We start from the raw sequence: 57,671 nt of genomic DNA on the forward strand, positions 1-57,671 counted from the left end.
CATCTGGCCCCGATTGCCGGGAAACTGGCGCTTAAGGGGGTAAAGGCATTCATGTTTCAGGAGGGCCATGACCGGGATGCGGCATTTGCCTTTGGCGAAATTGCGCGGATAACCGGTGGTGCCTTCATGCAGTTTGATGCCAGTGCAGCCGGCAAGCTTCGTGATTTGCTGGGCGCAGTGGCAAGCTATGCGGTGGGCGGGCAGTCCGGACTTTCGATCTATCAAAAGAAAACCGGGTCCGAGGAAGTGCTCAGGCTTGGTCATCAATTGCGAAAGCCGCGTTGATGCAGTGGCTTTTGATCGGAATCGCAGCATTTATCGGGGTTGGCTTCTTCATTCGGTGGATGACAGAGGCCGAGCCCAAAGAAATCCGTAAAATTGTCTTATTTCTGATCATCTTGGTGTTGATCATGCTTGCTGGCTGGTTGTTGCTCACAGGCAAGATTGCCGCGATGGGCGCGGCTTTGGCGGCGACTGTGCCGTTTTTGTTTCGGATGATGAAGCTTGGATTTCTGTGGCCAATCTTTCGCAGGATCTTTGCAGCGTCCCGAAAACGCGCCCAGCCGGGAAGTTTTGGCAACCGCACATCCGGTGCGGGATCAAGTTCGGAAATTCGCACTGAATTTCTGCATATGGTGCTTGATCTTGAGACCGGGCAAATGCGCGGTGGCGTTGTCAGCGGTCCCTTTGCCGGGGCCGATCTTGACAGCTTGGGACTTGACGACCTGCAGTCGCTTTATGTTGACTGTTGCAGTGCAACCGACCAAAGCCGGGCGGTTCTGGAGGCCTATCTTGAACGCCGTCCCGATTGCGCGGGATGGCAAAGCTGGCGCCAGAAAGATCACGGCGAAGACGGAGCACAAAACGGAGGAAGCGACCGCAACCATAACGAGCAAGGCCAAGGTGGCAAAAGGAATTCAAGTGCGTCAGGCATGACGGCGAAAGAAGCCCGAGAAATCCTGGGTGTGGCGGATAATGCCACCCGTGAGGAAATCAACCGGGCCTATAAAAAGCAGATCAAGGCGGTCCACCCGGATCATGGCGGATCGGACTATCTGGCCTCAAAGATCAATGCCGCGCGAAGCCTTTTGTTACGGCTATGTAAAGATTAGCGTCAATAATACGTGCGCTTGCTTGATCCGTGTTCTGGAATTGTGGCAGAAGCATATATGCGGGCAATTCCAATACGGACTGGCGTGCAGCGGTTGAAAAAGGAAAGTATTGAATGTCAAAAAGAATCAAGAAGGCAGTTTTTCCGGTCGCAGGCATGGGAACCCGTTTTTTGCCCGCTACCAAGGCAATGCCAAAAGAAATGCTGCCGGTCGTTGACAAGCCGCTTATTCAATACGCTGTCGAAGAAGCCATTGCGGCCGGCATCGAAGAATTCATTTTTGTGACCGGTCGCGGCAAAACCGCGATTGAGGACCATTTTGATCGCTCTGCCGAGCTGGAAGCGATCCTGACCGAGCGCGGCAAGGAAGAAGCACTGTCCAAAGCGCTTGAAATGATCCCGGAAAACGGTCGTGTGACCTATACCCGTCAGGGCAACCCGCTTGGCCTCGGACATGCTGTTCTGTGCGCCAAGTCGCTGGTCGGTGACGAGCCGTTTGTCGTGCTGCTGGCCGATGACCTTATCCAGTCAAAAGTCCCCTGCATGAAGCAGATGGTCGACAGTTATGGCCGTACGGGTGGCAACATGGTTGCCGTCATGGATGTCCCGCGTGAGGAAGTTCACCGCTATGGTGTGCTGGAAATCGAAGGCACCAATGGCCGCCTCGTCAGTGCATGCGGCATGGTTGAAAAACCAAAACCCGAAGAAGCCCCATCGACCTTGTCCGCCATCGGGCGTTACATCCTTGATCCCGGCATTTTCGAGGTGCTTGAAAATATTCCGCGCGGCGCTGGTAATGAAATACAGCTGACCGATGCGCTGGCCGCAATGATCGGCAAGGTGCCGTTCTATGGCTATAATTTCGAAGGCCGTCGTTTTGATTGCGGCAACAAGATCGGCTTCCTGAAAGCCACAATGTCATTTGCCCTTGCCCGTGAAGACATGCGCGACGATGTCCGCAAGCTTATTCACGAATTCGCCGAAGGCGAAGCGGCAGAATAACCATTCATGTCAACAATGTCCGACCGGAATAGCGATGTAATCTGTTCCGGTCGGGATTTACTTACCAGGATAATACCTCCATGCGAGTAGCTATGATCGGGACCGGATATGTTGGACTTGTTTCCGGGGCCTGTTTTTCCGAGTTCGGTACGGACGTTGTTTGTGTCGACAAGGATGTAGAAAAAATCGCCCGTCTCGAAGACGGTATCATGCCAATCTACGAGCCCGGTCTGGATGTTCTGGTCGAAAATAACGTCAAGGCAGGCCGCCTGACCTTTACCACTGACCTCAAGGAAGGGGTAAGGGATGCGGACGCTGTCTTTATTGCCGTTGGCACGCCGACCCGCCGCGGCGATGGGCATGCTGACCTGAGTTACGTTTATGCCGCGGCCGAAGAAATTGCCGAAGCCATGGACGGTTTTACCGTCATCGTTACCAAATCGACGGTTCCGGTCGGAACCGGTCGTGAGGTCGAGCGCATCATTCGTGAAAAGCGCCCGGATGCGGAGTTTGCAGTGGTCTCGAACCCGGAATTCCTGCGTGAAGGGTCGGCGATTGGCGATTTTATGCGCCCGGACCGCGTCGTCATCGGGACCAGTGATGAGCGCGCCCGCGAAGTGATGTCTGATCTTTATCGTCCGCTCTATCTGATCGAAACCCCGATTGTCTTCACCACCCGTGAAACGTCGGAAATGATCAAATATGCGGCCAACACCTTCCTTGCCGCAAAGATCACCTTCATCAATGAAATTGCCGATCTTTGTGAAAAGGTCGGTGCGGATGTCCATGATGTCGCACGCGGCATCGGCCTTGATGGTCGTATTGGCAAGAAGTTCCTGCATCCTGGTCCGGGCTATGGCGGGTCCTGCTTCCCGAAAGATACCATCGCACTCGTGCGCACCGCACAGGAATATAACAGTCCGCTTCGCATCATCGAGACGGTTGTTGATGTCAACGCCAAGCGTAAAAAGGCGATGGCAGATCGCGTGATCGCGGCATGCGGTGGTTCTGTTGCGGGCAAGACCATCGGTATTCTTGGTCTGGCTTTCAAGCCCAATACCGACGACATGCGCGATGCACCGAGCCTCGATATCGTACCTGCCCTGATCGCGGCAGGGGCCAGCGTCAAGGCCTATGACCCCGAAGCCATGGAGGAAGCCAAGAAGCTTCTCGATGGCATTTCATATTGCGACAACGCTTACGATACGGTCGAAGGCGCCGATGCAATGGTCGTCCTGACCGAGTGGAACGAATTCCGCGGTATGGACCTTGACCGCATCAAGGACGCGCTGAAACACCCGATCGTCGTTGATCTGCGTAACGTTTACGATCCGAACGAGATGGCTGAAAACGGTTTCAGCTATTCCTGTGTTGGTCGTGCATCTATCGGAGGCAAATCCTAATCATGACGAATTCCGCCGGACACAAGTTTGATAGCTCCGTTTTGCGCGAATATGACGTGCGTGGCGTTGTTGGCGAAACCCTGCATGCGGCAGACGCCAATGCGCTGGGTAAAGCCTTCGGCACCATGGTACGCAGATCTGGCGGGAAGCGCGTCGCCTTGGGGCGTGATGGTCGTCTGAGCTCGCCAGAATTGGCGGCTGCATTGGCCGAAGGCATTCTGTCGACCGGTTGTGACGTGGTCCGCATTGGTCGCGGGCCGACCCCGATGCTGTATTTCACGGTTTATGATCAAAAAACCGATGCCGGCATCATGGTCACCGGGTCGCATAACCCGTCGAACTATAACGGCTTCAAGATGCTTAATGCTGGCAAGTCGGTATTTGGCGACGCCATTCAGCAACTGGGCAAAATTGCCGCCAGCGGTGATTTCGAAACCGGGCAGGGCACGGCAAGCGACATCGATATCGAGGATCGCTTTGTCGAACGCCTTGTGGCCGAGCTTGACTGTGATGTTCCCAACCCGATGACGATTGTCTGGGATTGCGGCAATGGTTCTGCCGGTGACGTAGTTCGCAAACTGACGGCCAAGCTGCCCGGTACGCATCATCTGTTGTTTGATGACATCGATGGCAATTTCCCCAACCATCACCCTGATCCGACCGTTGAGGCCAACCTCGTTGACCTCAAGGCCGCCGTTGCCAAGCACAACACCGACTGGGGTGTTGCCTTTGACGGCGACGGAGACCGGATCGGCGTGATTGATGGCAAGGGCAACGTCCTTTGGGGCGATCAGCTGTTGCAGATCTATGCCGCAGACGTTCTTCAGCGTCAGCCGGGGGCTGCGATCATTGCCGACGTTAAGGCCAGCCAGACCCTGTTTGACGAGGTCAACCGGATTGGTGGCAAGGCCATCATGTGGAAGACCGGTCATTCGCTGATCAAAACCAAGATGATCGAGGAAAAGGCACCGATCGCCGGTGAAATGAGCGGCCATATCTTCTTTGCCGAACGTTATTACGGCTATGACGATGCGACTTATGCCGCCGTGCGCCTGTATCGCATTCTGGTTCAGAGTGGCAAAAGCCTTGCCGAATGGCGGGCGGCCATGCCGGTTGCGGTCAATACGCCGGAAACCCGTATCGACTGCCCGGATGATCGCAAGTTCGCACTGATTGAAGAAGTCCGTGCTCGCCTGGCTGAAGCCGGTGCAGAGGTCAGCGGCATCGATGGTGTCCGTGTTAGCACCGATGATGGCTGGTGGTTGCTGCGTGCATCCAACACCCAGCCTGCCATCGTGGCCCGTTGTGAGGCGACCGACGATGCCGGACTTGAACGTTTGAAGGGACAGGTGACCGATCAGCTGGTCAAAAGCGGTCTGTCTTCGGATGACTTCTTTGCCCCGGGTGGCGGTCACTAGTTAAGACGTTCAGCGAAGACAATATAAAAGGGCCCGTCAGATTTTCTGACGGGCCTTTTTGTATCTCTGTGCGTTTGGCTTCTAGCCAGCGTCACCCGCATTGACCGGGATGCACGCCACATTTTCACGCTTGAGCGCGTCACAGGCGGCGCGCGCTTCGTTCTCGCCATCAAAGCCCAGCAGACGCGCGCGATAGACAACACCGGTACCACTGGCTTGCTGCTCGACCGCAGCGCGGGTCAGGCGCAGAACGTCCGGTGCGGTACGTGCTGCGGCAAGGACCGCTTCCTGTGCCCGGCGCTGGTCGCTAAATGCGCCAACCTGAATGCCCCAGCCTGCACCGGTTTCCGGCTTCAGGCGGGTCACAACGGTTTGGGTGTCGATCCGGCCCGGCTGTTCTGCTTCGCGAAGCGTGCTGCGCTTGGCAATGAGCAACTGGGCATCTGCGGGCAGGATTTTGTCTTCCGGGCTGATGCGCGGACGCGGAACAACGATTTCACCGTCCTTGGTCAGCTTCATATAGGCCTGATCAAGAAGCTTTTTCATCTGGTCATCGCGGGTGCGGGCCGTGCGACCTCCGAACACAACGCCAATCAGGCGTTTGCCATTGCGATTGACCGAGGCGACAAGGTTGAAGCCCGATGCGTTGATATAGCCGGTCTTGATCCCGTCGGTACCATAATAGGACGCCAGAAGGTTGTTGTGGTTGCCATAGGTGCGGTTACCAAAGCGGAACTTCTGGGTCGCGAAGTAATGATAGTAGCTGCCATAATTCTTGCGCAGCGCCACAGCCAGTTTGATCATGTCGCGTGCGGTGGTCATCTGCCCGCGGTTGGGCAGGCCAGATGCATTACGGAAGGTGGTGCGCGACATGCCAAGGCGGCGTGCCTCGGACGTCATCATCTGGGCAAACTTGATTTCCGTGCCACCAAGATGTTCGGCGACAACAACCGCAATATCGTTGGCCGATTTGGTGACCAGCGCCAGAATGGCATCCTTGACGGAAATGGTTTCGCCCGGCTGAAGACCAAGTTTGGAGGGGGCCTGCCCCCAGGCACGTTTGGAAACCTTCATCCGAGTCGAAAGCGATACCTTACCATGTTCCAAGGCATCAAAGACCATGTAAAGGGTCATGATCTTGGTCAGCGACGCCGGATAGACCTTGTGATCCGCCCGATATTCGTGAAGCGTTTCGCCAGTGTCGCCGTCAATAATCATCGCCGTATAGGTCCGCGCCTGCGCGGCGGACGGCGAGAGAACAGTGAATGAAATAGTCGCAAACAGACACAAAAGCACAGCAACAACGCCACGCATGCTCAGCGAGCGCGTCACGGACAGAGCTTTGGCCATTGCAGTTGGCCCGGAAAGGGTCATTAAACGCATTATATCGGGCTCGGCTTTGAGGTTTCCCCAAGAACTAAATAAGTTCACTGTCGCATCACAGCCTTAAACAAATGTTTAAGAGCATCGAATTTCGGTGGTCGTCACTCGGGCCTTGAGATGGCCATTTTTATTCGCAAGACTGTATTTTATATCTCCAGATTAGCAAAAAATCGAGGATCGAATGTCAGAAAAGACGGCTCCAGTTCACACCACTACGGGGACCCGCAGCGCCAGCTGGGCCAAAGCAGGTCTTGCCGCGCTGGTGATTGCAGGCCTTGCCGGTTGTACCTTTACCCAAACCAGTGACGTCAGTAATCCGCTTGTCCGCAAGGCATCATGGTTTTCTTATCTTAATGCCGATGATCTTCGTCAGGCCTGTGCAGCAGGCGATGCAGAAGGGCAAATTCGCATTATTTATAATGCCGAATATTACAAGGAAGTCCGCGTCTTTGAATTAACGCCGTATCCCGGGTTTGAGGAATTCAATCTGACCACCCGCGTGTTCGGGCCGATACAGGTCAAGGAAATCAATGTCGAGGTCAATGCGCCGCTTGGTGCCTTTGGGGGCGAAGAGGCCGTTGATCGCATCGACCGCGATTCTTATCTTGCCATCACCGATGCGCTGCAGGCCGAAGGTTTCGGAACGCAAAACCGTGATGGTCTGCGTCTGTATTCCGATGATTTTTACTGGGTCGCCATAGGATGCTCTTCGGGTGGCATCACGCTGGGTGCATGGGCATCAGGTGTGGATGATTTACGTGCCCTTAAGTTCCCGGAAGTTCTGGCAAACCTTTCCTCGGTTGAAAAAGACCTTCCTGAGCCGCCTGCCGCTGAAAACGCACGATCGCAATCGGCGGCACAGATGCATCATGTCCAGAACAGCGACTCCGGTGAGTTTTACAGAACCGTGCGCGGAAATATGCTTCGTTAGGGCTCCAATGTATTGCAACCGGGCGATGGCGTGACGTGTTCATGTTATTGCCCGGCCTGCTAAATTTATTGCAATGCAGCAAAACTGTGGGCTAATGCCTTGATCAAGTTGCTGTTTTAAAAATTTCTTGGAATTCCGGCGTTTTCCGATGGAGATGTGCCGGGAAATGTGGCGTTTTTGTCATTAAACTGTACTTGACGCGACGGGGTAATTCCATCTAGGGTTATGTTGCAATGCAACATTGATCCGGATAGATATTCCGGTGATCAGGAGGTTGAGGCAATGGCTGATTCCAAAAAGAAACTAGCCGGGAAAATTGCGACCAAGCAGGCTTCCGCGTCGTCACCCAAAACTGTAGCAGCTTCAGTCCCGTCGGCAGGGGAGTCTGCGCCTGCCAAGCGGAAGGTAATGACATCTTCCGAGATAGAAGCCGCAGCTCAGCAGCCGTCGGCGGAAGCGCAAAAGGCATCGCCTTCACCATCGCCCGATACGGCAAAGACACAGAGTGACGGTGCGTCGACCAAAGCTGCAGGTCAGGCTGCTTCGTCTGAGATGGTCGCGAAGGGTGATGCATCTGCATCTGCTGCCAAAACGCCGGTCAAAGATGCCGCGCCGGCCGATGCTTCCGGAAAAAATGCAGAGTCCCCGAAACCTGCCAAGGCTGAGACGTCTTCGTCATCAGCGTCGGCATCAAAACAGGCTGAATCTGCCACGAAACCTTCCGTTGAGACTTCCCGGGCAGCGCGACCTGCTGGCGAGGTGACTTCGCCAGCGATCAAGTCGACAGCGCCCAAATCCCCCACCAAAAGCGAAAAGGCCAATACTGTGAGCACGAAACCCAAAACTACGGCAACCAGCAAGTCTGCCGCTTCTGCTACCCCGAAAAAGAAAACCGTTGCCAAGTCGGCGCCGCGAAAGGCTGCTGCTGCACCGGCAAGTACGGCATCGAAATCTGCGCCTGCGCCGAAGGCTGCGGCACCCGCGACGTCTGAGAAATCGGCTGCACCGGCAACCGTGGCGGCTCAGTCTGCTGTCTCCAAGCCTGCGGCAACGCCGACCACGACCCAAACCCCATCCAAGTCGACCGCAACCGCAAAGCCGGTTGATGCCAAACCGAAGGCAGAGCCAAAACAGGGCGACGTTTTTGGCTTTGGTGCATTGTTCATCGACGGAACGGGGATGGAGCCCTATTTCGAACTTTGGAAGACGCCAGAGGTCGAAGCAATGGTCACTGCTGGCAATGAAGCCTTCGAAGAGAGTGTTTCTGCTGCCAATGAGGCATTCGGCAAGATCTTTGAAACTATGACCGGTCAGGCCGATGTTTTTTCCGGTGCCGGGTCACGTGTTGCTGCTCAGTATGAAGAGCTGCTTGATACCCAGAAGAAAAGTTTCGAGGAAGTTTGGCAGGCAACCATGGCGATGTTTGAAAAGACCGGTGGCATTGGCACCGAGCTTTCAACCTGGATGCAAAAAGAATTTGAAGCCTCGCAGGAAGATCTTGATGAGCTGACCAAGGTTGAAAGCCTTGCAGACCTTCAGGAGCTGCATTCACGCATCGTCAATCGCTGCTATGAAAGCAGTTTGGCCGAAGGTGAAAAGATGCAGGAACTGATGTTTTCGGCCTTTTCGGACGGCTTGAATGCCATTAGCAAGGCAACGAATGTTGCGCTGAAATGAGGCAATGGATGCATGTTGGATATCCCAGCACCTTCCAATCCCAAGCGGGTATGGCTTTTAGCCATGCCCGTTTTTTTATGTATCTTTTCGCGTCTCGGATAATTTTGGAGTGACAATAATCACGAAGTTTGTCGCCTGATCTTGCAGTGCGTTATTCGCAGCCTAAATGAATCGAAGATGGACAACGAACGAAACTCGGATGCACAATAAATTCCTAGTGAGAACCGCGTAGCGGACTTTGAAAGAGTTTGGCAATGACCTATCATGGAGATCATGCAGGAAATAAGGGTTCCGGTAAGTAGACGATGACTGAACAGGATAATGACGGCACTGATCTGCCGAACACGGGGATCGTAACAAAGACACGGCCCAAGACCAAAAAGCCGTCCATGTACAAGGTGCTGTTGCTGAATGACGACTATACTCCGATGGAGTTCGTCGTTCACGTACTGGAACGGTTTTTTGAAAAGGGACGTGAAGAAGCCACCGAGATCATGCTTCAGGTGCACCGCAAGGGTGTCGGAGTGTGCGGTGTATTCACCTACGAAATCGCAGAGACCAAAGTAAACCAGGTCATGGACCTGGCCCGCCAGAACCAGCATCCGCTGCAGTGTACCTTAGAGAAGGAGTGACATATGCTATCGCGCAATCTTGAGGAAAGCCTGCACCGTGCGCTCGCATATGCGTCGGAGCGCAGGCATGAATATGCCACTCTTGAACATCTTCTGTTATCGCTGACCGAAGATCAGGATGCGCTGGCAGTGCTGAAGGCCTGCCGGGTTGATATTGATCGGCTGCGCTCCGATCTGCTGGAATTCGCCGATAGCGAGCTTTCCGGCCTGATCAGTGCGCGTCTGGTGGACCCCAAACCGACCGCCGGTTTCCAGCGCGTGATCCAGCGGGCTGCAATCCACGTCCAGTCTTCCGGTCGCGAGGAAGTGACCGGTGCCAACGTGCTTGTTGCCCTGTTTTCTGAACGGGAATCGCACGCGGTTTACTATCTGCAACTCCAGGATATGACGCGTCTTGATGCGGTAAACTATATTTCACACGGTATCGCCAAGGCGACCGAACTCAATGAGCGCCGCATCCCGCGCGGTGCCGATGAAGAGCCGGTTGCAGGCATGTCGCCAGAAAGCGACGAAAGCGGTCCGGCCGAGGGCGAGGCGCTTAAGGCCTATTGTGTGAACCTCAATGTCAAGGCGCAGAGCGGCAAGATCGATCCACTGATCGGTCGCCAGAACGAGATTGACCGCACCATTCAGGTTCTGTGCCGTCGTACAAAGAACAACCCGCTTTATGTTGGTGATCCCGGCGTTGGTAAAACCGCCATCGCCGAAGGGCTCGCGCGCCGTATCAATGATGGCGATGTGCCCGAGGTTCTTGAAAACGCAACGATCTTTGCCCTTGATATGGGCGCGCTTCTGGCAGGAACCCGTTATCGCGGGGACTTCGAAGAACGCCTGAAGGCTGTGGTCAAGGAACTTGAAGAGTACGAAGGTGCTGTTCTGTTCATTGATGAAATTCACACCGTGATCGGTGCAGGTGCGACGTCGGGCGGGGCAATGGATGCCTCGAACCTTCTGAAGCCGGCACTGGCAAGCGGGTCGCTGCGTTGCATCGGCTCAACCACCTACAAGGAATTCCGGGGTCACTTTGAAAAGGACCGCGCCCTTGTGCGTCGTTTCCAGAAAATCGATGTCGAGGAACCGTCAGAAGCCGATACCGTCAAGATCCTCAAGGGGCTTAAGCCCTATTACGAGGAGCACCATCAGGTCAAATACACCAACGAAGCCCTGCGTTCAGCGGTTGAATTGGCATCGCGCTACATCAGTGACCGCAAGCGGCCAGATAGTGCAATTGACGTGATTGATGAGGTTGGCGCATCGCGCATGCTGGTCGCGCCAAGCAAACGCAAACGCACGGTGAGCAAACGTGACGTCGAGGAAATCGTCGCCAAGATCGCCCGCATCCCACCAAAATCGGTTTCGACCGATGACCGCAAGGCGCTGGCAAATCTTGAGCGTGATCTGAAAACGGTTGTGTTTGGTCAGGACAAGGCAATTGAAGCAGTTGCCAGTGCGATCAAGCTGGCCCGTGCAGGTCTGCGTGAACCGGAAAAACCGATTGGCAGTTATCTGTTCTCGGGCCCGACCGGCGTTGGTAAGACCGAGGTCACCAAGCAGTTGGCGACGGTCATGGGGATTGAGTTCATCCGCTTTGACATGTCCGAGTACATGGAGCGCCACAGCGTGTCACGCCTGATTGGTGCGCCTCCCGGCTATGTCGGGTTTGACCAGGGTGGTCTTTTGACCGATGCCGTTGATCAGCATCCGCATGCGGTTGTGCTACTTGACGAGATCGAGAAGGCTCATCCTGACCTGTTCAATATTCTTCTGCAGGTCATGGATCATGGCAAACTAACCGATAACAATGGCAAGACGGTCGATTTCCGTAATGTCGTGCTGGTCATGACGACCAATGCCGGTGCATCCGACATGGCCAAGCCGCCGATCGGCTTCAAACGTGAAATGCGTGTTGGCGAAGACGAAGAGGCAATCAAGCGTACCTTCTCGCCGGAATTCCGTAACCGTCTGGATGCGGTTATTCCGTTCGCCAACCTGCAGCCGGAAGTCGTCAAGATGGTTGTCGACAAGTTCATCCTGCAGCTTGAAGCACAGCTGGCGGACCGCAATGTTTCGATCGAACTGACCGAAGCAGCACGGGCCTGGATGGCAGAGCGCGGCTACGATGCGGCCTTCGGGGCGCGTCCGTTGGGCCGTGTCATTCAGGAACACGTCAAAAAACCGCTCGCCGAAGAGTTGCTGTTTGGCAAGCTTTCGAAGGGTGGGGCTGTGCTGGTCGATATCGAAGACGATGCTGTCACCTTCCGTTATCCGGAAGATGAGAATGGCGAGAAACAACAGAAAAAAGATCCGGAAATGGCCGGTTAAAATGGACCTTTTTCGGTTTTCAGGTTGTTGTTAATGATTGGCAGTATAGATTGGTGCCCGGGGATATCGTTCCCCGGGCATAATCATATAAAGAACGCCAGAATATCATGAGCCAGGCTGCACAACGAAAATTTCGGAACGAAGTCGAGGAGTTCCTATCCAGACTTGAGCTGCGTGCGCGAAAGTTGATCGCGCTGGCCAATACGCTTGAAAAGAACGCCGACAAGTCCGACGTCACCGGTTATCGACCGTTTCGTGAGGAAGTCGACAACTTCAAGGCGTTGTCTCTGGTGATTATGGAGCGGATGAACAAGCTCGAATCCCATCCCAAAAAAGAAGAGCTGGAAAAACAGTTTCACAAGCTTCAGGTTGTTATGCTCAGGATTGTCATCAAAACGAGCCTGAAATTCTTCTTTGTCATGAGTGCAAAGGAAAACCTGCCGCTTGGTGCGCGCGAAATGTTCCAAAGTGAACTCAGGACCCTTTATGAGGCAGAGCGGATGATCTCCGATCCGCGCTATATCAGTCAGCTCGACGACTCTGCAAAGGACGACCTTGAGATCGCGAAATCCATTCTCGAGGAAATCATCGAGAAGGCACCAGCGCTCCTGAACTTCAATAATCGGACGAAGAAAAAACGCGCTAAGTAGGTGTATAAGCTTACTGAAAATTACGCAGATCTAATTGTCTCCAGTATATTTTTGCAAAATGCAAACTTATTAATTCGCATTTTGCAATCTTTGCATTTTGAAATGCAAAGATTATCAGGTAATGTATTTCAGTCATGTGGGATGGCGACCGGAATTTCCCGAAAAACCACGGTTTTTTGAGGGAGTTATAAAGTTGGCACGCATCCTGCTTATGACAGCATGGACAGTTGTTCTTTGCAGGGGCGCGTTTCGCGCCTGGAACAACGTAATCTTCTGCAGTTTGCTCGTGTCCCAACCAAACTCAGCGGCGGTTTTTACCGCCGCTTTTTTCTTGCCTGATTTCTGGCTTCCTCCCAACCGCCATGTCTGCCCGGTCGCATGTTGTTTCTATGCGCGCAATCCACATATAGAAAATGTGGAAGTTCCTCCCGCGCGGTCTCACTTTGCCGTGGTTTCTAAAAAAGGTTGTATTCGGATTATGTCTTTTGTATAAGAATCTATACTAAAAGATAGTCTCTATCCGCCGTTGGCATAGACTGGGGAGTGAAACGAATGATATCCAAGAGTGGTGTGGCTTTGGCCGGGATACTCGCAGCAGCAGTATTTGTTCTGCCGCATGCAGCTCTCGCCAAGGCAGAGTTGCCGGGGGATCCAAATGCACTCATTACTGATGACGTGATCAGGGATATCCGGGAATGGTTGGCCAATCCGGTTGTTGAGTTGTCCATCAGTTCGCAGAACAGGCTGCGCAAGGACATGACGCAGGAGCAGATTGATGCGGCCGACCTGCAGTGGCGCGCCGAACGCGAAGCAGAAGATCAGCCTTTGGTTGCCGCAATTCTGACCAATCCGTTGTCGAGCTACCTGACACAAGTCCAGGCACGCTCCGGTGGTATGTTTGCCGAGATCTTTGTGATGGATGCCGTTGGCCTGAATGTCGGGCAAAGCTCTATTACATCTGATTTCTGGCAGGGTGACGAAGCGAAATTCCAGAATACCTATCCAAACGGTCCCGACGCTGTGTTTATCGACGAGGCCGAATATAACGAGGGGGCTGATGCCTGGCTTGCCCAGCTCAACATGACCATGAGCAATGCAGATCGTCAGCCGATCGGTGCCGTGACCGTTGAGGTCAATCTCAATGAACTCGCGCGTCGCCGCGGTCTGTAGGGAGAAATGTGATGAAATTCTTCAAGAACCTCTCTATCCCGGCAAAGCTGATGAGCTGCTTTGCTATTATGATTGCCGTAATCCTGATGGTTGCCGTTGCAGGCGTTTTTTCCACCATGCAAGTCAGCAACGCCAATGATCAACGTGATTACCTTTCTAAATTTGAACGTGATTATCGCGACCTTGACCGTGCCTATCTTGTTGCGCGTCAGGAACTTATCTACTTTCTAACGACCGGTGATCGTGCTGGTTTGTCGGGTTATGAAAACTCGCTCGAAGAAATCGACATTCGCACTGACGTCCTGAAGACCTATGCATCAATCAGTCCAGAAGTTGCTGCCCTGATCGAAGAGATGGACGGGGCGATTGACCGCTGGGAAGAAATCGCCGCGCAGCAGGCTGAGCTGATGCATCACTACCTGACGGTTAACCATGCCCGCGCGATTGAAGCGTCCGGCGAGCCGCGCGAACTTTCTGATCAGGTCACTATGATTGCGGGTGCACTCGCCAAAAACATCGATCAGATGATCCTTGATGTTGAGGCAGAAGTTGCCCAAGCCATGCGAATCTTCGAGGTCACACTCGGTGTTGGTGTTGTTCTTCTGATTGTGATGGCGGTTTTGTTCGGGGGCACTCTGTCACGGATGATTGCGACGCCAATCCGTAAAATGACGGACGCGATGGGTAAACTGGCTGCTGGCAACCTTGATATCGAAACGCTTGATATGAAGCGTACCGATGAAGTAGGTGCCATGGCCAAGTCGCTTGAGGTCTTCCGGGAAAACGCACGTGAACGTGCCCGCATGGCCGAACAGGAAAAAGTCGAAGCCCAGCGTCAGGTTGAACGCAGCCAGCGCATGGGAACGCTTACCAAGGGCTTTGACGAAAAAATCCAGGATGTTTTGCATGCGGTGAATGCCGCCCTTGATGATGTCCGTTCGGCATCCGAGACGCTGACATCACACGCACAACGCGCCAACCGGGATGCGCAGGATGTGGCCGAGCAGGCCCAGGAGTCCTCGACAAACATCGAAACCGTGGCATCTGCGACGGCTCAGTTGTCGGCCTCTATCTCCGAGATTTCCTCGCAGATTGCCCGCGTGACCGAAATCACGCAGGAAGCGGTCGGTCAGACAGAGCGCACCAACGAGCGTGTTGAAAAACTCAATGAAGCGGCACAAAGCGTTGGCGAGGTGGTTAATCTGATCAGTGATATCGCCGATCAGACCAACCTGTTGGCCTTGAACGCAACCATCGAGTCCGCTCGTGCGGGTGAAGCCGGCAAAGGCTTTGCCGTGGTTGCCGGTGAAGTCAAAAACCTTGCATCCCAGACGGTCAAGGCAACCGAACAGATCACGGCCAAGATTGCCGAGATGCAAAGCGAAACCGGCGCTGCTGCCGAGGCTGTGCGTGGCTTTGCCGACACCATCAACAAGATTGATGAACTGATGTCGGTTGTCGCCAGTGCGGTTGAAGAGCAGGGCGCTGCAACCGAGGAAATCTCGCGCAGTGTCGAAGGGGCCGCGAACGGTAACGTTGCCATCACAAATGCAGTCAAAAGCGTCGCCAGTGCAACCACCGAGAGTGGTGACCTTTCCAGTGGTCAGCTTGACAGTGTCGGACGATTGGCGGCCGCCAATGACGAACTTCGCAGTCACGTCAACGGCTTCCTGAATGACGTCCGTACCGTCTAACGCCTAAGACATATCAATCCAAAAGGCGCGGGAATTTCCCGCGCCTTTTTTGTTTGGGGCACCGGTGCTGGGCTACGACCCTGATGGTTCTTTGCGATAGGGACTGTGTTCGGAAAGGATGTAATCGCGGTCCTGACTGATGTGATTGCGCTCCTGGGTCAAAAATTGCGCGACCGCGCGTTTCAGTCCCGGATCAGCAATCAGATGGGCGGAATGGGTTATTACCGGTTCATAGCCCCGCTGGATTTTATGTTCGCCCTGTGCCCCGGCCTCGACGGTTCTAAGGCCATGCTCAATCGCAATATCAATGGCCTGATAGTAACAGGTTTCGAAATGCAGAAGCGGCGTACGGTCAATCGTACCCCAGTTGCGCCCATACAGGGTTTCCGACCCGATCAAGTTAAGGGCACCCGCCACCATTTCGCCGTCATTGAACGCACAAACAAGAACCGTGCGATCACGCATACGATCATGCAGAAGATCGAAGAATTCCCGCGTCAGATAGGCCTGTCCCCATTTGCGATCAGAAGTATCGCGATAGAAATGATAAAACCGGTCCCAATGGTCGGCTTTCAGATCATCCCCGCGCAGTGCCTTGAAACTGTATCCGGCCTCCAGAACCTGCTTGCGTTCCTTGCGCAGGTTTTTGCGTTTGCGCGAATTCAGTGCTCCCAGAAAATCATCGAAATTCTGATAGTCACGATTGCGCCAGTGATACTGTATGCCCGTGCGCGAGAGAAAACCTGTCTGTTCCATCAGTTGGCTTTCATCGCCACTGCAAAACGTGACATGCAGGGTCGCCATGCCAAGCTTTTCAGGCAGTATCGTCATGCCGCTGATTAAGGCGTTGCGCACGCTATCAGGATCTGGGTGATCCTTGGCGACAAGCAGCCTCGGGCCCGGCACCGGGGAGAAGGGCACAGCCGATTGTAGTTTGGGGTAATAGCGCCCACCGGCACGTTCATAGGCCTCCGCCCATGACCAGTCGAAAACATATTCGCCGTAAGAATGGCCTTTGACATAAAGCGGCACAATCCCGATGACATCACCAGTCTCATCTTCTGCGACAAGGTGAAACGGTTGCCAGCCGGTTTCGGCGGTGGTTGATCCGCTGTCTTCCATGGCGGACAGGAAGGCAAAGCTGACAAACGGGTTGTCAAACCCGGCACACTTGTCCCACGGGGCCTGTCCGATTTGATGAATATCGGTGACGGTTTTGATTTCGACAGCCAAATCTGAATTCCTGCAGATGGTCCCCATGGCGCCCGGTTTAACTCTCGAGGCCTTATTTTTATACGCATTAGCCGGTATATGCGTTCAGAAGATAGGCGCAATGCGCATTTACGCAAGGGAAAGCCTTTGACGGAAGCGCATCTAAGTCCTATTTCATTGTGCCACAGGCCATTTGGAATGGGTCTGAAAACGGCTCGGGGATTTTCCCGTGTCGCCCTCGCGAAGAAAAGGATGGTGCGCCGTGAACAGCAAACTTTCGTTGGAGAAGGACAAGATCAAGGTTGTCCTGCTCGAAGGTATCCATGAAAACGCTGTAAAGATGTTCAAAGAGGCCGGCTACTCTAATGTCGACCATTACCCTGCTGCGCTCGACGCGGACGAACTGAAGTCCGTTGTCTCCGAAGCGCACTTTTTGGGCATTCGTTCCCGTACCAAACTGACCGAAGACGTTATCGAAGCTGCGTCCAAGCTGACCTCGATCGGCTGTTTCTGCATCGGGACCAACCAGGTTGACCTGCAGGCTGCCGCGATGCGCGGTATCCCGGTGTTTAACGCACCGTATTCCAACACCCGTTCGGTTGCCGAACTTGTGCTGGGTCAGATCATTATGCTGCTGCGTGGTATTCCCAAACGTAACGCAGCCGCTCATGAAGGCGACTGGCTGAAAAATGCCCATGGCTCATACGAGGCACGTGGCAAGACGCTTGGTATCATCGGCTATGGCCATATCGGTTCGCAGCTTTCGGTGCTGGCGGAATCGCTTGGCATGAATGTCATCTATTTTGACGTTATCAATAAGCTTGCCATGGGCAATGCCAATTCCTGTTCGTCGATGGATGAACTGCTTGCCAGATCCGATGTGGTGTCGCTGCATGTTCCGGCCAACGAGCAGACCAAGAACATGATCACGGCGACTGAGCTCGCCAAGATGAAAAAGGGCGCACACCTGATCAATGCGGCACGTGGCAATGTCATCGTGATCGAAGATCTGGCTGCTGCCCTTGAAAGCGGTCATTTGGCCGGTGCGGCGATTGACGTTTTCCCGGTCGAACCGGCCGGCAAGGATGAAAAATTCGAAAGCCCGCTGCGCGGTATGAGCAACGTTATCCTGACCCCGCATATCGGCGGTTCGACCCAGGAAGCCCAGGAAAATATCGGGATCGAGGTCGCTGACAAGCTGATCACCTATTCCGATAACGGATCGACCCTTGGGGCTGTGAACTTCCCGGAAGTATCACTTCCGGTCAAGGACCGCACCCACACCCGCTTCATGCACATTCACCGCAACGTTCCGGGCGTGCTGCTTAAGATCAACGATGTGTTTGCCCGTCGTGGCATCAACATCAGCGGTCAGTACCTGCGTTCCGAAGGTGGCGTTGGCTATGTGGTGGTCGAGGTCGACGAGGAAATCAAACCGGGCGAGGGCGTTCGCAAGGAACTCTCGGCGATCGAAGGAACCCTTCGCGTGCGCTTCCTGTTCTGATCTGAACCCGCTTAAGAAAACAAGAAAGGGCGGGTGCCAGATGGTTCCCGCCCTTTTTCTTTCTTGGTATCTGTGCTGCTTACAGCTTGCGATACATCACCAATGCATCGGTTTCGCCCAATGTCGGGTGCATGAAGGCACCGGGCAGGCGACCGACAATCTCAAACCCAAGCGTCGGCCACAGATGAACGGCGGCGGCGTTACTGGCGATGACGAAATTGAACTGCATCGCGCGGTATCCAAGATCCTTGGCACGGATCAGCGAATCTTCACACATGCGCCGCGCAATGCCCCGGCCACTGGCCGCAGGGGATGTCATATAGCCGCAATTACAAACATGGGATCCGCCGCCCCCCTGATTTTGGCGGATGTAATAGGTGCCAACGATCTTGCTATCTTCCTCGGCAACCAGTGTGACCTTGTCCTTTCCCATCCAATAGGCAATGACGTCGTCGTCACTCATATTGCTATCAATGGCATAGGTATCCCCGGCCCGAAGGATGGGGGCGACAATATCAAGAATTGCTGGAACATCTTGTTCGGTGGCGGGGCGAATTTGCATGGCGTGCTCGTCTTGGCGTGAAGGGCAATCGGCTCGGTGGAACTCAGGACGGCGAGTGTGGCTTACTATCGCCGCCTGTCAGGGTTTCTTCAAGGATTTCGGGATCGACTTCAAACGGAAGGTTGGCGCGCCCGGTCAATGCTTTCGCCAGTTCGTTGCGATAGCGTTCGCGCGGGATTTCTTCGACCCCGAACTGTTTGAGGTGATCATTGACGAACTGCGTATCCAGCAGGCTGTAGCCCCCCTGACGCATCAGCGCGACCAGATGAACGAGGGCGACTTTTGACGCATTTGTCGCGCGTGAAAACATGCTTTCACCAAAGAACGCCTTGCCCAGACTGACGCCATACAAACCACCAACCAGCTCGCCGTCTTTCCATGCCTCGATCGAATGCGCGCAGCCCATCTTGTGAAGCGCACAATATGCATCAAGGATGTTGCTGTTGATCCAGGTGTCGTCGCGGGTATCGGTGGGCTCCGCACAGGCGCGGATCACGTCGGGAAAGGCCCGGTCGACATGGATCTTGTAGGTACCCTTGCGCACAGCCTTGCGCAGGCTGCGCGGGACATGAAACCCGTCAAGCGGCAAGACGCCGCGCCACTCCGGATCAATCCAGTACAGGGTTGGATCGTCATGGCTTTCGGCCATGGGAAACAGGCCGACGGAATAGGCGCGGATCAAAAGATCAGGGGTCAGCTGGTTTGACATGATCGCAGTGATAATTGCTTTGGTCCTGTTTTTCTGGTGGTTGTTTACATATGTGTGACCCGGTCGCATGCGACAAGGTCGTCACCATTTCCAGTTTGAACCGGTCCCTTATAATAGGGAAGCGCGATTAAATTTTTGATTTAAATCTCAAACGAAAAACGGGAACCCGAAGGTTCCCGTTTGAAATTGGCTTAGGTGCTGATCACAGCGTTTTATTCATGCCCATGAACTTTTCCAGCCAGTGGATGTCATAATCCCCTTTCTGGATGTCCGGGTTGGCAAGAAGCGTTTGATGCAGCGGAATGGTGGTTTTGATGCCACCAATCGCATATTCAGCCAGCGCACGACGCAGACGCATCATGCATTCCTCACGGTCGCGACCATGAACAATCAGCTTTGCGATCATGCTGTCGTAATAGGGCGGGATCGAATAACCGGTATAAATACCGCTGTCGACACGAACGCCCAGACCGCCAGGTGCATGATATTCCTTGATCTTGCCCGGTGACGGGACGAAGGTCTGCGGGTCTTCGGCGTTGATGCGGCATTCAATGGCGTGACCATGAATTTCAAGGTCTTCCTGCTTGAATGACAGCTCAAGACCAGCTGCAACGCGGATCTGTTCACGCACAAGGTCAACACCGGAAATCATTTCGGTGACCGGGTGTTCCACCTGAAGGCGGGTGTTCATTTCGATGAAATAGAACTCGCCATTTTCATAGAGGAACTCGATGGTGCCGGCATTGCGATACCCCATGCCGATCATGGCATTGGCAACCGTGGAACCGATCCGTTCGCGTTCTTCCGGCGTCAGGGTCGGCGAAGGGGCTTCTTCAAGCACCTTCTGGTGGCGGCGCTGCAACGAGCAATCGCGTTCAAACAGGTGAACGGCGTTGCCGTGCGTATCCCCGATGACCTGCAATTCGATATGGCGCGGTTTGCCAAGGTACTTTTCCATGTAAACGGCAGCATTGCCAAAGTTCTGCAATGCTTCCTTACGGGTCATCGAAAATGCTTCGGCAAGGTCTTCTTCGCGCTCGACCACTTTCATGCCACGACCGCCGCCGCCGCCTGATGCCTTGATCAGAACCGGGAAACCGATCTCCTTGGCGCATTTGCGGGCTTCGTCAACGCTGGTGATTTCACCATCAGATCCCGGAACACACGGAATGCCAAGCTTTTCGGCCGTCTGTTTTGCCGTGATCTTGTCACCCATCATGCGGATATGTTCCGGCGTCGGGCCGATGAAGGCAAAGCCATGCTCTTCGACCATGGAGGCGAAATCGGCGTTTTCCGACAGGAAGCCATAGCCCGGATGGATGGCCTCGGCCCCGGTGATTTCAGCAGCCGAAAGAATGGCCGGAATATTCAGATAGCTGTCTTTGGATGCTGCCGGGCCGATGCAGACCGATTCGTCGGCCAGACGCACATGCATGGCGTCCGCATCAGCAGTGGAATGCACCGCGACAGTTTTGATGCCCATTTCGCGGCAGGCGCGCTGAATACGAAGCGCGATTTCGCCACGGTTGGCAATCAGGATTTTGTCGAACATGCGGTTGATACCCCGGCTTATTCAATAATGACTAGCGGCTCGTCATATTCGACCGGATGGCCGTCGGTCGCGATAATCTGGGTGATCTTGCCAGATTTTGGTGCGCGGATCGGATTGAAGGTCTTCATCGCTTCGATCAGCATCAGGGTCTGGCCTTCGGCAATGCTTGCGCCGACCGAGATGAACGGAGCCGCACCCGGTTCCGGTGCAAAATAGACAACGCCGACCATCGGCGATTTAACCGCACCCGGATGGGAGGCGGCATCAGACGGCGCCGCAACAGCCGGCGCGGACGCAGCTGGAGCCGCCGGCGCCACAGCCGGAGCAGCAGCAACCATGGTGCCCTGACGGGCGACGCGAATACGGTTGTCACCTGCGGCAACTTCAATTTCGGTCAGATTGGTGTCGTCCAGCAGCTCGGCGAGCTGGCGAATGGCGTCATTGTCGATGTTGAACTTGCTCATTTCGATATCTTTATGATGGTGTGTGGATCAATCCGCGCATGGCATCCAGGGCGTTCTTGGTGCTCCGGGAGCCAAAGCCGTAGATCATGCCGTTTGCAGCTTTCGAGACGTTTAAATCGTGTCTGAATGCATTCCGCTTTTGAATATTGGACAGATGAATCCCGAATTTCGCCATGAACAATGCGGCGAAAGCTTCAAGGATCGCAACCGATGTGTGCGTATATGCCTTAGCATTGCCAAGAATGCCAGAGTCTTCTTGTCGGTTTTGCTTAAAACCAGTCAACTCGTTCACTTCCATTCTTGCTTCGAAGCATCCATCGCGCATCAGTCCGCAGGGTGTCTCGACCGTTCAGGAATGCCCGAACCGCGAAGCAATCCGCTTCTGAATGCCCAACATTTGGAGTTGCGTTTATAACACGACCAAAGTCTGACGCAACTTTGCATTGGTCTTTGCAACTTGGCCCTGGTGCTTCCGGGGTACATGATTGACCAGCAAGGCGAGCTTGCCGGGGCATCGACACCAAAAAGCCATGCAAGACGGCTTGCTTCGGGCGAGCGTGCTGCGCATACTGCGCGGCAATTGTGAATAATTTGATACCACATGGATGAAACGGAAAGATGCGTCTTACGATCAACGGTGAAGACCGCACCATCGAAAATGCTGGAAACGTTGCCGAACTTCTTGGCGAGCTTGGAATCGCCCATACCAAGGTCGCGGTCGAACGCAATCTGGAAATCGTTCCCAAGACGGCCTATGGCGAAACCCGGCTGGCCGATGGCGACAAACTTGAAATCGTGCATTTTATCGGCGGTGGGTCACATGAAGCAGGCCTGGCTGCGGCAGATGACGACGGTTTCGTTGTTGCAGGCAAGAAATTCTCGTCCCGCTTGCTGGTGGGCACCGGCAAGTACAAGGATTTTGAGGAAACCAAAATCGCGATCGAGGCATCCGGTGCCGAAATCGTCACAGTTGCCGTGCGCCGCGTAAACCTGACCGACCCGAACCAGCCGATGCTGGTCGATTATGTCGATCCGAAAAAATACACCTATCTGCCCAATACGGCCGGCTGCTTTACCGCCGATGATGCTGTGCGTACGCTGCGCCTTGCACGCGAAGCAGGCGGCTGGAATTTGGTGAAACTCGAAGTACTGGGCGATCAGGCCACACTTTATCCCAATATGCCCGAAACGCTTAAGGCGGCCGAAGCCCTGATCAAGGATGGCTTTGATGTCATGGTGTATTGCAGCGACGATCCTATTCAGGCCAAGATGCTCGAAGATATGGGCTGCTGCGCGATCATGCCGTTGGGCTCTCTGATCGGTTCTGGCATGGGCATTTTGAACCCGGTCAATATCGCGCTGATCAAGGAAAACGCCAATGTGCCGGTTCTGGTTGATGCGGGCGTTGGCAGTGCATCCGATGCCGCCGTTGCCATGGAACTGGGCTGTGACGGTGTCTTGATGAATACCGCAATCGCCGGGGCAAAGGACCCGATCCGTATGGCGTGCGCCATGAAACATGCCATCATTGCCGGGCGTGAATCCTTCCTGGCGGGTCGTATGCCGAAAAAGAAATATGCCGATCCGTCCTCGCCACTGGCCGGGATTATCTAGGCGATATTCTTGCGTTAAGCTGTAATGAAAAAGGCCGTTTCGATAATGAAACGGCCTTTTGCTTTTTCATTAAGACGGCGAAACAACAAAACTGCACATGTGGGCGTTTTGTGTTTGGTCAGGTGGTCTTGATCAGGATGCGTCTTTCAGTCCGGCATCGACCAGCGCATTTACACGCTCCATGTCTGCACCCGAAACCAGCGTGCCATTGATCAGGAAGGCAGGTGTGCCGGAAATGCCAACGGCGCGCGCCATGCTCGAATACTGTGCCAGCATGCCGGTGATTTCGGGCGCCTTCATGTCTTCAAGCATCTGTTCGACATCGATGCCAACACCCGCTGCCAGTTCATTGATACGTTCCTGATCAAGCAGGCCACGGTTGGTCATGAAGGCTTCGTGCGCTTCCATGTATTTGTCCTGCTTGTCGGCGGCAAGTGCGGCACGGGCGGCAAGGGTGCTTTCCTCGCTCAGGATCGGGAATTCGACAAAGATGGTGCGAACCTTGCCATCACTGTTTTCGGCAATTTCCTTCACGCCATCAAAGGCGCGCTTGCAATAACCGCAGTGGTAATCAAAAAACTCAATCACGGTCACCGGCGCATCAACCGGCCCGACCGAGGGAACGGAACTGTCAGCAACCAGCGCATCCCAGACAGGGGTGATGGCCGCAGCCTGCTGGCGGGACTGCTCTGCGGCCTGCCAGGATTGGACATTCTGGATCGCGCGCAAAAGAACATCCGGGTTATCAAGCAGATATTGTTCAATAACGCCTTCGATTTCGGTTTTCTGTTCAGTGCTCAGGCTATCCTGCGCGAAGGCAGCCGGCGCGCCAATCAGCATGCCGATACCAAGTGCTGTGCCAGCAAGAAAGCGTTTTGCGATATGGGAGTTCATTGGACGTCCTTTTGTCTCTGGCCAGTGTGTAATGCTGTGGTCCTGACCCTGATGAAATGTGATGGTTTTTGATACGTGATCTCGTTGCTAACGTGAAAGTAAAATATGCGTTAGATGTATCACACTATTCTGTGCGGCGATGTGATCATCGCCCGAAACAATGCCAATCCATACAAGGCGCACCTCGTCGGCCTGAGCGTCGGGCCAATATCGACGATAAAGTGTTGCCAGATCAAAATATTCGCGGTGCCATTCACCGTAGCGCACTTCATACTGGCCAACGGCGATGCGGACTTCCTGATCCATGGTTGGTTTTCCGGATCCAAGGTCGCTTTCTGTCCAGCTTCCCTGTGCCTGTCGTCGGAAGCCAAGCACCAGTTCAACATCCCCGACTTGGGCGGCGCTGTTGAATTGCCAGTCAAACGACAAAAACGGTGACGCCAGCACGATCACATTTGTCCGCCGACCGATTTCAAATGCCCCCATCCCGGGGCGCGCGGCAAGGGCGATGCGGCCGTCCTTGTCCTCCCAGCCAAGCGGGGCAGGGTTCACGTTAGACTTTTGATTGACCTGCCAATAGCGCGGCGGGTTGGACAGTGAAAAAGGCGCATACAGAAGTTTCAGGTCACCACTGACATTCACACCAGCACCGGGCAGGCTGCAACTTGTTATGCTCAGCGATCCCAGCACGACCATTACAGACGCCAAAACCCTTCTGGATGTGAAGACGCGCGGGGCCCGTGGCTTGGCGCGCAGTGCGGGCGAAGACGTCAATTGGCGGCGTCCTTGCCCGGTACGCCATCAGGATTGGTCGCCTGAAGAATGTCTTGCGCACGAACCCATGTGGCCGTGCCCTTTTCAAGCTTCCGGTCGGCCTGAACCGCATGATAGCTCGCCGCTTGCCGGTCACCGGTCAAAAGGCTGTATTCCGCCTGTGACAGGGATGCTTCGCCTTCATTGCCAAGACGGTTTTCAACAATAGCGCGGAACCGCCATGCCGATGCATTGCCGCGTTCGCGCGACAATACCCCGATCAGGTTTTCCTTGGCCGGGGCCAGATACGCCTCATCGCCGGTTTCGATCATCGCATGCGCCAGAAGAAGTCGGATCAGCGGCGCACCGTTTGAAAGTTCGGCCGACTTTTGCAGTGGCGGGATGGCATCGCGCGCACGCCCGAATTCCAGAAGAATCTGGCCTTTCAGTTCTTCGAAATACGGATTGGACGGTTCCTCGGCGATCAGCCCTTCGATAATCTCAAGCGCGGGCTCAAGCTGTGAATCCCGGTAATAGGCGATCGAGCGGGCATAGCGTGCGGCAATGCTCGTATCGCTTTCGGGATAAGTGCGCATCGTATTTTGAATATGGTTGGTAAAGGCAAACAGTTTGGCGCGCATGCGGGCATGGCGCTCATACATATCCGGGCTGACCTTGGCATCCTTGAGTGACGAGTTGGATACATAGTTTTCAAGGAAATCGACACGTTCGACGGTCAACGGGTGGCTGCGCAGATACGGGTCCTGGCTTGCGGTACTCAGCAATTCCTGACCTTCAAGGGTCTGCATGAATTCCAGCATCCCGCGCGACGAAATGCCTGCCTCTGTTAAATACTTCACACCGGCCTGATCGGCACTGCTTTCCTGGGTCCGCGAATAGGCAAGAAAGTTACGGGTGGCCACGTTCTGACCGCCCAGAATGGCAGCAGTCCCAACGTCGGATCGGCCCGCCGCAACACCGGCAGCAACACCGGCAATTGTGGAAAGAATCGAGATTGCAGACGCATTGCGCAACTGGTCATGAACACGTGAAAGGTGGCCGCCCGATATGTGGCCGGTCTCGTGGGCAACAACGCCGATAACCTGTTCGGGAGTCTCTGCTTTTAACAACAGCCCAGTATTGATAAAAAGCTTTTGGCCCCCGGCAACAAATGCGTTCAAGCTGTTGTCGGAAACGATATAAATGGACACGCCATTCGGATCGAGGCCCGCTGCCCTGAAAATGGGCGTGGCATACATCCGAAGGGTTTCCTCGATCTCTGTATCGCGGATAAAAGAACGACCCTGCGCGAAAACCGTGCTAGGCAGGGCAACAAGGAAAATGGCAGTGAGAGTAATAATGCGTCTGAGCAAAATGTGCGTTCCATATTTTCGTTCGACTGATGTCGGTTCCGTGCCGACGCGCAAGCCATCATGGCGGATCGCGGTCGCAATCGCAATGACTGCCGGTCTTGCCGCATGTAGTGCTAATGAAACAGAAAATCTTGGTCAAATAGGGGCAGTGTCCGGTTATTTCGGTGGTGTGGTCGCTGATGAGCCACGTGCCGTCCGGAATGCACGGGATGTTTTGTCTGCCGGTGGTACGGCTGCGGACGCTGCTGTGGCGCTATACGCCACCATGACCGTGACCAAGCCATCCGTTGCCGGCATTGGCGGTGGCGGGGTTTGTGTTGTGCATGATCGCGCAACAAAAAAGGTCGAAGTCCTTGATTTCTGGCCACGTCCGGGCACGCGTACCCGTTCCGATCAGACGCCAACCACCATCCCGACCGTTCCGCGCGGCCTCTATGCGCTGAGCGCACGTTATGGCCGTTTGCAGTGGGGCTCGCTGATCAGTGCTGCCGAACAATATGCGCGCCTTGGCGTGCCGGTATCGCGTTCACTGGTTAAGGATATCGAGGCAAACCGTGCCCGGATTGAAGCCAGTCCGGCATTGCGCGCCACCTTTATGCCAGATGGCAAGATGCTTGAAGTCGGCGACCGTATCCGTGCGGTTAATCTGGCGGCGCTTCTGACATCATTGCGCGTTAAGGGACCGGGCGAGTTTTATAGCGGTGCGTTGGGGGCTGATATCGCCAATGCTGTCACTGCGGCGGGCGGCACACTTACCGCCGATGATATGCGCAACTATCGCCCGCAGTGGAAAACCGCGACCGAGGTCAAGGTTGGTAATGAAACGCTTTATCTGGCCTATCCGCCGCGCTCCAATTCCAGCACTTCGGTCATTACCGACGGCAGCGAACTTGCCGATATCCTGAACCGTTATCTGGCGGATATCGCATCGGGTTCTGAAGCCGCACAGGCTAGTGCCGGACGCAGTGGCTTTGTCGTTGTGGATCGTGCGGCCAATGCGGTTGCCTGTGTCACCACTATGAACAAGCCGTTTGGTGCGGGTCTTGGCGCGGATGCGTTTGGCCTTAACCTGGCTGCGGGGGATGCGAACATGATTTCTACCCCGCTGATGGGGCCGGCATTGATGGTGAACCCGTTTGTCTGGGAATATTATTACGGCATTGCTGGCACGGGCACGCCGGCTGGTGCGACCAAACAGATCGCCACCATGGCCGAAGACCTGATTGGCAATGGTGCTGCATCGGGTATTGCGATGAATTCCGACGGGGCGTCTTCGGTCAATGTCATCAAGTGCCTCGAAGGCACGCCACCCCATCCGGAAAGCTGCCAGTTCCTTGCCGACCCGGCAGGCGGCGGCATGGCCGGAACCCGATAATAAAGAAACCAACCAACAGGGCAGGGGACATCCTGCCCTGTTGTTCTTAAACACATTTCAGGACCCCACAAATGGCATTGAAACAATCCCTTCGTGGTGCAATTTCGCCCTTTATCGTGATGGATGTGATGCGTGCGGCCAATGCGCGCGAAAAGGAAGGCAAGGCTGTCTTTCATCTTGAAGTCGGCCAACCCGGAACCCCGGCACCGCGCAAAGTGCGCGAAGCTGCTGCAAAGGCGCTCGAGTCCGATTTGATCGGCTATACCAACGCCATGGGCATCGATCCGCTGCGCGAAGCCATTGCAGGTCATTACAAAACCAAATTCGGCGTGTCTGTCGATCCGGCGCGGGTTTGTGTTGCCAGTGGCTCTTCATCGATCTTTGTACTGGCGTTTTTGGCGGCCTTTGATGCCGGTGATCGTGTTGCGATGGCAGCCCCCGGTTACCCGGCCTATCACAACATCCTAAGCGCGCTTGGTATTGATACGATCAACCTGCCCGCCGGACCGGAAACCCATTATCAGCCGACTGTGCAGATGCTGCGCGATCTGGATGAACCGGTTGATGGTCTGATCGTTGCCAGCCCGTCCAACCCTGCGGGCAGCATGATTGATGTTGAAACCTATCGCGAACTGGCAACCTATTGCCGTGAAAACGGCATTCGCCTGATCAGTGACGAGATCTATCAGGGCATTTCATTTGGCGATGTGGCCGAATGCACCGCGCTTGAGTTCGGTGATGAAGCCATCATCATCAACAGTTTCTCGAAATACTTTTCCATGACCGGCTGGCGTCTGGGCTGGGCGATTGTGCCGCCCGATCTGATGCGTGCGGTCGAATGTCTGCAGCAAAACCTGTTCATCTCGGCCCCGGCGCTTTCGCAGTTGGCGGCAGTGGCCGCCTTTGAGTGCGAGGATGAGCTACAAGCCAACATCGCGGCCTATGCGCGCAATCGTGAAATCCTGCTGGATGGTCTGCCAAAGGCCGGTTTCACAAAATTCGCCCCGGCTGATGGTGCGTTTTACCTCTATGCCGATGTGCGCGATCTGACCAATGACAGCGAAGCGTTCTGTAAACAGATGCTCGAAGAAACCGGCGTTGCCACGACACCGGGGACGGATTTCGACCGCATGCGTGGCAAAGGCTATGTCCGCTTCTCGTTCGCGCATAGCGAAGACACCATGATCGGTGCGGTCAAGGCGCTTCAGAACTGGAAACGCTGATCTTTCAATAGATAACGACGAAAAAAGGGCTGCCTGATGGGCAGCCCTTTTTGTTTGTTCAGATGCCCGATCTTAACGACCGAGGCTCCACCAGCCGCGTTTCTTCGGCTTCGGTTTTTCGTCTTTTGCCGGCGCAGGCGCCGGTTCAGCTTTCTCAGCCTTGGCAGGCTCAGCGGCTTTCGGCTCGGCCGGTTTTTCTACAGGCTTCTCGGCAGGTTTTTCTGCCGATTTTTCGACCGGGGCTTCTGCCTTTGGCGTTTCTTTCTTCGGTGCCGGTGCGCTGACTTCTGCCGGGGCAGATGCCGGTGCGCTTGCGGCTTCCGATTTCGCTTCCGCCTGGGTTTCAGGCTTTGCTTCCGGGGCCGGGCCCGACTGGATCGGGATGTTTTTCACATCACCACGATCTTCATCACCGTCAGTGCTATCAGAACGGCTGTTGCGATCACGGCGATTGCGGCGATTGTCATTGCGATCACGACGCGGACGGGCCGGGGCCGGGGCAGTGGTGCTGCGCGCACGACCGGCACGAACGCCTTCCTGATCAAAGCTGTCGGCATCCTGACCTTCGCTGTCGGCGTCGATCACGGTGTTTTCATCCGTGCCGTCCGGTGCTTCGTGATCACGATTGCGGCGTGCAGCCGTCAGGGCCGGATCATCTGCCGGTGAACGGGTGCGGTTGCCATCAAAGTCCTGACGACGCGAACGACGGCGACCACCACGCTTGCCACGACGGCGGCGCTTGCGATTGCTTTCGTCATCATCGTCATCATTATTGTTGCCATCTGCATTATCAGATACGCCATCGCTGTCGTCTGATGCTTCCTGCGGTTGATCATTGTTGCGATCATCGCGGTCATCATTGCGGCCACGGCGACGACGACGGCGACGACGGCGCTTGCCGCCCTGATCGTCGTCTTCGTTGCGTTCGATTTCGTCTTCTTCTTCTTCGAGATCAACCGGGTTTTCGATCGCGGTCAGCGATACACTGTCGGTATTAAGAACCGCAGAAACCTCTTCGACCTCGTCACCTTTTTTCGCGCGAGTACGCTCGATGCGGTGATCAGGTGAAATCAGGCTGTCATCGCCAAAGATCATGACGCTGAAGCCATAACGGCTTTCGATCTCGCCAAGCGAGTCACGTTTGCGGTTCAGGATATAAAGCGCGACTTCACTGGCAACATGGACGGTCAGCGCGCCTGAACGGCGACGCATGCCTTCTTCCTCGATCACGCGCAGCAGATGAAGGGCTGCACTTTCAATCGAACGGACAAGGCCGACACCACGGCAGTGGGTGCAAACTTCAAACGCGCTTTCGACCAGCGACGGGCGCAGGCGCTGACGCGACATTTCAAGCAGGCCAAACGGGCTGATACGGCCGATCTGAAGACGAGCACGGTCGTTGCGCATTGCTTCCTTAAGCTTGCGTTCGACAGATGCCTGATTGCGGTGATCTTCCATGTCGATAAAGTCGACAACGATCAGACCGGCAAGGTCACGCAGGCGCAGCTGACGTGCTAGTTCTTCGGCCGCTTCAAGGTTGGTCTTGTAAGCGGTTTCTTCGATGTTGCGTTCGCGGGTCGAACGGCCGGAGTTAACGTCAACCGCGACCAGTGCCTCGGTCGGGTTGATAACCAGATAACCACCGGATTTAAGCTGTACGACCGGGTTGAGCATCGCATCAAGCTGGCTTTCCACCTGGAAACGGTGGAACAGCGGCACGCCCTGATCTTTGTAGGGCTGCACGCGCTTGGCATGCGACGGCATCAGCATCTTCATGAAGTCTTTGGCAACCCGGTAACCATCGTCACCTTCGACCAGAACTTCATCAACATCACGTGCATACAGGTCACGGATGGAACGCTTGATAAGGTCGGCTTCTTCGTAAATCAGGCACGGTGCCTGGCTCTGAAGGGTGGTTTCGCGGATACGATCCCACAGGCGCATCAGATAATCGAAGTCGCGTTTGATTTCGGCTTTGGTGCGTTCTGAACCAGCGGTACGAACGATAACCGCCATGCCGTCCGGAATCTCAAGCTCGGCCAGAATGGATTTCAGGCGCTTGCGATCCTTGGCATTGGTGATTTTGCGCGAAATGCCGCCACCACGCGGGGTGTTTGGCATCAGAACGCAATAACGACCGGCCAGCGACAGGAAGGTCGAAAGAGCCGCACCCTTGTTGCCGCGTTCTTCCTTGACGACCTGAACCAGAATGATCTGGCGGCGTTTGATCACTTCCTGAATTTTGTAGCGTTTCTGAAGCTGACGGCTGTGTGACTCAACGAACTCGTCACCGTCGTCATCACCACCCATATCCTCGATGTCTTCTTCAACATCGGCGGTTGCGTCAAGCGCGGTTACTTCGTTGGCCTCGTCATCGACATCAACTTCAAGCTCGGCGATTTCCGCAGACATCGCGGCATTGCCACCGGTCGGGGTATCGTCACCGTCCGAGCCGTTGTCATCATTGCCGTCAGAGGATGCTTCTGCGTCGGTGCCAGATGCTTCGACATCATCGCTTTTCTTGCGACGATTGCGCGGGCGACGGCGACGCGGCTTGGCTTCTTCTTCCTCGCCTGAACCGGCATTGTCGGTTGCGGCATCTGACGGGGCAGCGGCCTCGGCCGATACAGCCGCGTCGGTGTTTTCTGCCTCGGGCGTGTCGGATGCTTCGTCCTTGCTCTGGGCGCGCGGTTTGCGGCGCGAGCGGGAACGCGACGGTTTCTTATCTTTTTTCGGGCTGTCTTCGGTATCGCCGATATTGTCTTCGACGATTTCGGCGTCCTTGACCTGTGTGTTGCTCTGCTGGGCAAGAGCTTCACGGTCGGCAACCGGGATTTGATAATAGTCGGAATGGATTTCGCTGAACGCAAGGAAACCATGACGGTTTCCGCCATAGTCAACAAAGGCCGCCTGAAGCGACGGTTCTACCCGCGTGACTTTCGCGAGATAGATATTACCCTTGATTTGCTTTTTTGTCGAAGTTTCGACGTCGTATTCTTCTAGGCGATTTCCGTGAATAACAACGACGCGGCTTTCTTCCGCGTGCGTTGCATCGATAAGCATACGTTTGACCATTCGGAACCTGTTCCTGGAGGCCCCGCCAGTTCAATGCTATGGGCGCAATTGCGCTGATATGCAAACAAACCGGCGTGTCCGGAGGCGCCAACCATAAAGGTCGCGATATGTCCTGTATGTATCTGGGTCATCGCGTGTCGGCTGCTCTTCCGGTTGGACCTGGTTTTGGTGTTGAAACAAAAAGAATTAGATTGCGTGTCTTCGAGCGCGCCAAGACAGCCTTTTTAAGGAGGGCTCTATCGGGAGCGGGAATTGCCGCGTCACCGAGACACCGACCGTAAGAACTGCACTCGTCGCGTCCTCAGCCTGGTGGCATTTTGGTTGCTTACCACAAAGCATAGGAATCTCGGGTGCAACATATCCCTTTTATGCGTATGCTACAAACAGTTTTGTTGCGTGATGTGACGACTTTCTGACAGTAATGTGTAAAAACACACAGAAATCCGCGCGATTTTCCTTTTGATGATTTGGTTCGGGCAAATATATGAAAACACACTGTTTTTACGGTTTTGCTCCATGTCATGCCCATCGCGGAAAGTTGAAAGGTCTGTCATGCAAGTTCTGTCGTTGGTCAATTGCCCGTTAACCAACGCATTGCTATAAGCGCTTAACAGATGCTCTTGCAGGGTAACAGGCGCTGAAACGACAGATGTATTCACAGCACGCGACTTCATTTTCCACGCCGAAAAACGCACCATCGCGATCGTTGCTGGTTAAAATTGCCAGAACGATGATGGTGGTGTTTGCGCTGCTGTGTGCGTCCCAGATCATCGTATCAGGGGCGTCTGCCCAAACGGCCAAGGTGCTTGGTGCGCGGCTCGGAGTTTATCCCGATTACACGCGCTTTGTGATCGATCTCGATCAGGAAGTCGACTTTACCTATTTCCTGCTGCCCGATCCGTACCGCATCATCATTGATATGCCGGAAATTGACTGGAACGCCCCACCGGGCAAGGTGACCTCCGGTGGCGGGCTTATTTCCGGTCTGCGGTATGGCCTGTTTAAACCGGGCACCTTCCGTGTGGTTCTTGATGTTGCCCAACCATCGCTGGTTTCAAAGATTTTCTCGTTGCCGCCCGGCGGCGGGAAGCCCAACCGTCTGGTGGTTGACCTTAAACCGACACAGCGCGATGCGTTTCTGACCGCATCGCGCCAGAGCATGGAAGCTTATTCTGCGCGCAGCCGTAACGATACCAGTGCGACCGAACAAAGTGTCGATGTCGCGGTGCAATCGGGCCGGGGTGGCGAAGAAAAGCCGCTGATCGCGATTGATGCCGGGCATGGCGGGGTCGACCCAGGCGCGATCGGGGTTGGTAATGTCTATGAAAAGGACCTGACCCTTGCCGCGGCACGTCAGTTGGCCGAAACCCTGACCGCGTCGGGGCGATATCGCGTTTTGTTGACGCGTGACAAGGATGTGTTCCTGAAACTGCGGCAACGTGTGGACATCGCGCGCAAGGCCGGGGCAGATTTGTTCATATCCCTGCATGCAGATTCAATCGGCAATCCCAAGCATCGCGGCGCTTCGGTCTATACCCTGTCTGAAAACGCATCGGACAAAGAAGCCGCTGCACTGGCGTCCAAGGAAAACAAGGCCGACGTGATTGCCGGTATTGATCTTTCCGATGAAAACACGCTGGTGCAAAGCATTCTGATCGATCTTGCGCAACGTGAAACCATGAACCTGTCGGCGACCCTTGCGGCTAACATGGTCAGTCAACTTGCCCAAAGCATCGAACTGCAACGTCGCACTCATCGCTTTGCCGGTTTTGCGGTTCTGAAGGCACCGGATATCCCTTCGGCCCTGTTTGAAATGGGATATCTTTCGAATGCGACAGACGCCAAGTTGTTGCAAAGTCCGGCTCATCGCAAAAAGATTGCCGATGCGGTCTTGCGGGCAATTGATATCTATTTCGAGAAACACAAATTCTAATAGTCGGGCATGATGCCGATGATTTCGCTGGGTCCGAAACGGGCAGCGAAGTCCTTATGCGCGCTGTGCCATGTATAAATGCTGTCTGGCGTGGCGGCTGTCACAACCTTGTCATTATTTTGCCGCTATAATGCGGATACATCCGTTTTTTCGGCACAGACAGGCGAAATGTCTGCCGGGACATTGCATTTCCGGTAAGAGTGCATGAATATGCGCCCCTACCGGATCAGGCCAACAAAATGAAAAAGACCTGCTTACATGCGAATTTTACTTAGTATTTTCGGCTTTCTGTTCTTGATGGCGGTTGCGGGCGGCGCCGGTATGCTGGCGATCTTCTGGCACTTTGGCCAAGGACTGCCCGATTACACCCAGCTTGAAAATTACGAGCCCGAGGTCATGACACGTGTGCATGCATCCGATGGTGCGCTGATTGCCGAGTATGCGCGTGAAAAGCGTGTTTTTGTCCCGATTTCGGCCATCCCGCCCAAGGTGGTTGATGCCTTTGTCGCGGCCGAGGACAAAAACTTCTTCTCCCACCCGGGGATCGATTTTGCCTCTGTCTTGCGTGCGGCTGTGACCAACGTTGTGAATATGGGCACAGGTAAACGCCCGGTTGGTGCATCTACCATCACCCAGCAGGTCGCCAAGAACTTCCTTTTGACCAACGAAGTTTCCTATGAACGCAAGATCAAGGAAGCCATTTTGTCTTTCCGGATCGAGCGCGCCTTTTCCAAGGAACACATTCTCGAACTTTATCTGAACGAGATTTACCTTGGCAGTGGCAGCTATGGTGTGGCCGCCGCAGCCTTGCGTTACTTCGACAAGTCGCTTGATGAACTTAATATCGAAGAAGCCGCCTATCTGGCAGCCCTGCCAAAGGCACCCTCGAACTACCACCCGGTGCGTAACCACGACGAAGCCAAGGCGCGTCGTAACTGGGTGATCGGCCGGATGCTGGAAGAAAATTATATTACCGAGGCCGAAGCACAGGCCGCATGGTCGGCCCCGCTTCAGGGCAAAAGCCGTGAATCGGTTGATACCTATCAGGCTGATTTCTTTGCCGAGGAAGTCCGTCGCCAGCTGGTTGATCGTTACGGCGAAGGCATGCTGTATGACGGTGGCCTTTCGGTGCGTTCTACCGTGGTTCCGCGTTTGCAGGATATCGCCGACAAGGCGCTGTTTGACGGCTTGGTCGAATATGATCGCCGTCATGGCTGGCGCGGTCCGATCACCAATATCGACCTGTCGGGCAACTGGCAGCAGGCCTTGCGCGAAGTTGAAACACCCGCCGATATCCCATGGGATCGTGCGGTTGTTCTTGATACCGACGCCAACGAGGCAAAACTGGGCCTGATGAATGGCGAGCAGGGCCGCATTCCGCTGCGCTTCCTGACATGGGCACGCCCGTGGCAAAAGGGCCAGACATTGGGTGCGGTCGTTAACCGTCCGTCAGATGTCCTGAAACCCGGCGATGTCATTTACGTCAAACATTTCGCCGAACTTGATGGCGAGACGCTTCCGCCCAATACCTATGGCCTGCGCCAGATCCCGAACGTCAACGGTGGTCTGGTGGCGATGGATCCGCATACCGGCCGCGTACTGGCGATGTCGGGTGGTTTTTCACATGATCTTTCGAAATTCAACCGCGCGACACAAGCCCGCCGTCAGCCGGGTTCGGCCTTCAAGCCGTTTATTTATCTGGCGGCCCTGGACCAGGGCTTTACCCCGTCAACACTGGTGCTTGATGCGCCGTTTGTGATTGATCAGGGGCCGGGGCTTGGTAAATGGAAACCGGGCAACTATAGCGGCCAGTTCTATGGTCCTTCGACCATGCGCCTTGGTATCGAAAAATCGCGAAACCTGATGACGGTGCGTCTGGCCCAGACCATCGGCATGCCCACGGTTGTCGATTATGCCGAACGGTTTGGCATTGTTGATGAAATGCCAGATGTCCTGTCGATGTCGCTTGGCGCGGCTGAAACGACGGTGATGCGATTGACTGCGGCCTATGCCGAACTGGTCAATGGTGGCAAGAAAATCACGCCGACCCTGATTGACCGTATTCAGGATCGTCGCGGCAATGTGATTTATCGTCGTGACGAACGCGAATGCACCCTGTGTCAGGATGTGGAATTCCGCAATCAGATGCCGCCTGATCTGCCTGATACCCGTGAACAACTGACCGATCCGGCCAGTGCGTTCCAGATGGTCCACATCATGGAAGGCGTTATTTCACGTGGTACTGGCCGGACAATCGCCGAACTTGGTTATCCGCTGGCCGGTAAAACCGGTACGACCAATGATTCACGTGATGCATGGTTTGTTGGCTTCTCGCCCGACCTTGCCGTTGGCGTTTATGTCGGCTTTGATGACAACCGATCCCTTGGCGACAAGGAGCAGGGCGCAAGTGCCGCTGCCCCGATCTGGAAGGAATTCATGCGCGGTGCGCTTGAAGGCACCAAAGCCATTCCGTTCCGTACACCGCCGGGCATTCGCATGGTCCGAGTTGAATCGCGTACCGGCCTTCCGGCTGGCCCGGGTGCTCAGGACGTGATCTGGGAGGCCTTCAAGCCCGGCACCATCCCGGCATCAAATGACAATGTGATTGATGGTGGTTATAGCGGATCCGGAAATTCGGATAACAGCGCAGGCGCTGTGTCCGGGCCGGGTGGCATTTACTAGGCCGCGCGACAACCATCATATAGTGGCGAAATCCGCCGCTTAAATATCAACAAAGCCGGATGTGATCAGCATCCGGCTTTGTTCGTTCAGGGATGTGTTCATCTGAAAGAACTTATTTTCAAATCAGGCCTTTCGCGACGTTGCGCTGTCATCAAACAATGACAAAACGATCAACCGGCTGACATCGCACTGTCATTTGATTTTGTCATTCTCCTCAAGGTGATTTTCATACCTTGAAGAGGGTTTCGTTATGTCGTTTCGACTTTCCCGTCGCAAATTTCTTGCCACCAGCGCAACAGCAGGTGCTGCATCCGCCATGGGTGGTTTCTTTATGCCATCTATTTCCCGTGCTGCTGATCGCCCGATGATTACCCATGGGGTGCAAAGTGGTGATGTGACCGCCAACACCGCCTGCATCTGGGGGCGTGCGGATCGTGCATCACGCATGATTACCGAAATCGCAACCACAGAAGGCTTCAAAAATTCGGTCCGCATCCCGCATGTCGATGTGCTGCCGGAACGTGATTTCGCCGGCAAGCTTGCGCTGGCAGACCTGCCAGCCGGCCAGGATGTTTTTTACAAGATCCATTTTGAAAACCTTGATGACGCACGCGCATCGTCCGAGCCGGTTATTGGCCATTTCCGCACGGCACCGGCGGCCAAACGCAATATTCGGTTCGGTTGGTCAGGCGACACCGCCGGGCAGGGCTGGGGCATTGATGAAGACCGTGGCGGCATGAAAACCTATGCCACGATTGCCAAGCACAACCCTGATTTCTTCATCCATTCCGGTGATACCATCTATGCCGATGGTCCGTTTGCCGAAACCCAGAAAACTCCGGATGGACAGATTTGGAAAAACATCACCACCGACGACACCGCCAAGGTTGCCGAAACCATTGACGAGTTTCGCGGCAACTACAAATACAACATGCTTGATCAGCATCTGCGCGAATTCAACCGCCTGATCCCGGTCTATTATCAATGGGATGACCACGAAGTTACCAATAACTGGTATCCGGGCGAGATACTGCTTGGCGATGATCGCTATACCGAAAAATCAGCATCCCTTCTGGCAGCACGGGCAAACCGTGCATTCCGCGAAATGTTGCCCGTCACCGAACACGCATCCGAACCGGGGCGGGTGTATCGCAAGGTATCTTATGGTCCGTCCTTGGAAATCTTCTTCCTCGACATGCGGACCTATCGCGGCACCAACGATGCCAATAACAGTGCAACCCCGACCGACAATACCGACTTCCTTGGTCGCGCGCAGATGGAATGGCTCAAACGCGGTCTTTTGAATTCCAAGGCGACCTGGAAAGTCATCGCGGCTGACATGCCGATTGGCATGATTGTCTATGATGACTGGAAAAACAAAAGCACGTTTGAAAACCTTGCCAATGGCGATGGTGCACCTGCCGGGCGTGAGCTTGAAATTGTTGAACTGCTGCGCTTTATCAAGAATGCCAAAATCAACAATACGGTCTGGTTGACGGCGGACGTGCATTACACCGCCGCCCATTACTATGACCCGAACAAGGCGCAGTTCCAGGACTTCGAACCGTTCTGGGAATTTGTATCTGGCCCGCTTCATGCCGGGACCTTTGGCCCCAGTGACATGGACAACACGTTCGGTCCACAGGTGAAATTCACCAAACATCCAACCAAGGAGCAGGGCGTTAACTTGCCGCCATCCTATGGTTTGCAGTTCTTTGGTCTGGTCGATATCGATGCCGAAACCGAGCAGTTCCGCGTGTCTCTTCGCGATGTTGCCGACGAAGAACTTTATACCGTAACGCTCGATCCTGTTTTTGGCTGATCACCATATTCGTTGATCACGGCTTTGTTGCGAAACCCGGCACAAATTCTGTGTCGGGTTTTTGCATGGTTGCAGGGGTTTCAAGCGGGACAAAAACTGTTATAACCCACGCCGACATTGCTACATCTTTGATGTGGCAAAACAGATTTTCAGACGAATAACGGAGACATCAATGCGCGCCGAAGCACAGGCATTGGTCGATGAAATCAAGCAGTCGATGGCACTGCTGAGGAGGCATCTTTGACTGGGATAACGCTCTTAGACGCCTCGACGAACTGAACGCACTTGCCGAAGACCCGACCCTTTGGGACGATGCGGCAAACGCGCAAAAAGTCATGCGTGAACGTACCCAGCTTGATGACGCCATCAATGGTTATAAAAAGCTCGCCCAGGAGCTTGAAGACAGTGTTGGTCTGATCGAACTCGGCGAAGCCGAAGGCGACAACGAAACCGTTGAAGAGGCCGAAGAGGTTCTGCGCTCGATCCGTGACATCGCGGCAAAGCGCGAACTTGAAAGCCTGCTTTCGGGCGAGGCCGATGGCAATGATGCCTATCTCGAAATTCATGCCGGCGCTGGTGGGACCGAGGCCCAGGATTGGGCATCGATGCTGGCGCGCATGTATTATCGTTGGGCGGAGTCAAAGGGCTACAAGCTTGAGATGCTTGAAGAAAGTGATGGCGAGGAAGCCGGTATCAAATCGGTGACCTACAAGATCACGGGTCATAACGCCTATGGCTGGCTCAAGAACGAGGTGGGTGTGCATCGTCTGGTGCGTATTTCGCCCTATGACAGTTCCGCACGCCGTCATACCAGCTTCTCGTCGGTTTGGGTTTATCCGGTGATTGATGACGATATCGAAATTGAAATCCTTGATAAGGATCTTCGTGTCGATACCTATCGCGCATCGGGTGCCGGTGGTCAGCACGTTAACAGAACCGATTCTGCTGTGCGTATCACCCATATCCCGACCGGCATCGTCGCCCAGTGTCAGAACGACCGTTCGCAGCACAAAAACCGCGACACGGCGATGAAGATGCTGAAAGCCCGCCTGTATGAGGCAGAGCTGCAAAAACGCGAAGCCGAGGCACAGGCTGTCGAAGACAGCAAAACCGATATCGGTTGGGGCCATCAGATCCGCTCCTACGTCCTGCAGCCTTATCAGATGATCAAGGATCTGCGCACGGGCACGGAAACGTCTGATACCCAGGGCGTTCTGAACGGTGATCTCGATGCCTTTATGGCCGCAGCCCTTGCCGCCAAGGTCACAGGGTCGGCCGGGGAAATCGAAGATATCGACTGATCAGCTGTCCTGAACCACCTGCATTTGAAAACACCCCGTCCGGATCAGGCGGGGTGTTTTTTTTGTTTTGTGATGGCCAAACCGGCAGAAAATCGCAAATCGAGCGCAAATATCCCATTTCTGTCACAGAATTGCCGGATAGCTCTGCAACAGTGTGGTCAAGCGCGATCTGTCGCATACAACAAAACACCCGGGTAATACGGGACACGGGCAGGTCGTGCGGAGCAAACATCCATACTCTCACGGGAAGATCCAAATGGCCCATCAGTCCCATGGTCCGGTCGCGGTCGGCGACCAGTTCAAACTCGCTACACCCAACGGTCCGATTTTCGAAGTCATCAAAATCCGCGAAATGGCCCCGGTTGATCATGCTCTGATCACCAAGGTACGGGATCAGAAATCCCCGACACTGATTGCGATCACCACCTTGCTTGATCGTGATTTCTATATTCCGGTTCCGCCGGAAAGGCGCCAGATGCCTGATAATGACGGCATATTGCGCGGTCTTTGATTGTAAAGCGTATCGATAGGCTGTTTAGCGCCTGTTGATATGAAAAACAGGTTGGCTTGGCGGCCCGGACGCGATGAAATAGCAGCATGTAAAATCACCGCTATCCGGGACCGCCAACATGACCGATACCAACGCTGATCAGAATATCCTCGACCGCCTGTTTTCCGTGCTGGAGGACGACATTCTGCCCAAAACCCGTGCCGGCGTATCGGGCGGCAACAAACTGTTTGGTGCGGCGATCCTGCGCAAGGATGACCTTTCGCTGGTCATTGCCGAAACCAACAATGAAACCGAAAATCCGCTCTGGCATGGTGAGGTCCATTGCCTGAAGCGGTTCTATGAAATCCCCGCAGATCAGCGCCCGGCAACATCGGAGCTGATTTTTCTTTCGACGCATGAGCCGTGTTCGATGTGCCTGTCTGCCATCACCTGGGCCGGGTTTGATAATTTCTATTATTTCTTCTCGTATGAAGATTCGCGTGATGCCTTTGCCATTCCCCATGATCTGAAAATCATGAAGGAGGTCTTCACACTTGAGGACGGCGAATACAACAAATCCAATGCCTTCTGGGATAGCCATTCGATGATGGGCATGGTTGCGGAGCTGCCGGAAGGTGAGAAAGCAACCTATGTGACACGCGCCAAGGTAATTTCGGATGAATATGACCGGTTGTCGTCCCAATATCAGGACAGCAAATCTGATAACGATATCCCGCTGAACTAGGCCCGACGCAAAGCCCTAAACGCACAAAAAACGCGGCCCACCTTTAAGCGGGGCGCGTTTTAGTATTTTCGGGCAGTTTGATCAGGCGGCGCGAACCGTTGCGATGAAACTGTCGACTTCTTTGCCAAGGCGGGCGGCCGATTTTGAAAGCTCTTGCGCGCTGGCCAGGACCTGGGTCGCGGAATGGCTTCCTTCGTTTGCTGCCTTGGTGACATCGCCAATCGCATTGGTCACTTCCTGTGTGCCGTTGGCAGCCAGTGCGATGTTGTGGCTAATCTCGTTCGTGGCGGCGTCCTGCTGCTCAACTGCTGCTGAGATCACGGTCGAGCTTTGCTTGTTGTTTTCAATGACATCGCTGATTTCATCAACTGCGGTGACCATTGTGTTGGTAATGCCCTGTACCTTTTCGATCTGGGCGGTGATGTTTTCGGTCGCACGCGCCGTCTGGTTGGCCAGATTTTTGACTTCCTGTGCGACAACGACAAACCCCTTGCCGGCATCCCCTGCGCGTGCTGCCTCAATGGTGGCGTTCAGGGCCAGAAGATTGGTTTGCTCGGCAATGTCCTGAATCAGTTCCACCACGCTGGAAATTTCGCGTACAGCACCTGCAAGCCCGTTTGCTGTTTCGCGGGTCGAACTTGCCGTTTCCGTGGCCCGGGTGGTTATGTTCGTCGCGTTCTGGACCTGCGCGCTGATTTCGCGAATGGATGCGGCCATCTCTTCGCAGGCAGATGCCACCGTTTCGACATTTGTGCTGGCAAGGCCAGACGCATTTGAAACAGATGTTGCCTGTGCATTGGTCTGTTCCATGATCGCGGTAAGGCCCTGGGCGGTTGCTTCCAGTTCGGTTGCCGCAGACGCCACAACTTTGACAATCGTGCCGACATTGTCCTGAAACGCATCGGCAAGCTTGTTCATTTGTTCGCGCTTTTCTTTGGCGGCCTGCACCTTGGCTTGCTCGGCTTCGGCCTCAAGTTCCTTGGCCCGGATCATGTTCTTTTTAAAGACTTCCGTTGCCTTGGCGATGTCGCCAATCTCATCAGGACGATCGGTGCCAAAGACTTCGGTATCAAGCTTGCCATCGGCAAGGGTGCCAAGGTTGCCGACAATTTTTTTGATCGGTTGGGTCACCGAACGGGCAAAGAGGATACTCGCCGCGATGCCAAGCACTGCTAAAAGGCCGACAATCACGGCCGCAATCATCAGGGCACGATAAACCGGTGCAAATGCCTCGGCGGTGTCAATCTCGCCCAGAACAATCCAATCGACGCCATTGAACTGGATCGGCATATACGCCGAAATGACCGGCACGCCGCGGTAATCAACAATTTCGTGAATGCCACTATTGCCTGCCAATGCATCGCGGGTTGCATCGTCGTTCACACGGGTTTTAAGGATCGTACTTTCTTCGGAAAATCGGGAGTCACTCCGCATCAACCCGTCTTCACCAACGATATAGGTTTCACCACTTTCGCCCATACCAACCGATGCATTCATGATGCTGTTGATGCGTGAAATCGGCATTTGGAAGGCAATCACGCCAAGCAATTCGCCTGCTTCAGACAGAACTTGATGGGCGATGAAACTGGCCGGTGCATCGGCACTGGGTGCATAGGGGCTGAAATCGGTAAAGGCGATGTCCTTGGGGGAACTCAGCGCCAATGTATCGCGAAATACGCGACCCAGATCGGTCTCCGCCCATTCACCTGTTTTGAGGTTGGTGGCAAAGTCCGCCTCCTTGAAGACGGAATAGACAAGCTCCCCGTCGGCACGGATCAGGAATATGTCGTAATAGCCTTTGAGTTCAAGAAACTCGCGGAAATGCGGGTGATAGGTCCGGTGGGCCTGGCTCCAGTCCGAGCCATCCCCGGCATTGGTCAACAGATGCTTTTCGCCAAGCGGATGGCTGTTCTCGGTGATGTAAAGATTTTGCAGGGTGGCCATCGGGTTACCATCCAGCTGTTCCCAGCTTCGGGAAAAAGCGTTTAGCGCATCGCGGGTAAAGCCACTATCTGCCTCAATGATCAGGTCTTCTTCAATCGATGTCAGGTAGGACTGGATCGACTCTTTGCGCGCATCCGTAAGCGCCAGAAGTTTGTTCTGCACCTCGGTTTTCTGGGTCACCCAAAGTTCAAATGACAAAATTCCGCCAGCGCTCAGCGCTGTCAGCAGGATCAGGCCTGCAATGATCGTCGGTAGCTTCACCGAAATACGTTTCATGACATTTCCTCTCGCAGTGCCGTTGCCCTGTTCCAGAGTTCTGGTCGGCTTGCACCCGTGGCTTAAAGCAACAAAATGTGCCGCGGGTTTCTTTATTCGCTTTTTTGACGACGCGAAAATATCCCCATTTGGGGAAAATACTTGTTTGTTGAGTATTTAATCATTAAACGCAAAAGTTGAAGTGTGATTAATTATACTCTCAAAAAGGTTTTAAAATGTCTGAGTCCGAATCTGGCGAGTTTTATCGAGCGGTTCTGCTAAACTGCGCGGCATGGAACAGCTCAATAACGATATTTGCTATCAGGCACTCAAAACCCGGGACCGTCGGTTTGACGGGCGGTTTTATACCGCTGTGCGGACCACCGGGATTTTCTGTCGCCCGATTTGCCCGGCGGTCACACCCAAGCGCGACAATGTCGAATTCTATCCCAGTGCCGAGGTCGCAATTGCCCATGGTTTTCGCCCATGCCTGCGCTGCCGTCCCGAAGCCGCACCGGGCAGCCCGGCAAGTGCTGGTGTGCATGCGACGGTCGCCCGTGCGGTGCGCCTGATTGATCAGGGTGTGCTTGAAAATGGCTCGATCACCGATCTGGCCGACCGGCTTGGTGTCGGGGACCGGCATTTGCGGCGCATATTCAAGGAACATACCGGTGTCACGCCGCAAGAACACGCCAAGGCACGCCGTCTGTTGCGGGCACGTCAGTTGATTGTCGATAGCAACCTGACCATGACTGAAATCGCCGATATCGCCGGTTTCGGCAGTTTGCGCCGCTTTAACGATGCGATGAAACAGGCCTATGGGCAGGCCCCGACCGCCTTTCGGCGCGGTGTCAAAACCGTGAGCCCGGGAAAACCGGGCTCGGATGATCCGTTTGCTGCGCGAAATGATGATTTGATTTTACGTCTGCGTGCCCGCCAGCCCTTTGATGCCGACTATCTTCTGAGCTTTTTCCGCGCACGTGCCATTCCGGGCCTGGAAACCGCTCGTGAACGCACCTATGCGCGCGGTTTCAAAATTGATGGCAAGCTCGGCTTGATGATCTGTCATTTTAGCGCCGACCAAGCCGGCGTGGATGTCATCCTGCGCGGCCCGGCCCGGGAGGCGGTGCTTGAAATCGGTGCCAGGGTGCGCAGGCTTTTTGATCTTGATGCCGATGTGCCGTCCATCACCGCACAATTTTCCGACGATGCCTTGCTGGCACCCTTGGTGCAAAAACGCCCCGGTCTGCGCGTGCCCGGATGCTGGGATCGGTTTGAACTCGCCCTTCGGGCCGTTTTGGGTCAACAGGTTTCGGTGGCGGCGGCACGTACCTTGGCCGGGCGGCTTGTGACCCGCTTTGGCGATGCCTTACCCGATGATCTGATCAATGGGACGGGGATCTCCCATGTTTTCCCATCACCCCAAAGTCTGATCGGGCAGGAACTGATCCCGATTGGTTTGACCACGCGCCGGGCGCAAACCCTTGCCGATGTGATTGATCTGTTTGCCAGACCGGATTGTGACCAGATGTCTGGGGATGACTTGATTGCCGCCATGGCCGCGATCAAGGGCATTGGCCCCTGGACATTAAACTATTTTGGCCTGCGTGGCCTTGGTGATCCGGATGCCTTTCCGGCAGCCGATCTTGGCATCCTCAAGGCATCTGGTATGGGCGGCGGCCCGGACAAGGCCAAGGCACTGGAAAGCATTTCGGAAAACTGGCGGCCATGGCGGGCATATGCCGCGCAATATCTTTGGTCCGCATTGGAAGGAGAATGACGATGTCCACCCAAATCAACGTCGTGCGTTATGCCAGCCCGATCGGGAAACTCTCGCTCGCCTCGATTGATGGCAAACTGGTGCATCTTGATTTCGAAGACAACGATGATCGCCTGAAAACCATCCAATCACGACGGTTCAAAAACCTTGAATGGAAAGAGGGCGGCTCGGCACCAGCCCCGATCACTGACTGGCTGGATGGCTATTTCGCCGGATCCGTCGGCGTGCTGCCGATCAATGCGATCAACATGGTCGGAACACCATTTCAGAAATCGGTTTGGGATGCCTTGGTCAATATCCCGAGTGGTCAAAGCGTTTCATACGCCGGGCTGGCTGATCAGCTTGGCAACCCAAGGGCGGTTCGGGCGGTGGCGCGGGCCAACGCGCTGAACCCGGTATCGATCATTGTGCCGTGTCATCGGGTGATCGGATCGAACGGTACATTAACCGGATATGCCGGCGGGCTTGCGCGCAAGAAATGGTTGCTCGATCACGAAGCCGCCATGCTGGCCAAGGCGGCCTGATCCCAAAAAAAAAGGCTGCCGAATGGCAGCCTTTTTAACTTTGACGTGATGTCGCAGTCGATCAGATCGACATGACAATACGGCCATCGATCTTGCCATCGCGCATACGATCAAAGATCGAGTTGATGTTTTCCATCGGCTCTGTCGTGAAGTGGGAATGCACTTTGCCGTCACCGGCGAAATCAAGTGCTTCCTGAAGGTCGGCACGGGTGCCGACGATTGATCCACGGATGGTCTTCCGTGACAGGACCGTATCGAAAATATCAAGTTCGAACGTTCCGGGCGGCAGGCCGCAAAGTGCCATGGTGCCACCACGGCCCAGCATGCCTACACCCTGTTTGAAGGCAGCCCGCGAAACGGCAGTGACAAGAACACCATTCGCACCGCCCATCTGTTTCTGGACTTCGGATACAACGTCGGTCTCCGCCGCATTCAGCGTCCAGTCCGCACCAAGGTTTTTGGCGAGTTGAAGTTTCTCGTCGGCAATGTCAACGGCGATAACTTTCATGCCCATGGCCTTGGCGTATTGAACCGCCATATGGCCCAGTCCGCCGACCCCGGAAATCACCACGGTTTCGCCCGGCTTGCATTCGGTTTCCTTAAGCCCCTTATAGACTGTGACACCAGCGCACAGCACCGGGGCTGCATTGCCAAATTCAAGCGGATCGGGCAGGTGGCCAACATAGTTCGGATCGGCCAGGACATATTCGGCAAAGCCGCCATTAACTGAATAGCCAGTATTAAGCTGTTCCCCACACAGCGTTTCCCAGCCGGTAACGCAGTGATGGCAATGCCCGCAGGCTGAATGCAGCCATGGCACGCCAACACGGTCGCCTTCCTTGACGGATGTCACGCCTTCGCCCACTTCGGCAACAATGCCGACACCCTCGTGACCCGGAATAAAGGGCGGGTTCGGTTTGACCGGCCAGTCGCCTTCGGCCGCGTGAAGGTCGGTATGGCAGACACCGGACGCTTCGATCTTGACCAGGATTTTTCCCGGCGTGACCTTGGGTACGGTGACTTCTTCAATCGACAGCGGCTTGCCAAACGCCCGAACGACGGCGGCTTTCATGGTGGAGGGCATGGTGACATCTCCTTGCTGATGATACGGAAAAGAACGTCTTTTCTTCAAATATCGCGAAGGGGAGTGTCGTTGATTTCAGTTTGCACCACCATGAGGTGTATCAATTTTTTGATGAATTCTTATCAGGCGCGGAAATGCCTTATGCGCCATCACCGTTAATGCCAGGCAATTCAAGGACATAGTCCTGATAGTAGTCCGGCGGCATGCCTGCTTCATAGCGCGCTTCGTCATTAAACGGCGGCTTAAGAGGCCCGCGGAAGTGCTTGCGCAGCATGTCATGCCATGTGGTGTAGTAGGGCAGGTCGCGCTGGTCACAGACATATTCGTAATATTTTCGACCCGCGGCGACATGGGCGATTTCATCATGGGCGATGATTCTAAGGATACGGGCACTTTCCGTATCCCCATGCGCCAGAAGCCGTTCAATGGTTGGCGGCGTAGCATCAAGGCCACGGGCCTCAAACACCATCGGCACAACGGCCAGGCGCGGCAGAATGTCATAGGCCGTATCCATTGATGTCTGCCAAAGCCCGTCGTGGGCGGGCAGGTCGCCATATGCCGCGCCCAGTTCCCCAAGGCGCTTGTTGATCATTTTGAAATGACGGGCTTCGTCATCGGCGACCTGAACCCAGGCATCATGAAAATCACGTGGCATGTCTGCCTCAGGAAAGCGCACACACAGATCCCATGCCAGATCAATCGCGTTCAGCTCGATATGGGCCAGTGCATGCAGAAGGCCAATGCGGCCCTGAACACTGCCTTTTTTGCGTTTAGGCATCTTATTGGGCGGCAGCAATTCCGGCTTTGCCGGGCGACCGGGACGATCGGGCAGGTCGGTTGAACCCACTTCACTGATCTCGCCATTGCGCCACATCGCTGCCATTTCGGCAGTGACATCGGCCTTTTCGGTGGCGTCTTCGGTCAGAAGGGCACGTTTGGCAGCATCAGCAAGGGTCAGTTTGGTCATGATCGTCCGAGGTATGGGATTAAGGTTCACGTGCGCTTTGTCTGCCACTTGGCGGCCATCGGGTCAATTGGCAAACAAAAAGGGCGGCCCGCCATCAAGGTTCGGACCGCCCTTTGAAATCGTTTGGCGCTTGCGCAATCAGGTGATGTTGAAGCGCGCCAGTGCCTCTGCCAGATCCTCGCCAAAGGCATTGCCCTTGCGGATGATCGCGGTCCGGCACGGCAGATCCTGAAGCGACGGATGGTTCGGTGCATCCGAGGTCAGAACCGCGGTCGGAATGCCGCGTGTTTTCGGCATCGCCTGCAGGGCATTGGCCAGATCAACACCGGTCAGTTCATCAATGGTCTTGGCGACAATGATGAAATCCGGGCGGGTGCGCACGGCAAGTTCTATCGCCTCGAACGATGTTTGTGTGACCGAACTGCGATAACCACACGCGGCCAATTCGCGTTCCAGAATGGTTGCCAGGGAGCGCTGCGGAATGACCAGCAAGGCTTCGACATTGGCCTGTTTCAGCCATGCCGGGTCAATATCAGGAGTCCGTTTGGACGGCAGTTCGCGTACGAATTCGGCGGTGTCGGTCCCGCCAGCCGTCATGTCACCATCAAGAAGGGACTGGATCTTGTCGACAAAGGCCTGGATATCTTCGATCGCGCCTTCGTTCAGTTCCTTGCAGGTCGTTACGTAATCGGCAAGACGATGGCTGGTCAGGTTGATCAGCGGCGCTGATACTGACTTGCCCTTGTATCGCAGATTGAATATTTCGCGCTGGATGGCGGTCAGATGGGCGGGATCTTTTTTGCCGCGTGCGTTTTGCAGATGAACGTCAATCGAATTGATGATGTCATGTGCTTCGTCGCGAAAATCCGCCAGCATTTGATCGTCGAGATCAACAACATTGTTATTCATTTGATTACCCGCTTTGCCGGCATGCCGGTGAGTTTTCATCGAACAGGTGAGAATTAGACCTCACCCATCACTCCCATATCCGAATTGTTAGCCCGACAAACAAGGGATGGCAACAAAATCAGCAAAACGCAATACGGCCAGCCGTCTGAAAGAAAACGATTTTACGCCAAAAAAACAAAGGCCCGGCAACATATCGCCGGGCCTTGATACGGGAAAAATCTGAATTCAAAGGGCTTTGACAGCCTCAAGAACCTCGGCAACGTGGCCTTTGACCTTTACCTTGCGCCAGGCATTGCGAATGACGCCGTTGCCATCAATGACAAAGGTCGACCGCTCGATGCCCATGAATTTTTTGCCATACATGCTCTTTTCTTTCCAGACACCGTAATCCTCGCACGTGGTGCCGTTCTCGTCGGATGCGAGAATGAAGTTCAGGTCATGCTTGGCCTTGAATTTATCGTGCCGGTCCGCACTGTCCTTGGAAATACCGATGATCTGCGCATCGACAGCGCTGAAATCAGGTTCAGCATCGCGGAATTCGCAGGACTCGGTCGTGCAACCCGGCGTCATGTCCTTGGGATAGAAATAGATCACCACCGGTTTGCCTGCCAGATCCGACAGTTTCACGCTGCCATTGCCATCGGTTGGCAGTTCGAAATCCGGGGCCTTGTCACCAACATCAACTGTCATGGTCTATCCTTTAATCTTTTGGGACCGCATAGCGGCATGTTGCAACCGTGAAAATACAAAGCCTTATAAGGATGGCAAGGGGGCTTGGATCATTGCGGCGCATCTGTTGGCGCAATCTTTTCCGCGGGGGCTGCAACCACACGATCATAGATCTCCTTGATGCGGGTTGCCGTCATTTCCATTTTGTCCTGAAGGCTTGCGAAATCATCACATTTACCGGCATTTGCCAGCATTTTTTGCAAATCCTCGCTGGCTTTTTCAGGATCAAACGGGCCCTCGGTCGTCAGGCGCAACATCGCCTGCAACGCCAGCCAGAACGACGCGGAATTGGCCAAAAACTCGGCTTCTTCGCCATCCAGGATACCCACCGTCGCCAGATTTTTGAAAACCTCGCGGGTTGTTGGTGACAGGACCTCCGGGTGGTCATGGGCGTGGCGCAGTTGCAGATATTGCGCAATGAATTCCAGATCGACCAACCCGCCACGGCGCATCTTGATCGCCCACGGATGGTTGTCGCCTTTGCCGGCCTCCATGCGGTTGCGCATATCATAGACTTCGCGCACCAGTTTGTCCGGATCGCGTTGCTTGCAAAGCACGTCATTGGTCGTGGCCAAGACCTTGTCACAAAGCGCCTTGGGGCCATAAACCGCGCGCAATCGCGTTAGCGCCATGTGCTCCCACGTCCAGGCTTCGTTGTTCTGATAAGTCTCGAAACTTTTGAAATGCGTCGCAAGCGGCCCTTTGGACCCACTGGGACGCAGGCGAAGGTCGGTTTCAAACAGAACCCCTTCGGCGGTCGGGGCCGACAGGGCGTTGATATAACGCTGGCTTAGCCGGATGAAATAGTGGCCCGGCGACAATGGTTTTTCGCCATCTGATTCTTCGGCGTCTTCGGGCACCTCATAGATAAACACCATATCAAGGTCGGACCCGGGTGAAAGTTCCTGCCCGCCGTGCTTGCCCAGCGCAAATACCGCAAGCCCGCCATCGGCAAACGAGCCATGTTTGGCGGCAAAATCGTCGGCAATTCGCGGGAACAGTGCGCGAATGGCAACGTCGGCAACATCGGCCAAGGCCCGGCCTGCTTCATGCGGGGTGTGGCGGTTCTGGATGGTTTGAACATCAATCTGGAACTTCTGGTCATTGGCCCAGCGCCGCGCGGCATCCAGCCAGTCTTCGACCATATCTTCGCGCGACAGGCGGGCATCAAGCTCCGCCAGCATCGCATCCGCATCGGGCAGTTCTTCGTGGAAGCCCGACATCAAGACGTAATCAAGCACCGCGGCATTACGCCCGATATATTTCGCCATGCGCGGCGCGGTCCCGGCGATTTGGGCCAGCAGTTCAAGCAATTGCGGATGGGCGGTAAACAGCGAAAACAACTGCACGCCGGCCGGTAGACCTTTAAGGAAGTCGTCAAAGGCACGAAATGCCATGTCCGGGTTGGTTGTTTTGCCAAGTGCGGTCAAAAGGGTCGGCATCAGTTCGGTCAGGATTTCACGCGCCCGGCGTGATCGGGTTGCCCGGTAACGCCCATGATGCCAGCCCCGCACCGTAACCGAGACGTTTTCGGCATTCTCAAAGCCCATCTCGCGCAGATTGACCAGGGTTTCCGGATCGTCTTCGGTGCCCGTGAAGACAAGGTTGCCACTGGCACCGGCAAGGGTCGTGTCGTCTTCAAACAATTCGGCATAGTTGTTTTCAACATTGCGCAGATGCAGCAGCAAGTCCGCCTTGAAGGCATCAAGCGTTTCATAGCCAAGGAAGGTCGCCAGTGCCAATAATCCCTGATCGGTATCGGGCAGAGTTTGGGTTTGTTGATCATTGATCATTTGCAGGCGGTGTTCGACCGTGCGCAGAAAATCATAGGCGGCCAGCATTTCATCGCGGACTTCCTCGGACACCTGACCGAACTTGGTCAATGTGCGCAAGGTGTCGCAGGTCGCCTTGCCGCGCAGCGCAATCTCGCGTCCGCCCCAAATCAGTTGTTGGGTCTGGGCAAAAAATTCGATCTCGCGGATGCCGCCACGACCGAGCTTGATATTGTGGCCGGGGATATTGATCTTGCTGCCGCCCTTGTGGGCATTGATCTGGCGCTTGATCGAATGAATATCCTGAATGGCAATGAAATCAAGATGCTTGCGCCAGACAAAGGGCCGCAGGATTTCAAGGAATTCATTGCCTGAAACACGGTCGCCGCCGACAATGCGTGCCTTGATCATGGCCGCACGTTCCCAGTTCTGGCCGACGGTTTCATAATATGTTTCAGCTGCAATCATCGACAGGATCGGCGGGGTCGATGCCGGGTCCGGACGCAGGCGCAAGTCAGTACGGAACACATATCCGTCGCCGGTGCGTTCTTCCATGATCCGGGTGATGTCGCGCACCATCCGCACCAGGTCCTGATGAATGCGATCCGGGTCGATATAGGTCACCACATCCTGATCATAGAGGAAGATCAGGTCGATATCCGATGAATAGTTCAGCTCCCCGGCACCGAGTTTCCCCATGCCAATCGCAAAGATCCCGGATCCCTCAAGCGGATTTTCCGGGTTGGGCAGGTCATATTTACGCAGCCGCGCCATGGCGGACAGGCAATGCGCCATGGTGAAATCAAGGGTGTATTCGGCCGTCTTGCTGATCGCCGATGTGACCTGATCAAGTTTCCAAGCCTTGCAGATATCGGCAATCGCGATCACCAGTGCCGCGCGGCGTTTGGCGTGACGGACAGTTGCCATGGTGGTTGTCTGATCAAGGTCGCGTGCATTCGCACTGACTTTCACGGGCTCAAGCGCGTTGGCAAAAGCCTGATCAAGGCCGCTGTCAAACACGTCACAGACCGTATCGGGATCGCGCAGGCAAAGATTGGTCAGATAGGGACTGTTACCAAAAAGCGCTTCAAGAACCGCACGTTTTTGGGGATTGGACGCAATCTCGCCAATTTTGTCTGACAGGCTTTCAAACGCTGGTCGACCCGCCAATGTGTTCCAGCGTTCGAGCGCATTGGTGACACGGTCGGCGTCAAAGGCTTTGGGCAGGTCCTGTGAAATCCAGGAAAGAGACACTTTTTGCGTTCCTTGTATTGCGAAATGGTCACAAACCGCGCTATGCAAAGGATTGAGCCTGATTGCATAATCTCTGCAAGGAGTAGGACGTCCTGATCAACAGGATGACTTATATGTTTCTAGCTTTTCTGTGATCGGACAAAAAGGGGTATAGATCAATAACTGTCTGGTATTTTAGGATCCAATGATCCATCGACAACCATGCCAGACAAGAGAAGTTATTGATATCGCTGCATATGACATCGGGAACACAAGGTAAAATGAGTGCGCCACGTTAAGACCTTTGCCGGATGGCTGGCGCTGACTTTATCAGCCATCGTCCTGTTTGTCGGCGTATTTGCAGCAGTCACGATTTGGCGGCTGTCTCAGGAACCTGTGTCCCTGCATCGTCTGACCCCGTATCTGGTTGATCATCTCAACAAATCGATGGGCAATAACCGTCTGGCAATCGGCGACGTCGTTTTGCGCTGGCGTGGCTGGGACGAAAAGTTCGATGTCGGTTTGCGTGACGTCAGCATTTTTGGCCCTGATGATCAGGAAATGCTTCACGTCCCCGAAGCCGATGTCGTGTTTTCCAGCAAGGCGCTGTTTGAAGGCGTTCTTGCCCTGCGCGAGCTTAACCTGATCGGACCGCGCATTCGCCTTGAACGGCGGGCCGATGGCACGATTGATGTCGGCTATGTCGCCGAAGAAGTCGCCGCAGATGTCACAAACCAGCCGGAAAATACGCGCATCGATGATGGTGCGGCAACCGGGCAAAGTTATGACAAGGGGCGCGGGGCCTCTGTTACGATTGAGCTCCCCGATGCACCGGACGTGAGTGCCGATCAACTTCCGCCTGAACCTGAAAACGCTGCTGGTGACACCGAAACTGTCGAACGTTCTGGCAATACTGTCTTGCAGGATGTCTTTGCCATTCTTTCGGGCGAACGCACTGATATTCCGGCGGCGGCCTATTTCGAAAGTTTCGGGGTGGTGAATGCCGATCTTGAAGTGCGCGATGATAAAATCGGCATCGTCTGGGCGGCACCACAGGCTGATATCCTGTTGTCACGCCGGGCATTCGGGATCGGTGCGGAAGCCTCGATGCAGGTCAGTGCCGGGGATATATCCACCCAAGTGCGTGTCACCGGTGATTACAGTATCGAAACCGATCAGGTCGATCTTGAAGCCGAAATTGGCGAGGTGCAGCTTGCTGATCTTGTCAGCATCTCGGACCTGTTTGAACAATTGCGCGATGCCTATGTCCCGGTTTCCGGAAAGCTGCGCGCAAGCTTTGATGCGAATGGCGAATTGCTGTCGGCGGCCACGGACCTGTCAGTTGGCAGTGGGGTGATCACCTTCCCTGACGAAATACGGGCGACCTATCGGGTTTCGGACGGACAGATTGTCACAAGCTATGTGCCCGGTCGCTTCAGCATTGATGATGTTGTCCTGAATGTTGGTGACGCATCCGCCAAACTTCAGGGGGTCGTGCTTGATCCGTTCGGACAATGGCAGGTCAATCTTGATGCGTCCGCCAAGAACGTCGCAACCAACGATCTGGACCGTCTCTGGCCCGAAGGGGTCGGCGTGGATGCGCGGACATGGGTCGTCACCAACCTGTCCGAGGGGATTGTTCATCAGGCAACCTTGCACACCGAATTGCGCCAGGACGATGCGGGCGAGGTGATTGTTGATGATCTCGGTGGTCAGATGACCATGTCGGGTGTGACCGTGCATTATCTGGGTGAAATGCCGGAAGTGCATAATTCCGCCGGGCGCGCCGAATTTGATGAAACCAGTTTCAGCATCTTTGTAAATACCGGCGAGGCCGATGGCATTCAGGTAACCGATGCCAGCATCATTTTCACCAAACTTGATGAACCGACCCCCTATGCCGATATCGAAATCGTCGCACAGGGCAGTGCGCGCAAGGCGCTGGAACTGATTGAGGCAAAACCACTTGGCTTTGCCACCCGGCTTGGCATCAACCCGGCCCAGATCAGTGGCGAACAGGCAACCCGTGTACGCTTGCATTTCCCGTTGCTTCGCGATGTGACGTTTGACGATGTTGATGTCGCAGCCGCCTCGCGGATTGAAAAGGCCGGGATCGTTGGTGCGTTTCGCGGCATGGATGTCACCGCGGGCAGCTTTGAACTACAGGTCAACACCAAGGGGCTTGAACTTGGTGGTACGGCCACGATTGGTAACGGCAAGACCAACATCAACTGGGTCGAGACCTTTGCGCAAGAGGCTGAGGTCCGAAGCCGCTATAAACTATCTGGTGATCTTGATCTTGCCGTGTTGCCCGATATCGAACTTGATCCCGGCCCTTACCTCAAAGGGATGGCGAAGGGGGATCTGGATATCCGCGTCGGCTCGGATCAGGTCCGTTTGGTTGGTGACGTTGATTTGACCAATTCGGCGATTTCAGTTCCGCTTGAAAAAGTGGGATATCGCAAGGAGCCCGGCGCAAATGCTGCGGCGAAGTTTGATGTTGCCGTAATGTTTGATGGCGGTGGGGTGCTTGACAGTTTTTCACTGATTGCACCAGCACTTGAGGCAACTGGCCGTGGCAACTGGCGCGGTGATAACGCCATGGCCGACAAATGGTTTGTCGAGCTGCAAGACACCCGTTTTCGCGAAAATATCGATCTTGCTGGCACCATTCGCATGGAAGAAGGCGACAGATTGCTGGTCGATCTGCGGGGTGCGCAATTCGATTTGCGTCCCTTCCTTGAAGATGACGCATCCGGTGAAACGCCGTCGGACGCCGACCCGGATGAACAGAGCTACCTTGTGACGCTGGAAGCTGGCGGTTTCCTGCTTAAGGGGGCTGCGCCATTGCTAAATGATGGCAAGATCACCTTGCGTCAGGAAACCGACAAGCGTGAACTGGAAATCTCGGCGCGCCAATTGATCGCGACCCCATGGATCGTCGATGACGAACAAAGCAATGACGACGCAGACAAAGCCGCATCAGAAACAAATACCGGTGGCATTGGCGAACGTGCCGAGCGGACCGGCGGTACCACCGAAGTGTTCCTGAATATCGAACAGATGGTGATGGCCAACGGTGAACTTCTGGCCGATCTGCGCGGATCGATCCATACGGTTGGGCAGGAATGGGACCGTCTTGTTTTGAACGGTGCATTTGGCGACCGGGCCAATGTGTTTGTGCAAGTCGTCCGCGAAGACTTCCAGACCCGCAAGGTCACAATGACAAGCGAGGATGCCGGGCGTTTCCTGCGTGCGGTTGATATGTATGAAAATCTTCTGGGCGGACGCCTGACGATTGAAGGCACGGTTGATGAACGCGACATTGCCCAACCCTTCACCGGTAAGGTCACGGTCAATGAATTCCGCGTGGTCAATGCGCCGATTGCGGCCCGCGTGCTCAGTGCCGCGTCGCTGACCGGGCTTGGCGATGTGTTGCAAGGCAATGGTATCGCCTTTACCGAAATGAACGGCGACTTCACCTATGTCAATGATGTGCTGTCGCTGTCAAAGGTGGCGGCAAACGGCGCAGCCGTCGGGGTAACCGCCAACGGGTCGATTGATTTGGCCAAATCGGAAATCCGACTGGCCGGATCAATTGTGCCGATTTACGCACTGAATTCCGCACTGGGTGCCATTCCGATCCTTGGCGACATTCTGGTCGGCGAAGAAGGCGGTGGCATATTTGCGCCGACCTACACGGTGGAAGGCGATCTGAGCGACCCCAGCATTGCGGTCAATCCGCTATCGACCTTTGTGCCTGGCGTGTTTCGCAACCTGATCACCGGTGCCGAGCCGGGCTAAGTCGGCAACAAGACGCAAAAAAGCCCCGCACGATGATCGGCGGGGCTTTTTGATTTTATGTTTGGTCTGTCTTGATCAGACAGGCTTGATCAGGACGTGGCGTTTCTTGCCCGCAGATACCTTGATCACACCATCTGCATTAACCGCATCGGCGGTGATATTGGCGTTTTCGTCGCTGACTTTTTCGTCATTGATCTTGGCACCGCCGCCCTTGATCAGACGACGTGCGTCACCGCCCGATTTGGCAAGGTCGGCACGGCGGAACAGATCAAAGGCCGGAATACCGGCATCAAGATCGGCTTTGGCGATTTCCACGGTCGGAAGATCGTCGGCCAGAACACCTTCTTCAAAGGTCTTGCGCGCAGTTTCAGCCGCCGCAAGGGCTGCTTCTTCGCCACGGCAAAGTTTGACCGCCTCGAACGCCAGAACTTTCTTGGCTTCGTTGATCTGCGATCCTTCAAGCTTGGCGTATTCTTCGATCTGATCGAGCGACATCTCGGTGAACAGACGCATGAACTTGATCACGTCGGCATCTTCGGTGTTCCGCCAGAACTGGTAGTAGTCATAAGACGACAGGCGTTCTTCATTCAGCCAAACTGCCCCGGCCGCAGTTTTGCCCATCTTGGCACCCGATGCGGTGGTCATCAGCGGTGTGGTGAGGCCAAACAGCGATTTCTCATCAACGCGGCGACCAAGCTCAACACCATTGACGATGTTGCCCCACTGATCCGATCCGCCCATCTGAAGTGTGCAGCCATAGTTGCGGTTCAGTTCGACAAAGTCGTAGGCCTGCAGGATCATGTAGTTGAATTCAAGGAAGCTCAGCGACTGTTCACGTTCCAGACGCAGCTTGACCGAGTCAAAGGCCAGCATCCGGTTGACCGAGAAATGGCGACCGAAATCACGCAGGAATTCGATGTAGTTCAGCTTGTCCAGCCAGTCGGCATTGTTGACCATGACCGCATCGGTCGGGCCATCGCCAAACGTCAGGAATTGCTGAAACACCTTTTTGATGCCAGCCATGTTGGCTTCGATGATTTCATCGGTCAGAACCGGGCGTGCATCATCGCGGCCGGTCGGATCGCCAACGCGGGTGGTGCCGCCGCCCATCAGGACAATCGGTTTGTGGCCGGTCTTCTGCAGCCAGCGCAACATCATGATCGACACAAGCGATCCGACATGCAGGCTGTCTGCAGTGCAATCATAACCCACATAGCACACCACCGTATTTTCCGATGCATAGGCATCAAGGCCTTCAAGATCAGTACATTGGTGGATGTAACCGCGGTCATTCATGACGCGGAGAAAATCAGACTTCAGTTCAGTCATGGTTTTTGCGCTATGTTGGTTGTGATAGAAAATTTGATCCGCCATTTTGTGCGGAGGCGATGATCTAGCACAGAAAACATCCGCTCGGCAACGCATCGGCGAACAGATCTGCCATACGGGTAACGAATTCGCGATAATTTCCTTTTAGGCTGCTCAAAACCAACAGCGATCGCGCACGGAGCACGACATGAGACACGGCTGGATAACAGCAATCGGCATGATGAGTGGCACCTCCCTTGACGGGGTGGACGCAGCCCTCATTGAAACCGATGGCATCGAAGTGCGCCGCACCGGGCAATCGGTTTTTGTGCCTTATGCGCCGGAATTGCGCGAACGCATGCGGGCCTGCTTTGGCAATCGCAGTGCAACCAATACCGAACATGTCGTTGCCGATGATCTGACACAGGTGCATGTTGATGCTGTTAACATGCTGATGGATAAATCCGGTATGTCGGCCGCCGACATTGGTGTCATCGGCTTTCATGGGCAGACCGTGTTTCATGAACCGGCATCGGGCCTGACGCGCCAGATCGGAACGCCGCATATGCTGGCGGAAAAAACCGGTATTCCGGTGGTGGCCGATTTCCGGTTGGCCGATGTCGCCGCTGGCGGGGAGGGCGCACCTTTGGCACCTGTCTATCACGCCGCCCTGATCAAAAGTGCCG

45 protein-coding genes (2 of these 45 only partly in view) are annotated in these 57,671 nt (G+C 54.8%); 26 read left to right on the plus strand and 19 right to left on the minus strand.

Annotated features, from left to right (window positions below; translation table 11 throughout):
- The 5 genes from AC5Q5A_RS10950 to pgmG all read left to right on the plus strand — a co-directional run.
- Nucleotides 1–285 carry the 3' portion of a VWA domain-containing protein gene (locus AC5Q5A_RS10950; RefSeq protein ID WP_493895283.1) on the plus strand. The gene continues 438 nt to the left of window position 1, outside the view, so the window shows 285 of its 723 coding nt (coding positions 439–723); its start codon lies off the left edge, out of view; it ends in the stop codon at nt 283–285.
- Complete coding sequence (locus tag AC5Q5A_RS10955; protein WP_493895284.1) at nt 285–1,112, plus strand: J domain-containing protein; 828 nt, start codon at nt 285–287, stop codon at nt 1,110–1,112. The genes AC5Q5A_RS10950 and AC5Q5A_RS10955 overlap by 1 nt, the downstream gene beginning before the upstream one ends.
- Before the next feature lie 113 nt (nt 1,113–1,225).
- Complete coding sequence (gene galU, locus AC5Q5A_RS10960) at nt 1,226–2,113, plus strand: UTP--glucose-1-phosphate uridylyltransferase GalU (protein ID WP_008890594.1); 888 nt, start codon at nt 1,226–1,228, stop codon at nt 2,111–2,113.
- A gap of 80 nt (nt 2,114–2,193) precedes the next feature.
- Nucleotides 2,194–3,516: a UDP-glucose dehydrogenase family protein gene (locus tag AC5Q5A_RS10965; RefSeq protein WP_493895285.1), complete on the plus strand. Its 1,323-nt coding sequence runs from the start codon at nt 2,194–2,196 to the stop codon at nt 3,514–3,516.
- Nucleotides 3,517–3,518: 2 nt separating this feature from the next.
- On the plus strand, nt 3,519–4,934 hold the full coding sequence (gene pgmG / locus AC5Q5A_RS10970) for a phosphoglucomutase/phosphomannomutase PgmG (protein WP_493895286.1): 1,416 nt from the start codon (nt 3,519–3,521) through the stop codon (nt 4,932–4,934).
- An 81-nt stretch (nt 4,935–5,015) separates the two neighbouring features.
- Here pgmG and AC5Q5A_RS10975 read toward each other — a convergent pair whose 3' ends face one another.
- A complete protein-coding gene (locus AC5Q5A_RS10975) occupies nt 5,016–6,284 on the minus strand; it encodes a serine hydrolase (protein ID WP_493895287.1) in 1,269 nt (422 codons plus the stop codon).
- Nucleotides 6,285–6,498: 214 nt separating this feature from the next.
- Here AC5Q5A_RS10975 and AC5Q5A_RS10980 point away from each other — a divergent pair, with 214 nt between their 5' ends.
- A complete protein-coding gene (locus tag AC5Q5A_RS10980) occupies nt 6,499–7,248 on the plus strand; it encodes a hypothetical protein (RefSeq protein ID WP_493895288.1) in 750 nt (249 codons plus the stop codon).
- A 533-nt stretch (nt 7,249–7,781) separates the two neighbouring features.
- On the opposite strand, the gene AC5Q5A_RS10985 is transcribed toward AC5Q5A_RS10980, so the two are convergent.
- The gene (locus AC5Q5A_RS10985; RefSeq protein ID WP_493895289.1) at nt 7,782–7,961 is read right to left on the minus strand and encodes a hypothetical protein; all 180 of its coding nucleotides are present in this window, start codon (nt 7,959–7,961) and stop codon (nt 7,782–7,784) included.
- Nucleotides 7,962–8,073: 112 nt separating this feature from the next.
- On the opposite strand from AC5Q5A_RS10985, the gene AC5Q5A_RS10990 reads away from it, so the two are divergent.
- The 6 genes from AC5Q5A_RS10990 (at nt 8,074) to AC5Q5A_RS11015 (ending at nt 15,393) form a co-directional block, all read left to right on the plus strand.
- Nucleotides 8,074–8,925, plus strand: coding sequence for a phasin family protein (locus AC5Q5A_RS10990; RefSeq protein WP_493895290.1), 852 nt, complete (start codon nt 8,074–8,076; stop codon nt 8,923–8,925).
- A gap of 305 nt (nt 8,926–9,230) precedes the next feature.
- Complete coding sequence (gene clpS / locus AC5Q5A_RS10995; protein ID WP_008890601.1) at nt 9,231–9,557, plus strand: ATP-dependent Clp protease adapter ClpS; 327 nt, start codon at nt 9,231–9,233, stop codon at nt 9,555–9,557.
- Nucleotides 9,558–9,560: 3 nt separating this feature from the next.
- Nucleotides 9,561–11,879 (plus strand): ATP-dependent Clp protease ATP-binding subunit ClpA, encoded by a 2,319-nt coding sequence (clpA, locus tag AC5Q5A_RS11000; protein WP_008890602.1) that lies wholly within the window; start codon nt 9,561–9,563, stop codon nt 11,877–11,879.
- 107 nt (nt 11,880–11,986) lie between these two features.
- Entirely contained in the window at nt 11,987–12,529 is a 543-nt protein-coding gene (locus AC5Q5A_RS11005) for a hypothetical protein (RefSeq protein ID WP_064789762.1), read from the plus strand.
- Between the two features lie 552 nt (nt 12,530–13,081).
- The gene (locus tag AC5Q5A_RS11010) at nt 13,082–13,699 is read left to right on the plus strand and encodes a hypothetical protein (protein WP_493895291.1); all 618 of its coding nucleotides are present in this window, start codon (nt 13,082–13,084) and stop codon (nt 13,697–13,699) included.
- A gap of 11 nt (nt 13,700–13,710) precedes the next feature.
- The gene (locus AC5Q5A_RS11015; RefSeq protein WP_493895292.1) at nt 13,711–15,393 is read left to right on the plus strand and encodes a methyl-accepting chemotaxis protein; all 1,683 of its coding nucleotides are present in this window, start codon (nt 13,711–13,713) and stop codon (nt 15,391–15,393) included.
- Nucleotides 15,394–15,465: 72 nt separating this feature from the next.
- Here the strand turns inward: AC5Q5A_RS11015 and AC5Q5A_RS11020 are convergent, their stop codons facing one another.
- Nucleotides 15,466–16,626 (minus strand): GNAT family N-acetyltransferase, encoded by a 1,161-nt coding sequence (locus AC5Q5A_RS11020; RefSeq protein ID WP_493895293.1) that lies wholly within the window; start codon nt 16,624–16,626, stop codon nt 15,466–15,468.
- Between the two features lie 241 nt (nt 16,627–16,867).
- Here AC5Q5A_RS11020 and serA point away from each other — a divergent pair, with 241 nt between their 5' ends.
- Nucleotides 16,868–18,109: a phosphoglycerate dehydrogenase gene (gene serA / locus AC5Q5A_RS11025; protein WP_493895294.1), complete on the plus strand. Its 1,242-nt coding sequence runs from the start codon at nt 16,868–16,870 to the stop codon at nt 18,107–18,109.
- A gap of 79 nt (nt 18,110–18,188) precedes the next feature.
- Here the strand turns inward: serA and AC5Q5A_RS11030 are convergent, their stop codons facing one another.
- From AC5Q5A_RS11030 to AC5Q5A_RS11050, 5 genes are all read right to left on the minus strand, one after another.
- Nucleotides 18,189–18,671 carry a GNAT family N-acetyltransferase gene (locus AC5Q5A_RS11030; protein WP_493895295.1) on the minus strand — a complete coding sequence of 161 codons (483 nt, stop codon included), beginning with the start codon at nt 18,669–18,671 and terminating at the stop codon, nt 18,189–18,191.
- Between the two features lie 43 nt (nt 18,672–18,714).
- Nucleotides 18,715–19,380: a leucyl/phenylalanyl-tRNA--protein transferase gene (gene aat, locus AC5Q5A_RS11035; RefSeq protein ID WP_064789837.1), complete on the minus strand. Its 666-nt coding sequence runs from the start codon at nt 19,378–19,380 to the stop codon at nt 18,715–18,717.
- Nucleotides 19,381–19,582: 202 nt separating this feature from the next.
- Nucleotides 19,583–20,932, minus strand: a complete 1,350-nt coding sequence (accC, locus tag AC5Q5A_RS11040) for an acetyl-CoA carboxylase biotin carboxylase subunit (protein WP_008890611.1) — start codon at nt 20,930–20,932, stop codon at nt 19,583–19,585.
- Between the two features lie 17 nt (nt 20,933–20,949).
- A complete protein-coding gene (locus tag AC5Q5A_RS11045) occupies nt 20,950–21,396 on the minus strand; it encodes an acetyl-CoA carboxylase biotin carboxyl carrier protein (protein WP_210519553.1) in 447 nt (148 codons plus the stop codon).
- Between the two features lie 10 nt (nt 21,397–21,406).
- Entirely contained in the window at nt 21,407–21,694 is a 288-nt protein-coding gene (locus AC5Q5A_RS11050) for a type II 3-dehydroquinate dehydratase (protein ID WP_064789769.1), read from the minus strand.
- 320 nt (nt 21,695–22,014) lie between these two features.
- On the opposite strand from AC5Q5A_RS11050, the gene thiS reads away from it, so the two are divergent.
- Nucleotides 22,015–23,010: a sulfur carrier protein ThiS gene (gene thiS / locus AC5Q5A_RS11055; RefSeq protein ID WP_493895296.1), complete on the plus strand. Its 996-nt coding sequence runs from the start codon at nt 22,015–22,017 to the stop codon at nt 23,008–23,010.
- A 132-nt stretch (nt 23,011–23,142) separates the two neighbouring features.
- Here thiS and AC5Q5A_RS11060 read toward each other — a convergent pair whose 3' ends face one another.
- The 3 genes from AC5Q5A_RS11060 to AC5Q5A_RS11070 all read right to left on the minus strand — a co-directional run bounded on the left by AC5Q5A_RS11060 (nt 23,143) and on the right by AC5Q5A_RS11070 (nt 26,084).
- On the minus strand, nt 23,143–23,904 hold the full coding sequence (locus tag AC5Q5A_RS11060) for a DsbA family protein (RefSeq protein ID WP_493895297.1): 762 nt from the start codon (nt 23,902–23,904) through the stop codon (nt 23,143–23,145).
- A gap of 87 nt (nt 23,905–23,991) precedes the next feature.
- A complete protein-coding gene (locus AC5Q5A_RS11065) occupies nt 23,992–24,678 on the minus strand; it encodes a hypothetical protein (RefSeq protein ID WP_493895298.1) in 687 nt (228 codons plus the stop codon).
- Nucleotides 24,675–26,084: a M48 family metalloprotease gene (locus AC5Q5A_RS11070; RefSeq protein WP_338179712.1), complete on the minus strand. Its 1,410-nt coding sequence runs from the start codon at nt 26,082–26,084 to the stop codon at nt 24,675–24,677. Before AC5Q5A_RS11070 ends, AC5Q5A_RS11065 begins: the two co-directional genes overlap by 4 nt.
- Here AC5Q5A_RS11070 and AC5Q5A_RS11075 point away from each other — a divergent pair.
- Together AC5Q5A_RS11075 and AC5Q5A_RS11080 are read left to right on the plus strand one after the other, a co-directional pair.
- Nucleotides 26,017–27,405, plus strand: a complete 1,389-nt coding sequence (locus tag AC5Q5A_RS11075) for a gamma-glutamyltransferase (protein WP_493895299.1) — start codon at nt 26,017–26,019, stop codon at nt 27,403–27,405. The two genes, AC5Q5A_RS11070 and AC5Q5A_RS11075, sit on opposite strands and share 68 nt — an antisense overlap.
- Nucleotides 27,406–27,476: 71 nt before the next feature.
- The gene (locus AC5Q5A_RS11080) at nt 27,477–28,628 is read left to right on the plus strand and encodes a pyridoxal phosphate-dependent aminotransferase (protein WP_064789774.1); all 1,152 of its coding nucleotides are present in this window, start codon (nt 27,477–27,479) and stop codon (nt 28,626–28,628) included.
- A gap of 72 nt (nt 28,629–28,700) precedes the next feature.
- On the opposite strand, the gene AC5Q5A_RS11085 is transcribed toward AC5Q5A_RS11080, so the two are convergent.
- On the minus strand, nt 28,701–31,703 hold the full coding sequence (locus AC5Q5A_RS11085; RefSeq protein WP_493895300.1) for an Rne/Rng family ribonuclease: 3,003 nt from the start codon (nt 31,701–31,703) through the stop codon (nt 28,701–28,703).
- 649 nt (nt 31,704–32,352) lie between these two features.
- On the opposite strand from AC5Q5A_RS11085, the gene AC5Q5A_RS11090 reads away from it, so the two are divergent.
- The 6 genes from AC5Q5A_RS11090 to AC5Q5A_RS11115 all read left to right on the plus strand — a co-directional run bounded on the left by AC5Q5A_RS11090 (nt 32,353) and on the right by AC5Q5A_RS11115 (nt 40,676).
- Nucleotides 32,353–33,636 (plus strand): N-acetylmuramoyl-L-alanine amidase, encoded by a 1,284-nt coding sequence (locus AC5Q5A_RS11090; protein ID WP_143588773.1) that lies wholly within the window; start codon nt 32,353–32,355, stop codon nt 33,634–33,636.
- Nucleotides 33,637–33,894: 258 nt separating this feature from the next.
- Entirely contained in the window at nt 33,895–36,318 is a 2,424-nt protein-coding gene (locus AC5Q5A_RS11095; RefSeq protein WP_064789776.1) for a penicillin-binding protein 1A, read from the plus strand.
- A 250-nt stretch (nt 36,319–36,568) separates the two neighbouring features.
- Nucleotides 36,569–38,140 (plus strand): alkaline phosphatase D family protein, encoded by a 1,572-nt coding sequence (locus AC5Q5A_RS11100; RefSeq protein WP_493895301.1) that lies wholly within the window; start codon nt 36,569–36,571, stop codon nt 38,138–38,140.
- 172 nt (nt 38,141–38,312) lie between these two features.
- Nucleotides 38,313–39,441 (plus strand): peptide chain release factor 2 gene (gene prfB, locus AC5Q5A_RS11105; protein WP_120226253.1). Its coding sequence is split into 2 segments (ribosomal slippage): nt 38,313–38,381 and nt 38,383–39,441, totalling 1,128 coding nucleotides; the frame shifts between segments, so codons are not numbered across the junction.
- A gap of 256 nt (nt 39,442–39,697) precedes the next feature.
- Complete coding sequence (locus AC5Q5A_RS11110; RefSeq protein WP_008890625.1) at nt 39,698–39,952, plus strand: hypothetical protein; 255 nt, start codon at nt 39,698–39,700, stop codon at nt 39,950–39,952.
- Nucleotides 39,953–40,070: 118 nt separating this feature from the next.
- Nucleotides 40,071–40,676 carry a nucleoside deaminase gene (locus AC5Q5A_RS11115; protein ID WP_493895302.1) on the plus strand — a complete coding sequence of 202 codons (606 nt, stop codon included), beginning with the start codon at nt 40,071–40,073 and terminating at the stop codon, nt 40,674–40,676.
- Between the two features lie 81 nt (nt 40,677–40,757).
- Here the strand turns inward: AC5Q5A_RS11115 and AC5Q5A_RS11120 are convergent, their stop codons facing one another.
- Nucleotides 40,758–42,896: a methyl-accepting chemotaxis protein gene (locus AC5Q5A_RS11120; protein WP_493895303.1), complete on the minus strand. Its 2,139-nt coding sequence runs from the start codon at nt 42,894–42,896 to the stop codon at nt 40,758–40,760.
- Nucleotides 42,897–43,167: 271 nt separating this feature from the next.
- On the opposite strand from AC5Q5A_RS11120, the gene AC5Q5A_RS11125 reads away from it, so the two are divergent.
- The gene (locus tag AC5Q5A_RS11125) at nt 43,168–44,655 is read left to right on the plus strand and encodes a DNA-3-methyladenine glycosylase 2 family protein (protein WP_493895304.1); all 1,488 of its coding nucleotides are present in this window, start codon (nt 43,168–43,170) and stop codon (nt 44,653–44,655) included.
- Between the two features lie 2 nt (nt 44,656–44,657).
- A complete protein-coding gene (locus AC5Q5A_RS11130; protein WP_493895305.1) occupies nt 44,658–45,179 on the plus strand; it encodes a methylated-DNA--[protein]-cysteine S-methyltransferase in 522 nt (173 codons plus the stop codon).
- Between the two features lie 61 nt (nt 45,180–45,240).
- Here AC5Q5A_RS11130 and adhP read toward each other — a convergent pair whose 3' ends face one another.
- The 5 genes from adhP to AC5Q5A_RS11155 form a co-directional block, all read right to left on the minus strand.
- Nucleotides 45,241–46,263 (minus strand): alcohol dehydrogenase AdhP, encoded by a 1,023-nt coding sequence (gene adhP, locus AC5Q5A_RS11135; protein WP_493895306.1) that lies wholly within the window; start codon nt 46,261–46,263, stop codon nt 45,241–45,243.
- Nucleotides 46,264–46,402: 139 nt separating this feature from the next.
- Nucleotides 46,403–47,230, minus strand: a complete 828-nt coding sequence (locus tag AC5Q5A_RS11140; protein ID WP_493895307.1) for a ferritin-like domain-containing protein — start codon at nt 47,228–47,230, stop codon at nt 46,403–46,405.
- A gap of 138 nt (nt 47,231–47,368) precedes the next feature.
- A complete protein-coding gene (locus tag AC5Q5A_RS11145) occupies nt 47,369–48,139 on the minus strand; it encodes a response regulator (RefSeq protein WP_008890637.1) in 771 nt (256 codons plus the stop codon).
- Nucleotides 48,140–48,364: 225 nt separating this feature from the next.
- On the minus strand, nt 48,365–48,829 hold the full coding sequence (gene bcp / locus AC5Q5A_RS11150) for a thioredoxin-dependent thiol peroxidase (protein WP_338179758.1): 465 nt from the start codon (nt 48,827–48,829) through the stop codon (nt 48,365–48,367).
- Nucleotides 48,830–48,918: 89 nt separating this feature from the next.
- Nucleotides 48,919–51,894, minus strand: coding sequence for a bifunctional [glutamine synthetase] adenylyltransferase/[glutamine synthetase]-adenylyl-L-tyrosine phosphorylase (locus tag AC5Q5A_RS11155; RefSeq protein WP_493895308.1), 2,976 nt, complete (start codon nt 51,892–51,894; stop codon nt 48,919–48,921).
- Nucleotides 51,895–52,158: 264 nt separating this feature from the next.
- Between AC5Q5A_RS11155 and AC5Q5A_RS11160 the strand changes: the two genes are divergently transcribed.
- A complete protein-coding gene (locus AC5Q5A_RS11160) occupies nt 52,159–55,677 on the plus strand; it encodes a YhdP family protein (protein ID WP_493895309.1) in 3,519 nt (1,172 codons plus the stop codon).
- Nucleotides 55,678–55,752: 75 nt separating this feature from the next.
- Here the strand turns inward: AC5Q5A_RS11160 and tyrS are convergent, their stop codons facing one another.
- Complete coding sequence (gene tyrS / locus AC5Q5A_RS11165; protein WP_210519584.1) at nt 55,753–57,006, minus strand: tyrosine--tRNA ligase; 1,254 nt, start codon at nt 57,004–57,006, stop codon at nt 55,753–55,755.
- A 187-nt stretch (nt 57,007–57,193) separates the two neighbouring features.
- Between tyrS and AC5Q5A_RS11170 the strand changes: the two genes are divergently transcribed.
- Nucleotides 57,194–57,671 carry the 5' portion of an anhydro-N-acetylmuramic acid kinase gene (locus tag AC5Q5A_RS11170; RefSeq protein WP_493895310.1) on the plus strand. Its footprint extends 638 nt past the window's final position, so only the first 478 of its 1,116 coding nucleotides appear in the window; its start codon is at nt 57,194–57,196; the stop codon falls past the right edge of the window.

It is taken from the genome of Thalassospira sp. CA1 (genome assembly GCF_059052855.1).

What these genes read in the sequence shown, in the direction of transcription:
- AC5Q5A_RS11015 (WP_493895292.1), top strand. Translation starts at nt 13,711, where the DNA reads ATGAAATTCTTCAAGAACCTCTCTATCCCGGCAAAGCTGATGAGCTGC.
- AC5Q5A_RS11125 (WP_493895304.1), top strand. Translation starts at nt 43,168, where the DNA reads ATGGAACAGCTCAATAACGATATTTGCTATCAGGCACTCAAAACCCGG.
- AC5Q5A_RS10980 (WP_493895288.1), top strand. Translation starts at nt 6,499, where the DNA reads ATGTCAGAAAAGACGGCTCCAGTTCACACCACTACGGGGACCCGCAGC.
- bcp (WP_338179758.1), bottom strand. Translation starts at nt 48,829, where the DNA reads ATGACAGTTGATGTTGGTGACAAGGCCCCGGATTTCGAACTGCCAACC.
- AC5Q5A_RS11045 (WP_210519553.1), bottom strand. Translation starts at nt 21,396, where the DNA reads ATGAGCAAGTTCAACATCGACAATGACGCCATTCGCCAGCTCGCCGAG.
- AC5Q5A_RS11010 (WP_493895291.1), top strand. Translation starts at nt 13,082, where the DNA reads ATGATATCCAAGAGTGGTGTGGCTTTGGCCGGGATACTCGCAGCAGCA.
- galU (WP_008890594.1), top strand. Translation starts at nt 1,226, where the DNA reads ATGTCAAAAAGAATCAAGAAGGCAGTTTTTCCGGTCGCAGGCATGGGA.
- aat (WP_064789837.1), bottom strand. Translation starts at nt 19,380, where the DNA reads ATGTCAAACCAGCTGACCCCTGATCTTTTGATCCGCGCCTATTCCGTC.
- AC5Q5A_RS10955 (WP_493895284.1), top strand. Translation starts at nt 285, where the DNA reads ATGCAGTGGCTTTTGATCGGAATCGCAGCATTTATCGGGGTTGGCTTC.
- AC5Q5A_RS11115 (WP_493895302.1), top strand. Translation starts at nt 40,071, where the DNA reads ATGACCGATACCAACGCTGATCAGAATATCCTCGACCGCCTGTTTTCC.
- AC5Q5A_RS11120 (WP_493895303.1), bottom strand. Translation starts at nt 42,896, where the DNA reads ATGAAACGTATTTCGGTGAAGCTACCGACGATCATTGCAGGCCTGATC.
- pgmG (WP_493895286.1), top strand. Translation starts at nt 3,519, where the DNA reads ATGACGAATTCCGCCGGACACAAGTTTGATAGCTCCGTTTTGCGCGAA.
- AC5Q5A_RS11030 (WP_493895295.1), bottom strand. Translation starts at nt 18,671, where the DNA reads ATGCAAATTCGCCCCGCCACCGAACAAGATGTTCCAGCAATTCTTGAT.
- AC5Q5A_RS11110 (WP_008890625.1), top strand. Translation starts at nt 39,698, where the DNA reads ATGGCCCATCAGTCCCATGGTCCGGTCGCGGTCGGCGACCAGTTCAAA.
- AC5Q5A_RS11005 (WP_064789762.1), top strand. Translation starts at nt 11,987, where the DNA reads ATGAGCCAGGCTGCACAACGAAAATTTCGGAACGAAGTCGAGGAGTTC.
- AC5Q5A_RS11080 (WP_064789774.1), top strand. Translation starts at nt 27,477, where the DNA reads ATGGCATTGAAACAATCCCTTCGTGGTGCAATTTCGCCCTTTATCGTG.
- thiS (WP_493895296.1), top strand. Translation starts at nt 22,015, where the DNA reads ATGCGTCTTACGATCAACGGTGAAGACCGCACCATCGAAAATGCTGGA.
- AC5Q5A_RS11075 (WP_493895299.1), top strand. Translation starts at nt 26,017, where the DNA reads ATGCGTCTGAGCAAAATGTGCGTTCCATATTTTCGTTCGACTGATGTC.
- AC5Q5A_RS11140 (WP_493895307.1), bottom strand. Translation starts at nt 47,230, where the DNA reads ATGACCAAACTGACCCTTGCTGATGCTGCCAAACGTGCCCTTCTGACC.
- AC5Q5A_RS11085 (WP_493895300.1), bottom strand. Translation starts at nt 31,703, where the DNA reads ATGGTCAAACGTATGCTTATCGATGCAACGCACGCGGAAGAAAGCCGC.
- AC5Q5A_RS11145 (WP_008890637.1), bottom strand. Translation starts at nt 48,139, where the DNA reads ATGAATAACAATGTTGTTGATCTCGACGATCAAATGCTGGCGGATTTT.
- AC5Q5A_RS11060 (WP_493895297.1), bottom strand. Translation starts at nt 23,904, where the DNA reads ATGAACTCCCATATCGCAAAACGCTTTCTTGCTGGCACAGCACTTGGT.
- AC5Q5A_RS11130 (WP_493895305.1), top strand. Translation starts at nt 44,658, where the DNA reads ATGTCCACCCAAATCAACGTCGTGCGTTATGCCAGCCCGATCGGGAAA.
- clpS (WP_008890601.1), top strand. Translation starts at nt 9,231, where the DNA reads ATGACTGAACAGGATAATGACGGCACTGATCTGCCGAACACGGGGATC.
- tyrS (WP_210519584.1), bottom strand. Translation starts at nt 57,006, where the DNA reads ATGACTGAACTGAAGTCTGATTTTCTCCGCGTCATGAATGACCGCGGT.
- AC5Q5A_RS11095 (WP_064789776.1), top strand. Translation starts at nt 33,895, where the DNA reads ATGCGAATTTTACTTAGTATTTTCGGCTTTCTGTTCTTGATGGCGGTT.
- AC5Q5A_RS11090 (WP_143588773.1), top strand. Translation starts at nt 32,353, where the DNA reads ATGTATTCACAGCACGCGACTTCATTTTCCACGCCGAAAAACGCACCA.
- AC5Q5A_RS10965 (WP_493895285.1), top strand. Translation starts at nt 2,194, where the DNA reads ATGCGAGTAGCTATGATCGGGACCGGATATGTTGGACTTGTTTCCGGG.
- accC (WP_008890611.1), bottom strand. Translation starts at nt 20,932, where the DNA reads ATGTTCGACAAAATCCTGATTGCCAACCGTGGCGAAATCGCGCTTCGT.
- AC5Q5A_RS10975 (WP_493895287.1), bottom strand. Translation starts at nt 6,284, where the DNA reads ATGGCCAAAGCTCTGTCCGTGACGCGCTCGCTGAGCATGCGTGGCGTT.
- clpA (WP_008890602.1), top strand. Translation starts at nt 9,561, where the DNA reads ATGCTATCGCGCAATCTTGAGGAAAGCCTGCACCGTGCGCTCGCATAT.
- adhP (WP_493895306.1), bottom strand. Translation starts at nt 46,263, where the DNA reads ATGCCCTCCACCATGAAAGCCGCCGTCGTTCGGGCGTTTGGCAAGCCG.
- AC5Q5A_RS11100 (WP_493895301.1), top strand. Translation starts at nt 36,569, where the DNA reads ATGTCGTTTCGACTTTCCCGTCGCAAATTTCTTGCCACCAGCGCAACA.
- AC5Q5A_RS11050 (WP_064789769.1), bottom strand. Translation starts at nt 21,694, where the DNA reads ATGGAAGTGAACGAGTTGACTGGTTTTAAGCAAAACCGACAAGAAGAC.